Here is a 57,003-nt window from a genome sequence, read left to right on the forward strand (position 1 = left end):
AAACCTAGGATTTTTAGAGCATTTATCGCTAAGATAACAAGAGATCTGGCATTAAATATGTTTAACGCCAGCAAGAGTTCAAAACGTGGAAATGGCGTTGTGAACGAGGTTTTGGATGAACTCGCTGAGTGCATTCCAGATAATAGCGATGTTGAGCACTCTGTCCTAGAAAAAGAGCTAGAGAGTATGATCAAAGATTTTGTAAACAGTCTTGATCCAAAGGATGCTTATATTTTTACCAGCAGATATTTTTACGCAGAAGAAATAGCAAATATCGCCACTAAGTTTGGAATGACAAGACACAATGTTACAGTTGTCCTTGGAAGGCTCCGCAAGAAGCTCCAGGGCAGATTGGTAAAGGAGGGTTATTTGGCATCATGAGAAGTGAAGAATTATTAAAGGCCATGAATGGCATTGATGATAAGATTATTGCAGATACATACAAATATTCTACCAAGATCAAAGTAGTCAAGGCAGGTAAAAATCTGCCACTTGCTGCCTGCATAGGCATAGCTCTTTTTGCAACACTTACTGTTACGGCAGTTGCAGCTATCCACCATTTCTGGGGTAGGGGAATGGCTGGCATCGTAAGATCTACAGATGTCCAGCAGCAGGCACTTACAGAGCAGGGGCAGGCAATTGTTTACTCCGAAGAGCCGGATTATTCAGCCTATAAAGTAACAGACCAGGGTGTGACTATAGTTCCTGAGACTATTATCGCTGATGCACACTATGCCTATGTATCTTTTAAGGTATCTGGTCTTGAAGTAAAGGGCCTTGAAGAGCCCGGCGCCGATGTCACATACTATCTTGGCGATGATCCAGATGACATGAATTCATGGTTAAATGGTTCATCAAGTTTCTTTGATGGAATTGTTCCGAATGAAGAAGGAATGGGCGAGTATGAAGATGGCACTCCATTTCAGACCACAGAGAACGGAGAACTGATCACTCACTACGTAGATGAAAATGGTGATCTGCAATATATCATGATGTTATCTACTCCGGATATGTCAGATAGTCTTTTGGGCAAAAAACTCCATGTAGAATTTAACGAACTTGGCATATATACAGGAAAGTGCGAGTTCACAGGTACTGTTCAGGGAAAATGGATCTTTGATCTTGAACTTCCAAAAGTAAGCAACGCGCAGGTAATCACTGTTAACAAGCAAGTTCCAGGAACAAGCTTTACTATAGATACCATAGAAATAACTCCTATTTCAATTGCTGTAAATTACACTGTAGACGGTAAGCTTGAGCAATATGAGGATTGTAATGGCATCCCAGAATTTATGGGTGTTGGGTTAAAAGATGGCACTGACTACAAATACATTCAAAATGGCGGATCATCATACTATACGGATGATTCAATGGAAAAAGCTATTAGTTCAGCCTGCTTCCAGAGAATAATCGATGTATCAGAAGTAAGATCACTGTTCATAAGAACAAGTGACTACGATAACGCAGAGATTGTTGAAATCGAACTACCATAAGAAAACGAGGCAATACCGCAAAGGTATTGCCTTTACTTTTTTTCATGCTCTTTCAAAAGAGCTTCATGTATAGCCTTTGCTATAACTTCTTCCGGAGCTCTTTTTAATATCTCTGCCTTAGAATTTTTGTTTATCTTTATTTCCTTTTTTGGCGCATCAGAATTATCTTTTTTCAAATCAAAATCCCCTCAAAATGATCTATCTCATGCTGGATTATCTGCGCTGTAAAATCCTTGTACTTGCCATGCTGCGGCTTGAAATCCTGGTCTAAATAATCCACCTCAATTTCCTTGTATCTAGTGCAAGGCCTCACACCATCCAGTGACAAACAGCTCTCCTGCGTCTCATAGGCTCCACTCTTCTTGGTGATCACTGGATTGATCATTGGGAAAAGAAATGGTCCCATAGCCACCACGATTATTCTCTTCTTTACTCCAATCATGTTGGCAGCCATTCCAACACATCTATCTTGATTTGCTCTAAGTGTATCCAATAGATCCTCGACAACCTGGCTATCCGCCTCAGTTGCAGGTTCAGACTTTTGCTGCATAAAGAACTGATCTCTAACTATCTGTTTGATCATAATCCATACTCCTCTTCGGATTATTATACTACAGCTTAGCTGTAAAACTCTTAGAGGTTATTCCATTTTTGTAACCAAAATGATGGTATTTTTTCTAAAATGTTGATGAGAAGCACATTTTAGTATTCTAAAATGTTGATTCAGAGTCACTTTTTCCATTCTAAAATGTTGATGGAAATATTGGCTTTACTTTTTTTAATCACAAGCCAAGAGGCAGAGCACCTTTTCGATGCCCTGCCCCCAGCGAAAAACATGATTCAATTCCAAAATCCAATAACCGTCCCAATAACATACAGTATAAAAAGAATAAACACCCCACCAGCATTGCCGTTAACAAAAATAGTAACACCTATGATTACCGCGACAGTGATCAGCATCTTCCTACGTTTAATGTCTGCTAATTTCTTCTTAAACGCTTCATCCTCTTCTCTCATCTTCATACGTTCTTCAGGTGTAGCATGCCACTCGTAGCCTTCAAATTCGCCGCCATCACCACCTCCAAAGATATCGCGCCAAAGACATCTCCATCACTATCATCATCGTGGTCTCCATGCTTGTCATCTCCATACAACGTCTCATGAATGTATGAAGCCTCAGCACTATCAATATGCCCATCACAATTCAGATCATAGGAAGTATTCTCAAATTCATCATATGCCATAACACGCCCTCACTTTTGTGAATCCACTGTCTTCATGGTAGCATGCATAGGTAAAGAGCTGATAAACTTGAATTTAAGTTTGGGTAAAAAACACCGAATTATTCTTCAAAAGGCTGTACCTTTTATTTTCCCAAAATTACTTACCCATTTTGCATTTTTCTTCTTGCATATTATTATCAATAAATTTCTGTAATATAGCTAAAATGCTTGCAATCACTAATACTTCCATTATCTTTGCTATAAAACTTTCTTGTAATGCAAGCTCCTTTATTATTTCAGCACCAGTATATGTATCTCCGTAACTCGTTCCTAAATATGTTGCTAAACTAAACTTCAAATACTCTTCACAATAATAATTTGAAATAGAATCCTTACTATCAATGTTATATATTCCAGGTTCAATGTGATATCTCAAATCATTGTTTATAAAAACATCCAATCGATAAGGCCACAAATTGCTATAGTCTTTATCGCTATTCACTGCATAATATGCCACAATTTTCAAAGAGTCTGCTTCTTTTTCTTCTATATATGTGAGCTGTCTATATCCTTCTCCAAAATTTATTATCTGTTGTCCTGTTCCCTCGAGGTTATTGCACTTCTCAGAATAATAAAAATATACATCTTCATGATAAGATTGATATAACAATCCATAGGTAATAATTGTAGTAGTCACAATAACAAACATACAACCTATAGATATTCCAATAAATTGAATTTTTTCAATAAAGCAATTCCACTGATATCTTTTAATTCCTTTTTTCATCTGTATAAGTATGTGTGTAATCATTAAAAGCAATAAAACAAATGGCAATAATTGTGAATACATAACTTTATATGACACATAATCATATTTATACTTTTTATAAAAATACAAAGATGATATGACTACCACTATCGCTTCATAGCACACTGTAATCATTATCCCCATTGGATGTTTTTTTGCATAAACAGCCCCAAAAAAGATAATAGAACACATTGAGAAAAGGAGTGCAATTGCTATATATCTTGAATTAGTTAACGATAACAACACTGTCGTAACAAATGATATAACAAAAAGCACCACACTAACCAAACTGAGAATGTCTTCTTTCTGTGTTAATTTAGCATTAACTTTGACAAATCTAGATAAGCAATACTCATCTTCAATACAATCACTATTTTCAGACAATATTCTGTCGACTTTATTCCTTGAAGAAGCTTCAACGTGAAAAATATATATCTTCTGATACTTTATTATGTGCTTACCGGTCAGTACTTTTTCTATTGATAGTTCGTATTTAATATCGTTTTCATCAAAAATCTTAACTAATTCCTCATAAGTCTTATCATCTCTAGCCCAACAATACTCCACTTTAGTCCCACCCTTCATAATGTCAATCTATAAAACATGATTCTTTACTGTTTGATTAAAAAGCAATATCTAGTTCTTCAGAATATGGTAATCACACAACGTTTTTCCTGAATAGGTCTATTATAACGCATGCAGCCACATTGGTGCGGAATAAAAAACAATTCTCTTTTATTTTTTGTATTGATATAATGAATAAGTATCATATGACAGCATGGAGGAGGCATAAGCATGGCAAAAGAAATCGAAATGTATAATACTTACTTTGGGGATTGCTTCATTGTAAAAAATGAAGACAGCAACTTACTCGTTGACTTTGGCGTTCGCAGGAATTCAAAAATATGGCATACCACATATACTGGTCGTCGAACCCTCTTGTCAGATATCGCAGAAGATATCGCTAACAGATATAAAAAGCAAACTATCAGTTTACTAATTACTCATTTTCATGATGACCATGTTTCCGGATTAGTAAAAATGCAAACAAGTGGTCTCCCTCAATATAAAAATCTCTTCAAAAAAATATATATCCCAGACATATGGGACAATCCATTCATTTTTATTACCAATTCACTTGAAAAAATAGTTCTAGAATCACAGTTAAGAAAAACCAAACTCCCATACACTACTTCTTCATTATTTGATTTAATTGCTTTTATTTGCATAAATTGCAGAAGTACTTATTTACTGAGCAGAGGAGTTGAATTTGAAAATGGCAAGTACCGAGCTCTTTGGCCACCGAAAGGAATCGAAATCAATGATTTCGAAGAGTACTTCAACAGTTTACCTCTTCCAAATGATTTAAAAAGAGATTTATTAAGAATTGCTACTCAAATTTGTACATATGTACAATCTAGTATTTATGGTGATTTCTTTGACTATAGTGTGATTTCAATCGAAAAAACTATAAAACGCTATGAACGCCAATATAAAAAAGCCATCAAAGATTATAAAAATCAAATAGAAGACTTAGTTGATTTCCAAACACTAAATGAACTTAATCATAAAATTAACATTGTTTTCCATGATAGCATTAACAACACTGAAAACATGCTTTTTACAGGTGATGCTGAAGACTATGACATGAACACCATAGCCACTGCTACTGATTATCCGCTACACGAAAAATATAAGTATATTAAAATTCCACATCATGGAACAACTAGGCACTATTTTAATTTTTCAAGATATGTTCCAGAACACGTACTTATTCCTAACGGCGAAGTAAATTTTAAAGATCCTGCCACACATGAAGCATATAAAATTGACGAAAGGTACGGCCTGTTAACTTCTAGACACACTTGCTCTAATTGTAACAATTGCAAAGCTTGTGATAAAGCTTGTCATTATCCTATTACATGTATTGGAAGTACCAAAAACGTCGTATTCCCTTTGCTATACACCACAATCAGATAATATACTACATACAAAAAATAGCGCCCCTATTATAAAGAGGCGCTATTTTATCTACATAAGCAATTATCCAACATCCAATTTATTTGTTTTCTTCAAATACTTTGCTGGAATTGGATTATCCATTCTCCAAATCACATTCATAGGTCTGCTGCCTATATGGCTTAAATAATTAGCTGTACCCAAGAATGAATATGGTGCCGTTCCTACGCTGTCCTTTTTAAACTCTCTGACAAATAGTAAAATTTTACTTCCACCAGAAACATGATTGATATATCTCTGTCCAGTTGGTGATGTATCCGATGTTGTGCTCTGGCTCTGCCAATGGAAGAGTTCACTATTAATAGAATAATCTTCGTACATTGTAGTTGGTGAATAGTCTTTGTCAGATTTATTTAGTGTAACAAAGAAAATATCAATATTCTTTTCAGGGAGCCACTTGCAACCTTCACGAACAGTATTAGGCTTCATAAAGTCCATTGCTACTAAGATTTGATCTCTGGTATATGTGCAATACAAATCAAGAGGACATTCAAATCCTACATCAACCGACTTATCAATAATATCCAAGTCATCATACTTAATTTCTAGAATATCAATAATCTCCTTGAGCAATAGCTTACATTTAGCTAGCTCAGCCAGATTATTTTTCACCTTGTCATCTTCCCAATTCTCCGCTGTCTCATTCCAAATAGTGACATAGAACATTTGAAGCATTCTCTTTTCAAGCGGTGACATTGAGCCAATATCAACAGTCTCTAAAGAAGGTAGCACCTTTAATAAGAATTTTATCCATCGTCTCGAATCTATAGCGATAATCTTTGAAAATGCTTTTGTTACAACTTCCTCTAATGGCTCATTAAAATTCTCGATGACTCTAGCATCTGCACACAATCTAGTAAATGAATATTTTGAATAAATGGTGCTGAGTTTAAGACGATAGTACTTAATGAAATTAGCTAATGTAAGTTCCTGTCCACTATCCTCTGTAAATGATTCGATGCGAGAAATAAGCCCCATTCTATCGCCAAAGGACTTTTTGATATTGTTCAAAATAATGTCCGATGCTTTTTTCTCTAGTTGTATATAGCATCCCTTAGGAAGCGCAACAAATCCCTTCTTCATTTCATACTGAACACTATGCTCTGTATTAGAAAGAAGCGCAGCAAATTTCTCTTCAAAATTATATTTTTTATTCGCTTGTCCAATAAAGTCTAGTACAGTGAGGCACTCTTTTCCTTCAGCCAAACGTAAACCTCTTCCTAGCTGCTGTAAAAAGATAGTCAGGGACTCAGTTGGTCTTAAGAACAATACTGTATCAACTTCAGGAATATCCACACCTTCATTGTACAAATCTACTACAAATATAAAAATAAACTCGCCATTCACCAACCTGCTCTTTGCTGTATTCCTCTCCTGTTCTGAAGAATCAGCTGTTAATGCAATAGATGGTATACCTTTTTCATTAAATTGCTCTGCCATAAATTTGGCATGTTCCACTGAAACGCAGAAGCCAAGGCCATGTAATGAATCCATATCTGTAACATACTTATGTATTGAGTTTATGATATGATTGGATCTCTTTACAGCCACTTCCCTGTTCAAGGAATACAGATTGCTTAACTCAGTTTTGTCATATCCACCTCTACCCCATCTAACATTTGAAAGATCTGTCTCGTCGGATACTCCAAAATATTGGAATGGGCAAAGAAGCTTTCTCTCTATAGCTTCTGGAAGTCTAATCTCCGCTGCAACGTGTCCATCAAAATAATCTAAAATGCTCTTACCATCCATACGCTCTGGAGTAGCTGTTAATCCCAGTAGTACCTTAGGTGTAAATTTACTGAGTAATCCCTGATATGTAGGGGCAGCTGCATGATGAAATTCATCTACAACAATGTAATCATAATAATCTTCTTCAAGAATTACATATAATTTCTGTGAAGCAACTGTCTGAATAGAAACAAACAAATTATCTAAACTTTCTGGCTTATTATTTCCAACAAACAATTCTCCAAAATTTGGATTCTTTAGAACTGCTCTAAATGTAGCCAAACTCTGTTTCAATATTTCTTCTCTATGCGCGACAAAGAGAATCCTATTTTTTTGATTAGGATTCTCTTTACAAAATCTTCTATAATCAAGAGCTGCAATAACTGTTTTACCAGTTCCAGTTGCAGCCACTATCAAGTTTTTATATCTTCCGTGAATTTCTCTTTCAGCACTGATTCTATCCAATATTTGCTGCTGATAAGGATAAGGGTTAACATCTACAATATACTGATATTTATCACCATCAGAACTATACTTTTCGGCTTTCAGTGCATGCTTAAGCTTGCCATAGCTATTCTCCGTATATTCTTCAAATGTTGTACTATTCCAATAACTTTCAAAGGTAGCTTCAATCTTCTTTATCGTTGCACCCATATCTTTGGCTGTAGCTTTTATATTCCACTCAAGGCCGCTAGACATTGCCACATTTGACATGTTTGACGAACCAATATATGCCGTAGTAAACGATGTATTTCTGTAAAAGATATATGCTTTAGCATGAAGTCTAGTTCTTTTTGTATCATAAGATATACGCACTTCGGTATTTTGAAGTTTACGAAGTTCATCTACAGCCTTTATATCAGTAGCTCCCATGTATGAAGTTGTAATTATTCTCAGCCTTCCGCCTCTATCTGTAAATTTACGCAGTTCTTCAATTAGTAGTCTTAAACCACTCCACTTAATAAATGAAACCAGCATATCAATTCGGTCTGCTGTTTCCATTTCTTTTTTCAATTCCAAATACATTTGAGGTTCATGAACAGCTCCAGTAAATAAGCTACTTTGAGCAACAGATGTTTCAGGACGTACAACGTCCTTAGCCTTGCGTTTTCCAATTTTATACATAGGATCTGATTCAGACAGCAAAGCAAGTAATTGCTCAGCTTTTTCATCCACCGCAAGTTCCTGTAAATCACTTTGCTGTGTCTCTTTAGATAGAAGCTCAACTACCTTATTTACTAGATCTACCTTTGCGCCCAATTCATCCTGTTCAGACACACTATCTAAGCTTTTCTTTATAACTTCCGTAAGGTATCTAGAAAGAATTCCTGATGCTTCTGCAGAATCAATTTTCTCAGTATACTTCAAATCATCTTGTTGAGTAGATAATTCTTTCTGAACTAGATTATTTATTACTTGCTCATAAAGACCTGGTTTCAACATATCTTTATCCTTCTCATCTTATGGCACTTACTGTTATTTGCTACCGTGTTTACATTATACCGCCCATTCATGTACTGTCTCAAGATCTATGAGTCTTCATCCAACTCATCTTCAAATTCCAACCACCCAAGCAGTCTATCTTCTTCCCTCTCTCTTCTTAGCTGGTCCTGTCTGCGGTCGAAGTCACGGCGCTCTTTTGAGCTCATGCCTTTTACCAGATTCTTGTACTCTTTATCTGTGAGTCTTACATCTTTATCTCTTTTACCAAAGAACATAACTGACCTCCTTTTATTATCTAAACCACATCTTTTGTTGCATTAAGTTTTTCATTCTAAGCTCTCTTCTTTTTACCTATGATCAATTTACATCATGAAATATCCCATAAAGTTCCCAACTACATATTGTTATGGCAAAAGCTCTTTTGATAAGAGGAAGCGCAATATATAGTACCAACAAAAAAGCAGCCTTACATTCCTGCAAAGCTACTTACTTTTTCTGTCCTCATCAAAATGAGCTATCAGCGACCTCCCTATGTCCACTCAAAATCTCACGCCGCACTTTGGGCAAAACTCAAAGTCCTCAGTTGTCTCATATCCGCACTGTCTGCACTTTTTGTAGCCGCTGACAAATCCTCTTCCGCTGGTTACCCTTGTAAGGTGCTCTTGCTGAATCTCTACTGCTTCGCCCCTTGCAATTGCTTTTCCGATCTCTTTGTCCAACTCATACACTGCTCCACAGCAGCTAGTCTGCACGTAGTAGCGCTTGCTCCACTTTATGGTAGGTATAAAGAAAAGTGATAAAACCGTATATGTCATGAACACGTTGAAACGGCCGTATTTCCCGCATATTGCACAGGTCACTAACTGATTAAATGCAAAATCCTTTCTACCAGTTGAAATTCCCCAGATCAAAAACATATCTTACACTCCCTCCGGCCACACCGAGCCTACATCCAATTTATTTTCTACAAGCCATGCGTCCTCCACGGACACATACCTTATCTCGTCATTTTCATTCACTAGTGTCACAGACACTCTAGGCTGCTGCCCGGGCTGAAGTTCTTCACATCCATAGTCGCCATCATATATCTGCTTTATAGTCCACATGATCAAAGCTCCTTTTTGAAATATTATACTATAATGATGAAAAATCAGAAGGTATCATCGGCTCCTTTGTGATAAAATAGCAAGTGCAGTCTATTTAAGGGGGATTGGTCGTGAAAGAGGAAAAGAAAAAAGAGATTGTAAGAATAATTAAGTTTGTATTCTTTTCAATCTCTGCCGGGATAATAGAAATAGCGAGTTTTTCGCTACTTACGGAGCTTACAACTTTGCCATATTGGCCATGCTATCTGACAGCTCTGGTGTTATCAGTTTTATGGAACTTTACACTTAATCGCAAGTTTACATTCCAAAGTGCAAGCAACGTGCCTATAGCGATGATTAAGGTTGCACTGTTCTATGCAGTGTTTACACCTGTTACTACTATTGGTGGAAACTATCTAGTTGAAAATCTTCACTGGAATGAATATCTTGTAACCGGGATCAACATGATCATAAATTTGAGCACTGAATACCTCTATGATAGGTTCATTGTATTTAGAGACAGCCTTGATACTCATTGCATTGATCATAAGACAAACGAAGCGTAGTGGACTACGCTTCTATTTTTTACCTCTTATATCCACACTCAGACTTCTCTGGTCCGTCAACGCCAGATTCATAGTGAGCGCGGAATTCCATGTTGATGTCACGGATTTCTTTTTTGCCATCGATGTAGTCTTGGTACATTTCGGCAAGGCCGCTCATGCAGCCGTCACAGGAGCCGCTGATGTTACCGATGGACTCGGCTACGATGCGCTCTCTTTCTTCTCTTGTTGTATCTTTTATAAGTATTGAATCCATTTGTTCTTACCTCACATCTTCATATAAATGATCCACTACCCCCGTCCCCCAGGTCCACTTCGGGCACCATCAAAAAAAGTCTCTGATCGCCTGTTTGAGTTCGTCAAGATGCTCTTCAAAGCAGTGGTCTGCGCCGTGAATTGGCACTACTGTGCAGTCGTGGTACAGGGCATGAGCCTTCTCGGCGTAGGAGTATGGAACAACGCTATCTGCGTCGCCGTGAACTATGTAGACAGGGCCGTTATATCTTACTATCTCATCTTCTACGTGAATGGTCTGAGCTACACGGATGTAATCTCCGGAAAGCTCCCAATCGCCTGACTTAACAGAAACTGGAATATGTGCAGGGTCAAAGCTTGTGCCAAGGATAGAACCTTCTCTTGTGATCTCAGGAATCATCCAGGCTGGAGACAGTGGAAGAATTGCTTTGAAGTCATCTGCACACATACCGCCCACCAGCATTGTAAGGAGTCCCCCCTGAGAGTGGCCGCTAAGATACAGGTCTGTCACAAAGTCTAAGGTTCTGGCATAGCTCACAACAGAAAGGGCATTAGTTACCCATTTATACAGAGTGTGATTCTTGAACTCTCCTTCACTCTTGCCATGTCCGTACATTTCGGCTCTCAGCACTGCAACACCTGATTCAAGCATGGCATCTTTGACAGCAATGATGTGGTCTTCTTCCATGTGACCTGTGAAGCCATGAATTAGGATGCAGAGAGGTCCTTTAGTGAAGCCTTCTGGTTTGTCTAGCTTGGCGTGAAGGCGGATGCCATCACTTGGGATGTAGAATTCGTTCATTGTAAGTCCTCCTGAGATGTTATTTGAAAAAGACCTTATGCATCAGCGCATAAAGTCTTTTGTATCTAATAATATAGTCACCGGTCCGTCATTGACGGATTCAACCTTCATGTCAGCGCCAAACTGTCCTGTTCCGACTTCGAAACCTCTTTTCCTACATTCTGAAACTACAAGCTCGTAAAGGGGCTCTGATATCTCAGGTCTTGCCGCGTCTGTAAAGCCTGGTCTTCTGGAGCTGCAATCTGCGTAGAGAGTGAACTGGCTCACGATGAGGAGCTTAGCACCTGCATCTTTTGGATTTATGTTCATCTTGCCGTTCTCGTCCTCAAACACTCTAAGACCACAGATCTTATCAGCAATCTTGATTGCCTGTTCTTCCTTGTCATCATTATGAACGCCCAAAAGCACAAGAAAGCCTTTATCTATCGAAGAAACAGTCTTTCCATCTATTGTAACTGAAGCTGACAGCACTCTGGTCACTACTGCACGCATATCTATCCCCCTGGCTTTATTTAGAATGTGTATGTCGCAATATATTCCATCTGATCTGGAACGATCAGGTTTGGTTCTCTTGTTGAAAGAATTGGCTTCCTGCCTTCAGAAATGAGCTGAGCCTCGAAATGATACATGGCAATTCCAAGGTCTACCTTCTGAACGTCGTAGTCTTGTGTTGCAAAGCCTTTGTCTTTTTTCTCATAGAAGTGAGCTTTGTTATCCTCAATAAGGATCCTCCAAGGCTGCTTGTTAACTGCTGATGGAGCAATCCTTACTGCTTCAAGGTCATCCATAAGACCGTGGCCTACAGCATAGGTTCTATCAAGTGGCATTCCAAAGTCTCTTACGAAAAAGAGCTCTTCCATCTTCATTCTGGATTCTGCCTTAACACCTTTTCTCATGAGAGTCTCTTTGATGGACATCTTCTGAGCTGGTCTTCCAAGTGGTGACACGCAAGGCATTATCTCGTCTTCTGAAAGCTTTGCTGCTGCCTCGAACTTCTCTCTTGGCAATGTGCCGCCAATCCAGGCTGTGCCAAGGCCAAGCTCTAATGCTTTCATCTGAAGCATTTCAAAGCTGTAGCCATAAGCTTCTTCGGCATTTTCCTGTTTTTTTACTGAGGCTGTTATGTACATCTTCTCCCCTGCAAGAACAGGACTTGATAATTTATTTTCGTCAGCATCAAGAAACTCAAATCTTACCTTGATACCGTATGGGTTTGTAATCTCTGAAGCGTAATCTTTTAACTCGTCAATAAGCTTTTGATCTGGCATCTGCCCATCAAATGTTCTTACGCTTCTTCTTTTCCTTGCTAAATCAATAAATGTTGACATAAATCTTTTCTCTTCCTTTTATTACGTTTTCCGAAAAGATTATACCACTATTATGATTTTTTCCAATTAAATTGGTGTTTGAAAAATTTGTGAACTTTTTTGTCAAAAAAAGGTTTTTTAGGTTTGTAGCCATCTTTCCGTATTGGAAAGTTTTTTCTCTCGCAACTGGATAAATGGTATGTTAAAATGCAAGTAAAGAGCTTGTACACTTAGTCATAGAATATAGATGAAATGAGGAGAAACTATGGCTAAGGAACTAAAGTACAAGGATATTATCAAGAACAGAGAATATAGAAAGCTTCTTTTTACTAATCTGATCAACAGATTTGGTGATTCAGTGGATGCAATTGCCTTCACCTGGCTGGTGTATCAGATCACTCACAGCGCCTCATGGTCTGCGCTGATATTTGGACTTAACGTACTTCCAAACATTATCGTGCAGCCTTTTTCCGGAGCACTTGTTGAAAAGATGGATAAAAAGAAGGTCATCGTTGGCACACATATTTTGAGAGGTCTCGTGATCTCTGGCTTTGTGGCTATGTACCTTATGGGCGTGGTAAACCCTATCATGATGGCTGTGTTCACACTTGCTATCACAACTATCGAGTCATTTAACCTGCCTGCATCTACAGCTTTTATCCCTACAGTTATAAGGAAGGAGCACTTAACTCATGCAATGAGCCTTAACTCAACTCTTTCTAACACTGTAGCTCTTATCGGTACTGGTCTTGCAGGTATCATCATTGCAAAGTTTGGCGTATATACTGCAATGCTCATCGATGCGGCTACCTTCTTCATGGCTGCTATTGGAACCTGGTCACTTAAGACTACTACACCGGAAGTACCTGCTACTGAGGCTTCAGAAACTGTGCAGGCTGTACCTGCTGCCAAGGAATCATATCTTTCTCTTTTGAAGGGTGGATTTGATTACGTTAAAAAGAGCCGTGTAATCCTGAACTACTGCCTTATTGCTATAGTTCTTAATTTCCTCTTGGTGCCACTTAATTCACTTCAGGCTCCTATCGTAGAGGATGTGTTCAAGATGGGCTCAGAGCTTTTGAGCGTAATGGGTATGGCTGCTGCGATCGGCGCTATCATTGGTTCAGCTCTTGTTCCTATGTTTGCTGAGAAGATGTCAGCCAAACAGATCCTGGTAATCTGCGGAATTGCTCTTGGAGCGGGAATGTACCTTATTACACTTGGCAAATATACAAATGGCGCGGCTATTCCAGGATATCTTTTGACAGCGCTTAGTTTCATGATCATGATGTGCTCAGCGTCCATAATCGGCGGAACTCTTAGCATTCAGTTTGTTAAGAGCGTAGATCAGAGCTTCCTTGCTAGAGCTGCTGCGGTATTCAATGCTTCATCTTCTGCTGCAACTCCACTTGGCTCACTTCTCATCTCTTTTGCCGCATTAAAACTTAGCGCAGCTACTCTTATCGGCGGAAGCGCCGTACTTGCGATACTACTCTTTGTTCTCGTAGCATTTAGTCATATGAATTTCGAATTGAAGGAAGAATTGCCAGATGCAACTTAAGCTAGCGGAAAACATCAAGAGATATAGAAAGGAAATGGGACTTACCCAGGACGGACTTGCAGAAGCCCTGGGTGTTACCATTGGCGCGGTCTCCAAGTGGGAAAACGGCAACAATGTGCCGGATATCACGACACTCATGGAGCTTGCAAATCTTTATAACATCTCTATGGATGAGCTCCTTAGCTATGACAAATCTTCCAAGAATATAGACAAGATGGTAGAGACTATCGAAAATCTCTGCGACGAACACAAATTTGACGAGGCGGTTCTAGAGGCTAATAGTGCTCTTACTCGCTATCCTCACACCTTCAAGGTTCTTTTGGCCTGCGCCAAGCTGTACTACTACAAATCTTACGCAGACATGAACGCCAAGGATTGTGACATGGCTATTGACCTTATGAATCGCTGTCTTGAGTACTTTTCACAGAACACTGATCCCGCGGTCAAGGAGTTCACTATACGCCTTTACATTGCTGAGCTTTATATGAAAAAAGATCCTGACAAAGCCCTTGCTGAGCTTAAGAATATCAACTACAACGGCTGCAATGACGCTATTATTGGTCAGCTTCTTTTAGATATGCACAATAGAGAGGAATGTCTTGAGTACAGCTCCATGGCGCTACTGCGAAACTTTGGAGTTCAGTACGAGCTTATGACGAATATGTCTCTTGCTGTTGCTTCTTCTGGTAAGGTCAAGGATCTTAGGATGGCTGTTGACCTTTTGGATGCATCGATTGTCATATTAGATACCTACGCCGTTCCTGATTCTATTGGCTATACTCACAAGTTAAAGACCATTTCTCTTATCATAAAAGCTTGGTGGTTTGCATGCCTCAAGGAATATGACGCTATGGAAGAGTGCGTCCGGGATTCCTACAACCTTGCGGTTACATATGACAAGACTCCTCACAAGTCTTCTGAACTTTCCACCAGTATCCGTTTTTACCTATGTAAGCACAAATCGTCCGTTTACGATTCTCTGGGTGCTACTGCTGTTTCGGGAATTGAAGCTCTTTTCTCTCAAAAGATCGATGGCTCCAACAAGATAAACCACAAGCATTTGGGGAAAGTTATCGAGTGCTGGAATCGAATGAAAAAAAATGAGCCCTAGGGACGGAGGTTGGAGCTCATTTTTCCCAAAATGAGCTCCAACCTCCGTCCCTAGGGCTCAAAAATTACTGTGCATTCTTGAGCTCTTTGTACTGAGCGCCTGTAAGAACTTCTGAATCACCGCAGCATGGGCAAAGCATAAGATGCTTTGATGTCCATCCAATTACAGGGATGTAGAACAATGTGAAGTAAGTCTTCTGTCTGGCAAGACTACGCTGTACCTGATGATGACAGTTTGGACAAACCTCCATGCCGAAGTTTCTGTCTATTTTCATTTTCTTTTTTGTTCCGTATACGATTATCATCTGACCTTCCTCCTATTAACCTACAAGATTTGCTGCATTAGCCTGTGCGCGCTGCATAAGTGTTCCGAGCGCTGTTGTGAAATCAGCTACATTCTGGTTCTTGGAACATTTTGAGAAGTAGAACAATTCGTTGTTCTTGGTCTCAACTGCGATTGCCATGTAATTGTAATCGTATGATCCATAGAAGCAGTTAGATCTGTAAACGTTAACGATATCCTGAATAGGAAGGATCACGATGGATCTCTTGAAATCTCCATAGTAGCAAACATAATTTGCTGTGATCATGATCTGGGCTTTGGAAAGGTTCATTGCACCTACTGCCTGTGCCTCTGTGCACATAGCGTTGAGATACTCCTGTCCTCGACCACCCTGTAATGCTTTCATTACATTTTCAACGTTTTTTTCCTTTGTAAAGTCGAATACTTTTTCAAACTTTGCCATTCTCTTTCCTCCTTAGTGAATACCCACCAAGAAGAAAGTATAAACTTTTTTTCGAAAAGAAACAATTAGTCTAATCCGAAAGTTTCGCCAAATACAAGTACTGCATTTCGCACACAGTCTTCACATGGACATAATGGTTTACCGTCTGTCATTGCCTTCAGATCCTTGCATTTCAAAGCTCCACATCTTCTTGCAAACTCTTCCTGGATCTGTCTTGTAAGTCCAAGTGTTCCCTGTCCTTCTGTCTTAAGACCAGTGATCATACCTGCGCCAATTAGTGCTCCGCAGGTTGCCTCAAGATTTCCCATACCTGCGCAAAAGCCAGCAGATATCTGTTTTAACTGTTCTTCTGATAAGCTAGTCTGATCTGCCAACGCAGTAGTGACTGCCTGAGCGCAGTTGTACTTGCCTGAAAGTTTCATTTCTACAGCTTTTTCAGCTCTTTCTTGTAAAGTCATAATTCTCCACCTTTCCTTATCTTGCAGATTCCCTGAGTCATTGTTCCCATCGGACAAAACGTACACCAGGTTCTCTCTTTATAAAGTGCCATCACTATCAGTCCGATAAGTGTTGAAGTCAGCATCAGACTGTAAAATCCAAATCCAAATTGTGCAACCCAATCTGGGAATACACTTCCATTATACGCCCATTTCCAAGGAACCTTAAATGTCCAGAACAGTTTGATAGCTTTGCGAAGTGATTCAGTTCCTGAAAAAACTAGATATGTCTGAAATACCATAGTACCAAACATTGTCAGGAAAAATGCCAAGAATCCATACCTGAACCATTTAGATGCCATCCATTTAGGAGCAGGCTTTTTTCTCGAACATTTTAGATTCCTACCTAGTACCCAAAAGAGCTGCCCTCTGCCGCACATGTGATTACAAAACCACTTATTACCTCCAGCGATAGCAAATATCAGCGGCAAGATAAAATCTATCATTCCAAGCCAGGCAAATAAGATGTTAAAAAAGCCCAAGGCAAAATATATTATTGACCAGATCCACAGGTAGTCATACCAATGCTTATTCTTTTTGCTTGTCATCTCGAGCCTCCCTATCTGTATCACATACTGCGATTGATCCTGCAGGACACGCTTTTTCACATATACCGCAACCAACGCATTTAGAAGTGTTCACAACAGCGTAGCAGCCTTTATAAATAGTTATTGCATCTCGCGGACACTGCAGTGCACATACTCCGCAGGCAACACATCTGCTTATGTTATTTGCCGCCTTCCTCATAACCAATCTCCTTATAATTTGAACTTGTCTTTTTAGAACAATGCCAATATTATAGTGGTATAAAAAATATATCAAGTACGCAGAATATATGTACCTAGTAAGGAAAAACATACCATGGGAAATAACAAGAAAAAAGAACCTTTATGCGACAACATCGCAGGAGAAGGCTGCGGCCTCAAAAAGGTAATAAACATCGTCGGTGGCAAATGGAAGATCATGATCTTATGCGTCATCGACAATAATGAAGTTGTGAGATATGGTGAACTTCGCCGCGCGATACACGGCATTACTAACACTATGCTGGCTAATTCGTTAAAAGAGCTTGAGACAGACGGACTAGTTGAACGAAAGCAGTACGACGAGATGCCCGTCAGAGTTGAATATAATCTTACTAAAAAAGCAAAAAGCCTCATCCCAATTCTTTTAGAATTAAAAAAATGGGGTGAGGACAATATCTGACATTATTAAAAAATGAGCTCCAACCTCCGTCCCTAGGGCTCAAAAATGTGCTTCAAGTTTTTTGGCATCTTTGCAAAAGATATAAGTGTAGGCTGTAAATCCAAGGGTAAAGACAAGCAGTCCGCCCCAGGCAATTACAAATACAATAAAGAAAATGCAGTAAAACTGCAAAGTATCCATAAATGCAGCGAAACCATATACCATCTCAGTCTGTACATTTCCGAATGACTGTACAAAAGGTATAGTTCCGTGAATTGCAGAATAAATGCATTCCTTAAGCACATTGATGACTGGAATCGCTGTTATTATCCACAAAATAACGTCGATTGAAATAGTAATTTTTTTCCTTGTTTCCATAACTCTTTTCCTTTTATAAATGAAAAAGCGGCAAGCCGTGGCCTGCCGCTCTGACTTATTCAGTTATTATATCATATTGCTGCAAATCCTTTTTCAAGGTCAGCAATGATGTCATCGATATGCTCTGTACCGATTGAAAGTCTGATGGTGCTCTGTGTGATGCCCTGATCAAGAAGCTCCTCATCACTAAGCTGTGAATGAGTTGTTGTTGCAGGATGGATCACAAGGCTCTTTACATCTGCTACGTTAGCAAGAAGTGAAAAGATCTCGAGGTTATCGATAAACTTCCAAGCAGCCTCTTTTCCTCCCTTGATCTCGAAAGTGAATATTGAAGCGCCGCCGTTAGGGAAGTACTTCTCATAAAGGGCGTGATCTGGGTGATCAGGAAGTGAAGGATGGTTCACCTTCTGCACCTTTGGATGGTTCTTAAGGAACTCAACTACCTTCTTGGTATTCTCAGCGTGTCTATCGAGACGGAGTGACAATGTCTCCACTCCCTGCAGTAGGAGGAAAGCATTGAATGGAGAGATTGTAGCTCCGGTGTCCCTAAGAAGGATTGCTCTGATATATGTCACGAAAGCAGCTGGTCCTACTACGTCGTAGAAAGAAACTCCGTGATAGCTTGGATTTGGAGCTGCGATCTGTGGGTAGTTGCCGCTTTCCTTCCAGTTGAACTTACCTGCTTCTACAATTACACCACCAAGTGTTGTGCCGTGGCCGCCGATGAACTTAGTTGCTGAATGAACTACGATATCTGCGCCGTGCTCGATTGGTCTGATGAGATATGGTGTTCCGAATGTGTTGTCGATCACAAGTGGAAGTCCGTGCTTGTGAGCTATCTCTGCGATGGCGTCGATATCTGGGATATCACTGTTAGGATTTCCAAGTGTTTCAAGATAGATTGCTCTTGTGTTGTCCTTGATAGCTGCCTCAACTTCCTCAAGATCATGTGCATCAACAAATGTAGTTGTAACGCCGTACTGTGGAAGTGTATGTGCCAAGAGATTGTAGCTTCCACCGTAGATTGTCTTCTGAGCTACGATGTGGCCACCGTTTGCTGCAAGAGCTTCGATCGTATATGTGATGGCTGCTGCTCCGGATGCAACTGCAAGTGCTGCTGATCCGCCTTCAAGAGCTGCGATTCTCTTTTCAAATACGTCCTGAGTTGAATTTGTAAGTCTTCCGTAAATATTTCCTGCATCAGCAAGTCCGAATCTGTCGGCTGCATGCTGTGAATTTCTAAATACGTATGAAGTTGTCTGGTAAATAGGTACTGCTCTAGCGTCTGTTGCTGGATCAGGCTGTTCCTGTCCTACATGTAACTGTAATGTCTCAAATCTGTAATCACTCATTTCAACTTCCTCCTACTCTTTTCACACATTTTTTTGTTCAAGTCGTTTTGTTGAAATAAATGATAGCGCCAGTGCTACTAGTTGGCTAATACTTAAGATTTATTGTCTGCAATAACCATTACTTATCACACGATTTGTTTAGTTATGCGTTGCGCTCTTTAGCTCATCTGCAGAAAGAGTCTCATTCATGCTGCCAGTACGATAGCCTTTGAGGTCAAGAGTAACGTAGGTGAATCCGAACTCCTTGAGTTTGTCATAGACTTTAGTTCTGACATCTTCCTGCATGAATTTGTCGAACTCAGCTGGGTCAAGCTCTATGCGGGCCATGTTGCCGTGGATACGGACTCTCAGCTGATGGAAGCCAAGGTCTAACAGGAGCTGCTCTGACTTATCCACCATAGAAAGCTTTTTTTCTGTGATCTCTTCACCATAAGGGAAGCGGCTTGAAAGGCAGGCAAAGGACTGTTTATCCCAGGTAGGTAGTCCAAGGTAATTGGACAGTATCCTTATCTGCTCCTTGGAAAAGCCGATCTCACGAAGCGGACTCTTTACCCCAAGCTCTGCAACTGCCTGAAGCCCCGGTCTGTAGTCACCATTATCATCAAGATTTGAGCCTTCCACGACTTCCTTCATGCCATTGTCATCAGCAATCTTACGGATTTTTTCAAAAAGCTCGTGTTTGCAGAGATAGCATCTATTCTTAGGATTATGAGAGAATCCCTCAATCTTGAGTTCCTCTGACTCCACAACAGCATGCTTTATTCCCTGAGACTTGCAGTACTCAAGCGCCTCATTAAGTTCTCTCTTGGGAAAAGAGCATGATGATGCCGTAACTGCCATAACCTTATCGCCAAGAGCCTCTTTTGTCGCATACAGCAAGAACGTAGAATCAACTCCACTAGAAAAAGCCACCGCTACGCTCTCTAAAGAGCGCAGGTAACCTTTAAGTTTTTCATATTTATCAAGAAGCATCTCGTTTGGTTTTTCTTTTGTGCTCATAGATAATCCTCATCATCTCTGAATTCATAACTTTTGTTTGAAAGGATTATAACATATTCATGTCTCGTTGCAATTAAATAGCAAAATGAGCCCTAACCTCCGTCCCTAGGGCTCATTTCGGATTAAAAGCGTTCGTAGCTTAGGTTATCATAGTCGATGTCCTCTGTTCTGCTTGCTGGTGTAGCAAGAGGAAGTTCATGACCTTTTTTGATAAATACCAGTACTTCGTTCAGAGCAGCCTTCACATAGTGATGGCCTTTGTTTAGAACTTCAACGTCGTAGTCGTTGTAGCTTCTGAATCTGCAAAGCTTCATGTCTTCTGGAAGGTATACGTATCTGCCGTTTGCGTTCTGCTTGTAAACTGGTGCGATCATGATGCTGGAACCTACGTATAGCTGGTCTTCAACTTCATATGCCATGTCATCCTCGGGATGATCAAAGCAGAGAGGTCTAAAGAGCATTTCATCATTATCGACTGCATTCATAAATTCAGAGTAAAGGTATGGGATCAGAGCATACCTAAGCTTTAAGATATTTCTGAAACTTTCAGTATCAGTAAATCTGTAGAATTCCTGTCTTCTTGTGCCTTCTGCAGAATGGTTTCTGAAAAGAGGTGTGAATATGCCAAACTCAGCCCATCTCAGCAAAAGATCCTCTGTGACATCAGCTCCAAAGCCGCCAATATCAGCTCCGCTATAAATAAATCCGCACATGTTAAGTGCAGGCATCTGCTGGATATTAAGAAGCAGATGACTCCACCAGGACTTATTATCTCCGCACCAAACTCCGCCATAGCGATGCATTCCGATATATGAAGATCTGGAGAACATAAGGATCCTTTTGTCTGGAGATAGTCTCTCAAAAGCCTCTCCTGCAGCTCTTGTCATGTTGTAGCCAAACAGGTTGTGAACCTTATCATGTCTGTATCTCTTTCCCTTGTACTCATGATAGAATCGCCTGTAATCCTCATCGTTGTTGGCAAGTCCTCCAACCATGCTCTGCATGTCAAAAAAGGATCTGATATCAAGGTTCTTTCCCTCATAATCCTTTATCTTTTCAAATACTTCTTTTAAATGATCTTCTGTATAAAAGATAGCTGGCTCATTCATATCATTCCAAAAGCCGTCTATTCCGTAGTCCAAAAGAACTTTATACTTATCCCCAAACCATTTTCTTGCATCTTCGTTCAAAAAATCAGGGAAGTGGACCTTGCCCGGCCAGACTGCGGCAACAAGGTTTTCACCATTTTCTTTTTTACAAAAATAGTCGTTCTTTACGCCTTCTTCGTATACATCATAGCCCTCTTCGATCTTAACACCAGCATCGATGATAGGAACAAGGTGTATGTTTCTCTTTTTCATCTCCTCTACAAAGGCCTTAAAATCAGGGAATCTTTCATCGCTGACTGTAAAGTCCTTGTATCTTTCCATGTAATCGATATCAAGATAAACACTATCGATTGGAATATCATTCTTGTCGTAATTATCTACAACTTCTCTGACCTGGTCCTCATTCATATAGCTCCATCTGCTCTGACCAAAGCCAAATGCCCATCTTGGAGGAATATAGCTCTTTCCGATAATGCCCCTGAACTCTTTTACGATATCAAGGATACTTGCGCCATCGATCACGTATATGTTGGCATCAAAGTCTTCAAAATCAATGAAAAAGACGTTTGTATCTGTATAGCCTATATCAAAGGATACACATCCTGGTGTATCCACGTACATTCCGAATCCCTTGCCGTTTCCCCAGATGACAAAAAAGTTCTGAGCAGCATACAGAGATCTTTTATCCTCAGTATGATTTGGATCATCTGCGCACTTGCTGGTAAAGATATAACCTCTTTTGTTAATTCCTCGTACAGTTTCGCCAAGTCCAAATACATGGTCATTCTCATCCATGTCGAATCTAAGCTCATTTTTTCCCTGTACTACATCAAAATATGGGATAGTGCTTTTTTCTTCCTGTATTGAAACCACTACTGAATCTGTTTCTATCGGATTTCCAAGTCTGTATTTTTTTACCATTATCCCTTAACTCCTCCTAACATATTTCCTGCCATAAGTACATTATACTCATTCTCCTATAACAAAAATACCCCCAGGCATAAACCTGGGGGTCATCATCTCTGATTGTAAGTGGAGGTTATGATCCTTATACTACTTCGAACTTCTGTGTCTGAATGTTGAGCTGCTTGGTAACTTCTGAGTTCTGCTCCATGGCTTCGTTGATACCCTGAATCTCACCAACGATCTCTGTAGAAGATGCAGCAGACATATTGATCGCATTTGAGCTCTCCTGAACTGATGATGAAATGCTGTTGATACGCTCTGTCATATCGCCAACAACCTCATTGAGCTTGTTGGCACGTGAAGAGAAGTTAACAAGCATCTCCTCAATAAGGAGTGCTGTATTTTCATACTTGGCACCTGTCTCAACATAGGCATCATAGTCAGCAAGTACGTTTTCATTGATGAACTCGATGACCTGAATTGCGTTATCAGCAAGGGTTCTGACTGCTGTTGTAACAATGTCAGAAATCTGCTGAATGTTACCTGCTGTTTCCTTTGAATTAGCAGCAAGCTTACTGATCTCATCAGCAACTACTGCAAAACCTTTACCTGCATCGCCTGCTCTTGCAGCTTCGATTGATGCGTTGAGAGCAAGGAGATTTGTCTTGTTTGCGATCTCAAGGATCTCATTAGTAAGTTCACTGATATGATTAACCTGCTCTGACTCTGCTACAGATGCTTCCAGAACTTCAGAAAGTTCCTTCATCTTAACGCCTGTATTTTCTTTCTTGGCTGTAGCTTCCTGTTTGATGACATCTGCTTCTTCTTTGATCACGTTAGCTTTTTCTTCACCGGCTTTGGCCTGAACGTCGATGGCATCTGATGCCTCGCGAACAACCTGAACTCTTTCCTGAAGCTCATTTGTTGCTGTTGCTACGCTTTCCATAGAAGCTGAGAGTTCTTCCATTGCTGCTGTTGTATTAGTTACGTTATCACCAGCGTTCTGAATTCTTGTAAGCACGCTTCCGCTTGATGTTGAGAGCACATCTGCTCCGTTCTTTACATCACGGATAACGCCCTGAAGTGTTTCCATGAACTGGTTAAAAGAATCTGAGATCATAGCCAGCTCTGTATTAGTCCTTGTCTGGATTCGTGAAGTAAGATCACCTCTTCCTTCGTCGATGTCAGAAATGATCGTCCTTACTTCTTTTGATATTCCAGTGATAACTTTGTTGATCCTGAAATAGCTCAGTAGGTATGATGCAATGATCAGCAGGATAACGATTGCAAGGATCACACTTCCCTTGGCATTTGCATTATGCTTTTCACCAGTAAGGTATGCATCCATGCCTTCTACAAGGCCTGTGATAGATCCTTCTACAGCTGAAAGAGCTGAATTCACATTATCAAGGCTTGTTCCATAACCTGTAGATACGTAGCCCATGGCTCCCGCCAGGTTATTTCCAAGAATATATTTCTCAAGTTCCTCTGCGCCTGCAACGTATTCAGTTAACGCTGCACGAAGTGTTGCCACCTGCTCAGCGCCTTCCGCTGTATTGGTAGCCACAAGACTTCCTTCCAGATAGCTGATGCGTGTCTCGATGTCGGCTACATATGCATCATAATCTGCAAAGTCGCTTTGTGTCAGTTTGGTTCCGGCACTAAACTGACCGAGGTTCTTGTTGATCTCTGCTGAAATGTGGATAATATCCTGTCTAAGGGTTGATTCCTGAGACTGTACCTCAGATACGTTGGTACTTGCGATAACTGCTTGTGATACGATAGCCGTCATAGATGAGTTGACTACCAGTGCGTAGCTTATGAATGCTACAAGGATGAGTGAATAGACAAACAGATTTTGAAAGGTAATGGACTCTAAAAACTTTTTCATAATATTTCCTCCTAAGTGGCCAATATATAAGATCTTTAGGTATGCCAAACCCAGCGCCTACGCGCAACAGGAAACACTTTATCACGATAAAGTCTTTTGTTCAAGTTGTTTTTAAAATATTTTACAAAGAATTCACAAAGCCTGTCTGTTTTTCAATCCAAAAAAATAAAGCTCACAGATCGTGAGCTTTACTTTAACATATTTATTTTCCTGATTCCTCAACTATCTTGGTTACCAGAGGTGAGATCTGTTCGAGTACGTTGTTCATGTCCTCAAACATGTATCCCTTCATGGTTATCTTGTTCTTGAGCTGTTTGACATTTCTCTCCACATCGCTGAAGTATCCTTTTGATTCCTCGATATTTCCGGCAACGTTATCCATCTCATCATCACAGCTCTTGATGACGCGGCTCATCTGCTCGCCTTCTTCCCTAACATTATCAGCAACCTCTCTGATGGAATTGATCACTTCTTCCGTTTCTGTGATCCTCTCATGTGACTGCTCGATAGCTGTTCTGGTATCCTCAAGAGAAGACATAAGCCTGTTATTATTCTCAAGAAGCTCTGCCATGCTGGTTCCAATCTCATTTACCAGTGCTTTAATCTCCTGAGAAAGAGAATTGACCTCAGTTGCAACAACTGCAAATCCTTTTCCTGCTTCTCCAGCTCTTGCCGCTTCGATAGAAGCATTTAAAGCAAGAAGATTTGTCTGAGATGCAAAGGAATTGATCTGATTAACTTTGTCCTTGATATCATCAAAGCTCTTTTGGAACTCATCAAATACCGACTGCATTGTTGTTATGGTCTCAGAAACAGAATCTGAACTCTCATCAACCTTCTTCATTCCTGCATTGGAATTATCTGCGGTTTTCATAAGTTCATTTATGATGTTGTCAAAATGGTCTGTAACCTCTCTGATAGAGCTAAACTGGCTCTGGAAACTATCAACACTTCCTACGATGTTTCCATACTTCTGCTGAACAAGGCCAAAAGAGTTCTCGATAGTCTCTATTCCTTCAATTGTCACAGATTCCTCTTCCTGGAGCTTGTTTTTTTGCTCTATCGCAAAACGTCCAATCTCTCCAAGAGGTGCAAGCTGCTCTTTCAGCGACTTTGATGGGGATTTTAACTCTTTTTGAACTGACTGTTCTTCGTTATTTCTATTCCAAAACATGTATTATCCCTCCATTTTTCATTCAAACACTGCACATACCATTGTCTGATTGACGTGCTGCTTTTTGTACTGCTCGCCGCCTCCTACAATGCCTACATGATTGCCAACTCTTGCCATATCACTTAGGAAAGTGCCCAGGTATTTCTCATTATTGAAAAACAGATGCCTATATATACAGTTAACGGAATAAATAAAGGAGATCCTACCGTTTTCAGATTTTATCTTATCTCTTGTGCTCTCGTTGATAGCCCTGTAATCCTGAAGCTCCAGAATACAGATGGTATCATTCTCACAGACTTTTTTGTAATTTATAAGACCTCCGTCACTACTTACCTCATACTGAGAGATGATATAGGTGTCATCCCCCACAATTCTTCCAAGAGGATTCTTAAATACGTTTCCAACGATATTGCTCTTAGAGATGCCCAGCTCACTTGCATAAACATCAGCTGCAGGCCTGTTATCCAGGGCTACCAGCTCTCGCTTCTGGGCATTGACCTTGGTAGCTACATGAGTCTTGGCATTCTCCGGAACTTCGTAGATATTTTCCGAATATGTCCTGATCTTGCCTGTGTTATTCTTTACAACTATCCACGCACATGCATCTTCATAAAGCACACCATTTACGCATACTTTACTTACTTTTCCTGATGGAGTACCAAAAACAGTTCCTCCAACTACAGGAACATTCGACTTCTCAAGAGCTACATTCATAGAAGTAACCAGTCGCTCTTCATCGTTTGTGCAAAATTCAAGACATACGGTATCCTGCTGCCCTGGCCTTACATCACTAAGTGCCTTTTCAAGATTCATAATATCAAAGAGAGGCGATGAAGAAAGATAACGTAAAACACCAGCCTTCGTAGTTGCCCCTGATTCAAAAGCCACTATTACCAGGACTTTATCTGTAGCTTCTGATCCAATATAGGATGTTCCACCAGTTCCGATCAGAGGGACATCAGGATACTTTTCAGAAAGTAAGGATGATACTTCCTCTAACATATCGAATGGGCATTGGAAAAACATACCTGCTGCAGAAGCTATTCCGGATGTTGCCTCTTTTACAGCAAGTTCAGCATTAGAATTTGATGATTTACCTACTATAACTTGCACTCGTGCACCTCCTTCGTACATGATACTTACACAATTTATAGTAGCACATTATCGTTATTCCGTATGTTTTTTGGCTTATTAAATTTTTATAACCACCATATTCACTTTTAAGCCGCTGATACTTTCTTGGCTTCAGCTACGTTTTCTGTCACCTTGCCATTATATATTTCATGATCAAGAAGTCCTTCTGTCTCAGCTGTCAGAACTGTTGCAGTAGCTGCTCCGACTACATTTGTCGCAGTTCTAGCCATATCTACGATTGATGAGATAGGTGAGAAAAGAACTATAAGCTCAACTGGAAGTCCTGCTGCTGTGAAAAGAGCTGTTGCTGTGATAGTTGCTGTTCCAGGAACTCCTACTGTTCCAATTGAAACGAGAAGTGTAAGTGCTATAAGAAGCACATACTGTCCTGCTGAGTAGCTGATTCCCTGCTGGTTGATCGTAAATACTGCAAGAAGTACAGGCCAGATTCCTGCGCATCCTGGCATTCCAAGGTTTGCTCCAAGTCCTGCTGTGAATGCTGCAACGTCTCCATCAACTCCAAGGTCCTCTTTCAATTTGCTGACTGTAACTGGAAGTGTACCAACGCTGCTCTGTGAAGTAAATGCTACAATTCCTGCAGGTGCGATCTTCTTAAGGAATGTGACAGGATTAAGCTTTCCGATCGCAGCTATGAGAATGCTCTCAATTCCAAAGAGCTGTATTGCTGCAAGTACGTATGCAACCACGAGTACAGAAAGAAGTGGTAAAAGATCTTCGAGTTTGCTTCTTCCAACCGCCCTTGAAATAAGCGCTGTGACTGCATAAGGTGTAAAGGATACAATGAAACTTACTGCCTTGCCGAGTACTGTATTTGCTGCATCTACAAATGCTTTAAAAGGCTTTACCGATTCATCTTTTCTCACAGCCTTGTTATATGCAAGCGCCACTACCAGTCCAAATATAAGGATAGGTACAACAGTGTTGCTTCCCCATTCATTTATAAGATTCCTTGGGAAAAGACCTACAATTGCCTCAACTGCTGTAGGAACTTCTTTTGCCTCTGTTGCTTCTACAGTGTACTGGAAGCCTTTTCCAAGCCCCAGTAAAAGAGCTGCTACAAGAGTAATGACTGCTGCTGTAAAAGTGTTCAGGAGAAGGAAAAGAACTGATTTAAGTCCTACCTTATGAAGCTTAACCTGATCTCCAAGATTTGTGATACTTGCTATTACGCTGAATAACAAAAGCGGAACCACAAATGCCTGAAGTGCGTTTACATACACTGTTCCAAAAGCTGCAACATACTTGTAATTCTCTTTGAAAATCAGACCTAATAACACACCAAAGGCTGTCGCAATCAGTGTCCTGATTCCAAAATCCACATGTTTTCTTTTAAGAAAATACAAAACTCCAAATAATGCCAGTGCCGATATAAGTGCTCCAATTTCTAATACATTGATCTCCATAATGATCCTCCTCCAGTATAAATTAAACATTTCTCACGCCATCATTTCTTTTGTTTCTTGTTGAGAATAATCATAATGGAGCTTACTCATCCTGGCTAATACATGATCTTTATTGTTGGCTATAAGTTTGGACTATATATCCATAATTCACGCTTTCATAATGATGCTGTCACATTTCTATTGACAAACTAACAGTCGGTAGTATAATAACTACCATACGAAAGTGAGACAGAATAATGAATAGAAGAGAAGAAATAATCTATGCTACTTTAGAGCTTGCATCTGAATATGGGCTGAAATCCGTATCGCTATCTCAGATTGCAGATAAAGTCGGAATCAGAAAACCGTCACTATACAATCATTTCAAGTCCAAAGAAGAACTTGTAAAAAGTATGTATACGTTTCTTAGGGAAAAGGCAAAATTGGGTTCCAGTACTACATCCCAGGCTGACACTTTCCCGGAAGATAAGAGCCTCGCACAGATACTGGTGGAAAGCATATCTACTTACTTTAGCTTCCTTTCAGATGAGAACATGATGAAGTTCTTCAAGGTTCTTTATTCCGAGCGGAGCATTTCACCTGTAGCGGCGCAGATCATGCTGGATGAGACTGACCGAATGATCTCCCTTACGAAGAATCTCTTCTATGGCCTGGTAGTACACGGGAAAATGAAGAATGAGAATGTAGATACAGCAGCGCTTTCATATGCCATGACAGTCCATTCTCTTGTTGACAGACAGATGGATATGATCACTGCAGGGCAAAGTGATGTGCATATGGCAGCAGAACTGCCAAAGGAAATAATAGAGTATATACAGTGGTTCTGTAAGCAAATGGAGGCATGAAGATGAAAAAAAAATTGATCAACCTGTCCGGACTAACAGGTGTTATATCATTAATAAGCTACGCTTTAGCTGTGATCTTTGCTCCTTTGGCTTATCCAGGATATAACTGGATGGCACAGGCAGTAAGCGATCTTTCTGCTGAAACGGCACCATCGCGGCTTCTGTGGAACCAATTAGCGGCGGCATATAATGTATGCAGTCCGGTATGCATGATGTGTGTTTCTATCTTTGTATCAGATAAAAAAGTCAGTACAAAACTGTTTCGGTTGGGTATTTATCTTTTTGCCATTATGAACTGGATTTCGGCGATTGGATACAGGATGTTTCCACTTACTGACAGTGGAAAAGAAATATCTACTTTTCAGGAAAAAATGCATATTGTTATTACGATAGCTGTCGTACTGCTTTCCATCTCATCACTGACCATACTGATCGTAGCAGGATTTAAAAAGAATGGCATGAAGGGAATTGGCATCTGGGCTTCGATCGCACTTGCAATGATGCTTATCGGTGCAATCGGCAAGAGTGCGGTATCACCGGATTACTTTGGAATTGTTGAACGATTCAGCGTTTTCGCTGCAGTAGGGTTCAATGCAGTACTTGGGGCATATTTGTTCATGGACTCAAAGTCTTAATTCTTATACACTTTAAGTCACATAAGCACCGCCAAGAGCCACAAATCAAAAACTCATTTTCTTAGTTTACCCCCTGCTATAGCGAAAATCACACAAATCTGCTCCTTCCGCCAATGTTTTTGTCCTTACAAGCTTCATGCCCATAATATCTGCGATTACAAAAAATAGTACATTTACGTCTAAAAGCTTTATCTAAAAAATTTTGCGTAATTTGGGATAAGTAATTACGTCTATGTTTTAAATTCCTAATGAACTGGCGTATTTATGTAACATGTGTTTACGTCTATATTTATAATCCTAATGAACTGGCGTAATATAGAACAAGAAATTAAGTCTTATGATGGAAAATAATCGCACTAGGCGTAATCCCTAGGAATATTAGTACGTCATATCATGCATATTCATGATATAGACTTAAATTTCCTAAATAGACTAAGTCAAATCTAACAAAGTATCCAATATAGACGTAACTTGCATAATCTACACCTCCTCTTGTATATACATTGTATGTACACGCAATTAAAAAAACAATCCACGCAAAAAAATTGCGGGATTGTTTTTATTTTGCACAGTGCTGGTTATTCAATATAAGCTCTACTTTTACTCTTCTTCCCAACCTTTACACACATCACACCAGCCTTGAGTATCTACTACCTTCTCAAGTTCATCCGGTGCTATCTTAACTGATGTGAATTCATTGCCCCCTGCAGGATGAACGTATTCAAACCTCTTCATTGAAACGTCAAGCCATATCGGGATATCTTTTGGCACAGCAAAAGGACACACTCCACCAGGCTGAAAGCCTGTAATATCAACGACCTGCTCTCTGGGTATCATATGAGGCTTTGTATGGAATAAAGACTTAAACTTGGAGCTGTTCACTTTTCCATCGCCTGCCATTACAATGATCACAGGTTTCTCATTCACAATAAAAGACAAGGTCTTTGCAATCTCAGGTTCCGTACAACCTATCTGCTGTGCGGCATGCTCTACTGTGTCTATTGTCTCAACATGTTCTGTAAGCCTGTCACCAAGGCCATTCTCCTCTAGAAAACTCTTTACTTTTGTATTTATCATCGGATTCACCTCACATATGCAATCATGATCCTAGTATGAAATAAATGATAGTACAAGTTGCAATTTCTTTCTAATACACTGTATTTATTATGGGCGATAACTCCGATTTATATGTGAAAAGATTATGCTTAGTTGACATTTTTGCGTTTCTATCTTCAAAAAGCTTTCTGATCTGCTCTGTCAGTGCAGTATTGTCCACCTCTGACTCTTTCTCAACATCAGGAGTTTCTGACTCTGCAGCAGCTTCCTCTGCAGTCTCAGCTTTCTCTTCTTCTATCTCCATACGTTTCCTGGTGCAATGATTATACTCATGGATAGCACGCATTATGGCGTTGAGATCCTCTGGAGTGAACATACTCGCTGCCTTGGAGAGAGTATCAATGTTGTCCACGTTGACATGAAGGCTTCCACCACTAGGAAGGGCAATCTTAAGGACCTTATCCTTTTCATACATATTTCCGAGCGTAATGGCATTTTGCTTGTAATCACAGACAAAAGTAACTCCTTTGTACTGTATGACTCCATCCTTCGCCAGAAAGCTGTATGGACATTTTTTCTCAGTTTCAGCCTGTAGCTTCTGTCCAAAGCTTTCAGTCTCACTTATGACGGGAGTTGTCTCTTTTCCAGCTGCAGATCTTAATGGTCTTGTTAAATAATCATTCGCTATCGCTGCTATACCCATGTTTGCCTCCAGATAATTTATGATAAAAAAACGTGCCCTTTCAAGGATGTTCATTCCATTGAAAAGACACGCATTTCCGTTGCTATCTTTTATATCGGCAATTTTCTTTAAATGTTTATGGGTGTGATTAGATTAACTTCCAATTTATCTTACAATTCTCCCCTATGTCCCAGAGCGGTTTCCAACTCCTCTACACTGTGTGTATGCCCATGTTTTCCCTCCTTGATCACATGGGTGTGATCATGGGAATGCTCGATAGCATGCGTATGTGTAGATCCGTCATGCGTATGCGTTATCAGATGTGTGTGAGCATGTTTATGGCTATGTATCAGTGTATCCCTGACAATAAGTACAGTCCCTGTAATCATTATTATCAGCGCAATTATAAACAACATCGTAAATCTTTCTCTCAAAAATACAGCTGACATTACCACACCAATAAACGGTGCTACCGCATAATAAGCGCTTGTCTTTGCTGCTCCCAAAGTCTTCTGTGCCCTGATGTACGTGAATATACTGAGTCCATACGCAACAAAACCAAGAATCATAATTATTCCTATATATGAAAGCCTCGGGATGTTCTCTCCAAGTACCATAGCAACTATGAACGATCCTGTCCCCGATCCGATTCCTTTTATAGTCACTATTTCATAAGTGCTTTTCCCGGATATCTTTCTTGTACAGTTATTTTCAAGTCCCCAGCAAACAGTTGCCCCAAGGACAAACACAGATCCTAGTGAAAAGGAAAAGCTCCCCTCTCCTGAAAATGAAAGTATTATACTTGCCACTGTAATAAGAGATATTGCTCCCCACAGCCTTGCGGATACTTTCTCTCTGAAGAGTCCGAATGCGATCAACGTTGTTGCAACGATCTCAAAATTTCCAAGAAGTGATGCGTTGGCTGCTGTTCCCAGCTTTATGCCTATCATCAGCAGGATCGGAGCTATAATATCCAAAACAACCATTGCAAAAGTATATGGTATATCTTCTCTCCCAAGCCTTTCTTCTGTGGATTCTTTCTTTGCATGGATAATATACATGATCCCGACTCCAAGACCTGCTCCCATATACAGAAATGCAGCCATAAACGTCGGTGGCACGTTATTAAGCAGTAATTTCGAACATGGTATGTTTATTGCATAAAACACCGCCGCAAGTAATGCATATATAATTGCATTCAGTTTTTTATAGTCCAAAATGATTCATTCTCCTTAATCAATTATTAAAACAGTGTACATATCCAGGCAGCCAAAGCAGAACATCTTTGTATCCTGAATAAATGCAACTCCTGCAAACATCATAAGTGCGACTGCTGCACATATCACAACTGCTAAAAATATGGTCAATAACATATTTGTTCCTCCGAAATCACTCATTTATGAGGTCATACATATGAAACTGTTCCTCGCAGCTTCTAACCATATATCGACATTATAACTCTATTTGTTAGCCAATGCTAACTAATTTTCAAAATAATAGGGATTGCACTAAGCAATCCCTTTACTGTCATTGTAAATAAAGCCCGTTTTATTCAATGCTAATGGTTATAGTAACATCTCCATTGGAAAGAAGATCAGTTATATCTTCCGCATTCTTATCAGATATGTGACCAAGCTTTGTATATGACCAGCTATTAGAACCATAGAACACTACCATCTGATTTCCGGAGTATAGTACAACGTCACCTGAAGTCGTTGTTGTCTGCTTATCATCTCGCGGCAAGTTCTGTCCTAATGAGCCTACCTGCTCAAAACCTCCATACATTGACATCTGGATTGTAACATCACCTTCTCTGGCCATATCCCGTAGTGCTGCTACAGCCTGGTTGTCTTCCCAATCCACATTTACTTTTGTATCACCGATTTTCATTATCATAGTAGTTTCTCCAATGTCTGTTTCATCAACTGTTTCCGCATTACTTGAACAGGCGCTAACACAAACCATCATGAGCAAACTGAGTGCCATCTTAATCAATCTCTTTTTCATAGAAAATTCCCTTTATTTCAGATTCTCCTTAAAGAAGCTCTCCAGCTTGTCAAAAGGAATATAATCCTTATCTCCGCCATCATATAAATCTGTATGTACCGCGTCAGGGATAATCATAAGTTCCTTATTATCCGCGTACTTGCTGTCTCTGATCATATCTTCATATGCATCCTTTGAGAAATAGCAGGAATGTGCTTTTTCTCCGTGAACAAGTAACACTGCACTTCTGATCTCATTGCTGTACTTAAGGATTGGCTGATTAACGAAGGACTCACAACCGATCACATTCCAGCCTCCGTTAGAATTAAGACTTCTCTTGTGATAACCTCTGTCGGTCTTGTAGTAATCATAGTAATCTTTTACAAAGAAAGGTGCATCCTCCGGAAGTGGATCTACAACTCCGCCGCCAAGCTTATATTCACCAGCCTTAAGGTCCTCCAATCTCTGTGCGCACATAGCTGCCTTATGCTGATATCTTGTTTCTTCACTGTCCTCTGAATCAAAATATCCCTTGGCATTTACTCTTGTCATGTCATACATTGTCATAGCAGCTGTAGCCTTGATCCTTGTATCAAGAGCTGCTGTATTTACAGCCATTCCACCCCAACCACATATACCGATGATTCCAATCCTGTCAGGATCAACCTTCTCATTCAAGGAAAGGAAATCAACTGCCGCCATGAAATCTTCCGTATTAATGTCAGGCGAAGCCATGTATCTTACATTTCCTCCAGACTCTCCTGTAAAAGAAGGATCAAAAGCGATTGTTAAGAATCCTCTTTCTGCCATTGTCTGTGCATAGAGGCCTGAACACTGCTCCTTTACCGCGCCAAAAGGTCCACTTACAGCAATTGCAGGTAGCTTTCCTTCAGCATTTTTTGGAACATACATATCTGCCGCAAGGGTGATCCCATATCTGTTTACAAATGTAACTTTACTATGGTCTACCTTATCACTTTTCTTAAATGTCTTATCCCACTCGGTTACAAGGTTTAATTCTTCTTTTCTGATCATTTTGTCATCCTCCTGAATCATTTTTCTTTTTGTATCTGTCTTATTAAAAAATCCATGTTATCTACTTTTTTCTGGCTGGCATGAAGCTCATCCATAAGGTGACAACGGCATTTCCTAAGATCTCGTAAAAGCGTATCGGTATCACCTTCTTCATACATTTTCTTCATGAAGTATATTTGTTTATCGTCACAGCCCATATCTGAAAGGTTTTCAAGAATCTTTACCGTATCCATCTTATTTCTCCTTCCAGTTTTCATATTAAAACCTTGACCGGATTTTCGCTAATGAATAAAATAAATATCATGATATTCGTTTTTGGAATAACACTTAAATAGTCAGCTTTATGGAGGATTTCATGGAAATAAAAAATCTCAGATATTTCCTTGCAGTTGCCAGGGAAGAAAATATGTCAAAAGCTGCTGAGCAGCTCCACGTTTCCCAGCCCACTCTTTCAAAGACATTAAAAGCATTAGAAGAAGAACTTGGAAAGAAGCTGTTTGTCAGGCACAGCTTCAGTATTTCGCTTACTGATGAGGGGATGCTTCTGCGTGACCGGGCACAGGATCTTGTGGCTATGTCAGATAAAATAGAGCAGGAATTTAACTCCCTGGATGATATAACCGGTGGGGATATTTATTTTGGACTGGCAGAAAGCTATCAGATCAGATACCTTGCCAGAGAGATTTATAGATTAAAGAAAAAATTCCCAAACTTCACTTATCATATAACCAGCGGAGATACTGAACAGGTTACTGAAAAGCTTGATAAAGGCATTTTAGATTTTGCTGTACTGTGTGAAACTCCTGACAGCAACAAATACGAATATGTTAAGTTTCCGGAAGCCGATGTATGGGGAGCAATCATATCGTCATCTCATCCTCTTGCAAAGAAAAAAACCATCCATGTCTCTGACCTGATAGGACAGCCTCTGTTTGTCTCTGAGCAAAGCTGGAACAACGAAATCAAAGCATGGGCTAAAGAAAGATTTCCTAAGCTAAAACTTGAAGGATCCTTCAGACTATCTTATAACGGCTCTGTATTTGCAAGAGAAAACCTTGGAATACTTCTTACATTTAAGGATCTGATAAATACCGAAGGAACTGACATGGTATTCAGACCACTTTCACCTGAACTGAAGTCAGAACTATATCTCATATGGAATAAATATCAGGCCTTTACTCCTATTGCTGAAAAGTTTCTGGGGCAGATTAAAAAAACTTTCAAGTAATTTTCAAGACTATCTTCGCAAGACTTGTCCATTACTATCTGTTTTACCACTTTCTGCTCATATTCTCTTTTAGACAGCATGAACTCCTCCACAACTGTCTTCGGATCACAGGCATATACCAAAAAAAGCAGATTGCTTCATCATTCTTCACTCATGGACTTTATAACAAGACTAATGTACGCACTCCTGTTGTACAGGACTCTTCCTACTTCAATGCGATCAGCTCTGATCCTATAAAATGCGCTGTACTTCTTGTGAGTCACATAATAAATTCCTGTAAAGATATCTTCATAATACAGGCGCTCACCGGTTTTAGGGCGCTTACTGACTTTTTTTAGTTTCGCTCTTAAATCAGCTATATACTTATCTGCAATGTCAAAATCTGCTGAAGCTTCGTAGACTTCGTCCCATGCCTGATCCATATCTGCCAGAGCAATCGGTGAGTAAACTATTTCGTAATCCATTTCAGCCTTTCACCATCCTACGCCTATTTTTAAAATGCTCGGCGACCTCATCGTCACTGATCCATCCTTCCTCTTCTCCGGAAGCAAATCCGGCATTGAGTTCACTGATGAGTTTGACCATAGCCCTAGCCTTGTCGAAGATTTCATCATCTTCAATGCTATGTATGCTATATTCTCCACGACCATTCTTAGTAAGATAAACGGGCTTACCTGCTTCTACCTTATCCAGAACCTGACCATAATTACGCAATTCAGAAATTGGTGCAATTGTTGGCATATAAATCACCTCCGTTTCTTACTATTATTTTATATAATCTAGGTCATTTCTTCAACAAATTCTTCGAAACATTCTTCGAAAAAAACGGCTACAGATTCTCCATAGCCGTGTAATGTAATATTAACATAAGGTATTTAAAGTATTTGAAGGTCACTTTTTTATCCCAATCAGTTCTATCATTCTTTCATCTGAGATGAATGTCTTAATGACAAATTCTTTCTCAAGCAGCTCGAGAAATTCCTGATCTGAAGGAAGTCCCCGTGACACGTGGCAGGCTCCATCTGCGTGGCAGCCATCTATAACCTCTCTGCTGGCTCCATGAGCTATGCAGATACTCCCATTATCTACCAAAGCCGTTGACAGATTGGCTTATGAATGATCACGCTCTCAATGCCCTTTATATTAAGAGTCTTTTGGAAAAGAGCTTTTATCTCCGGAAGGAGCTTCTCTGTATCATTTCTATCCTTGAACTTAGCTATTATGTAGTGTTTCATTATTACTTTACATCCCTTTCTCAATACTATTATCCCCCAAAAATAGAACAGACCACCCCATTTTCACTGATTTAGGTCTGTTTTACACTTATTCTTTAATTTATCAGCATCCTGACCTTAAAAGTCTTCTCTTCTGCTATATATCTAATCTCGCTATCTGTCTGATTTATAAAGTTAAGAACACTTCTAGTTCCTATTCCATGCTCTTCCTCAGTATTAAACGGATGTCCTTCCTCATCCAGCTTTACTTCCTCAGCGCATGAGTTCGTGATCTCAAACAAAAGTTGACTTTTATACCTTGCCGTGATGTCAATCCGTCTCTCACTCTCAGGAACTTTTTCGCAAGCATGGATAGCATTCTCTATAAGATTACTGATCACTATGGCAAGCTGCATCTCATCCACATTCAGATTTGCAGGGATATTAGCAGATATATTTACCTTTATATTCTCTTTTTCGGCCATAGACAGGTAATGTGTGATTGCCGCATTAAGTGTAGTATTCTCGCAATATCTTTTTACAGAGTGGGGTTCCTGTTTGAGCCTCTCATTAAGACAATCTAGGGCTTCCTGCGTCTTTCCATCCTGTAAAAGAGTTTGAAGAAGAGCCTCAAAATGTCTTCTGTCATGACGCATGGCTCTGTCCTGCTGCATGATGCTCTCAGAAATAGCAAGTCGTTCCCTCATGGCTTTGGTTGCAATCTCCATAATAACCGCATCTGATTGAAGCTTTGACTCATTTTGCCTTGCTTCCATCTCCATTTTCATGAGTCTTGTGTGTTTTTCAAGAAATCCAAAGACCAGTATGTTAATAGCTACAAGAACCACCATAAGTTCAGTATATTGGGAAAGGTTATATTCCTCTCCTCTAAGATATCTGTTGCCATCAAGAACCAAAATAATGATAGTAGCGATTGGCAGCACAACATATGGAAGTATTTCCTTATCAAGCCTCTTGTCCTTATCCTTATTTCCGAAAAGACAGATGACTCTGACCACAATAATCTGCAAAGACAAGATAATTCCATAGCTCTGAGGAGTCATAAAGTCATAGTTTATCTTAACCATATCCATACTCTGAACGCCTTGAACATAAAACGTGATGGATACTTCAATTGCGCTCTGGGCAGCAATATAGAAAATGAAATATATTATGCCTCGAATATTATTAACTTTATAGCAAATGAATAATGGAATGAGGAATGCCAGGTATGATGCTATCAGATTTATATAACTCACTCCCAGCGTATTGGCGTAAAAGAAAGACAGCACAGTTAATGCATATATCATAAATACGAGAATCCTATGCTTCTTAAAGAATTCTCGCATCACGTAAAAACTCAAATGCATGGCATAGTACAGAAAAAGAGCTACTATATCCCCTAATAGCAGCAATGTATATGGATTGGACAAAAGGTCAGCCATAACTAATCCCCCCTTGATACTATGTATTTCTAAATTATTATAGCATCGTTAATTATTCCCATTCCAATCTGTCATGGTATATCTCCTTTTTCATCTATCAACATTTTTCTTTATTCTATCATTCCGATAATAAAACAAATCCAAATTCACTTATACATGAAAAAAGCCCCAAACAGGGCGAGAAATATCTTTATAACGAAAAACAGAGCTAACATCACACAATGTGCAATGCCGCTCTGCAAAAGTCAAACTTTTTCTTTGTGACTATATTTTACTCATGGGCAAACCAACTGTCAACCACCATTTTCAGAAAATCAAACGTGCTCTTGAGCATAGGATTATTCTTATAATAATCCTTATTCTTGTAGGCTCTGTCCATAACTTCATGAAGTACTTTAGCTTCCTTAGTGTGAACACCACTGCTTGAGACAATCTCCTTATGCATATATAGGAGCGTTACAATCTGTTGAATCCTAGCATTACTCATGCGGTTCTTTCTAAAATTGGTATTCATACCTTTAATATTCATCAATGCCTTAGTTACTCCAGCATTAGTGTCATGACTTGCTGTTCTGGCTTTTAAATCATTGAGAATACAGTTACTATGAGCTGAAGCATTTCTGATTTACTTGCAGGTCAAAAGGCGGTAGAAATTGTTCTTCAAACCCGCATGAATACTAGATCTCACGCATCAATTACTTGCTTGACTTTAAAGTCGGGAAGAGAAGCACGTCTCTTATTGTTGCGCTATCTGTAAGGAGCATGCAGAGACGGTCAATGCCGTAGCCGATACCACCAGTAGGTGCCATACCAACTTCAAGTGCGTTGAGGAAGTCCTCATCTGTGTGCTCTGCTTCTTCGTCGCCGGCTGCTGCGTTAGCATCCTGAGCTGCGAAACGCTCACGCTGATCGATAGGATCGTTAAGCTCTGAGTATGCGTTGCACATCTCCCAAGTATTGATGAAGAGCTCGAAACGCTCAACCTTCTCAGGATCTGAAGGCTTCTTCTTGGTAAGAGGTGAAATAGCAAGAGGGTGATCCATGATGAATGTAGGCTGGATCAGGTTCTTCTCGCAGAACTCCTCAAAGAAGAGGTTGATGATATCGCCCTTAGTGTGACGATCCTCGAACTCGATGCCTTTCTCCTTGGCAAGAGCCTTAGCTTCCTCGTCAGTCTTAACTGTATCAAAATCAATTCCTGTATACTTCTTGATTGCGTCGTTCATTGTAAGACGCTCGAATGGCTTGCCGAGGTCGATGATGTTATCACCGTACTTAATCTGTGTTGTGCCGCAAACCTTCTCGGCAAGATAACGGAACATTGACTCTGTAAGTTCCATCATTCCTTCGTAGTCTGTATATGCCTGATAGAGCTCCATAAGTGTGAACTCTGGATTGTGTCTTGTGTCTACACCTTCGTTTCTAAATACACGGCCAATCTCGTAAACTCTCTCAAGACCACCAACGATAAGTCTCTTAAGATAAAGCTCAAGAGAGATACGAAGCTTACGCTCTTCATCAAGAGCATTGTAATGTGTGATGAATGGTCTTGCAGCTGCGCCACCTGCGTTCTCAACGAGCATAGGAGTTTCAACTTCCATGAAATCTCTATCTGCAAGGAAGTTACGGATCTCGCGAAGGATTGCTGATCTCTTCTTGAATGTTTCCTTAACATCTTCATTCATGATAAGGTCAACGTAACGCTGTCTGTATCTGATCTCTGTATCTGTAAGTCCATGGAACTTCTCAGGAAGTGGCATAAGTGACTTAGATAAAAGAACTAACTCTTTAACGTGAACTGAGATCTCACCAGTCTTGGTTCTGAACGCGAATCCCTTAACGCCGATGATATCGCCGATATCCATCTTCTTGAAATCAGCATAAGCCTCATCACCAAGGTCATTTCTAGAAACATAGAGCTGCATGCGTCCATCTCTGTCCTGAAGGTTAGCAAATGATGCCTTACCCATTACACGCTTGCTCATCATACGGCCTGCAAGAGATACGAGCTTGTCTGAAGGAATGTCTGACATAGGTACTATAACTGCCTTGCCTTCTTCATCAACTGGAGCCACAAACTCAAGTGCCTCAAAGTTGTCCCTTACTTCCTTGGTATGGTGTGTCTGATCATATTTAACGATCTGGAAAGGATCTCTTCCTGCTGCCTGAAGCTCAGTAAGCTTGTCTCTTCTAACCTGACGAAGACGTCCAACGTCTTCCTGTGGTGCATTCTGCTGATTGTTCTGCTGATTATTATCTGCCACTTTTTCTTCCTCCTGATTACAGACCTATAGGCCTGCGTGTTTACTCTAATAAAGCCAGCGAATCGTCAAAATCGCTGGCTCTGAATGTCTAATCCAAACTCAGCCTGTGGCTGAATCTTTTAGTTCTCTGATCTCTCGATGCCAAGCACCTTGTACTTAAGAACACCAGCCTGTGTTTCTACAGAAACTGTCTGTCCCTTCTTAGCTCCGATAAGAGCCTTACCAACTGGAGACTCGTTAGAGATCTTACCCTTAAGGCTGTTAGCCTCTGATGAACCTACGATTTTGTACTCAAGATCCTCATTGAACTCAAGGTCACGAATCTTAACCTTACATCCGATGCTGATCTTATTAAGGTCTACATCTTCCTCAACTACTACTTCCGCGTTTTTAAGAATCTTCTCAAGGGCTTCAATTCTAGCCTCAATATCACGCTGCTCATCTTTAGCTGCATCATACTCAGCGTTCTCTGAAAGGTCACCCTGTTCTCTTGCCTCTTTGATCTTCTCAGCAACTTCTTTTCTCTTAACTACTTTGAGTTCATGAAGCTCATCTTCGTATTTCTTGAGACCTTCATAAGTTAAGATGTTTTTCTTTTCTTCCATTATTAAATCCTACCCTTCGTAAAGATTCGATTTATATCTACATTGTCTTACAAAACTTAAAAAGCTATTTTAACTTTGCTATTATACAGTCTATAAATTATACTGTCAATGATACAGAAATTAACATTTACTTAATTGCTGTATTTAGGATAAAAACAGCTTCTTACAGGCTTCCTTGAGGGATTCCATATTTTCCATCTGATTGATCTCGTTTCTAAACTTGGCACTTCCTGCCATACCTGTTGTGTACCAGGAAACATGCTTTCTCATCTCGCGGATTCCTATGAATTCACCCTTATATTCCAGCTGCAGATCTGCATGCCTTAGAACTGTATCATAGATTTCCTCTTTAGTAGGCCTGTCACAGGACTTTCCTGTTTCAAAAAAGCTTTTGATCTCCCTGAAGATAAATGGATTACCCTGGGCAGCTCTAGCCACCATTACTCCATCGCATCCTGTCTCTTCAAACATTCGCTTGGCTGATGAACCATCTGTGACATCTCCATTCCCTATTACAGGAATCTTCACTGCCTCTTTGACCTGACGAATGATGCTCCAGTCTGCTTCGCCGTAGTAATACTGTTCTCTGGTCCTGCCGTGAACTGCAACTGCTGCCGCGCCGCCAGCCTCTGCTGCCTGTGCGCACTCTACAGCATTTACCAGGTTTTCATTAAAGCCTTTTCTGATCTTAACAGTAACTGGTCTATCAGAAGCCTTCACAAGTGCTGCAACTATCTCCTCGATGAGTTTCGGGTTCTTCATAAGTGCAGAGCCTTCGCCGTTTCCAACCACCTTTGGAACAGGACATCCCATATTTACATCCAGGATATCGTAAGGTCTGTCCTTTATCATCTCTACTGCCTGCTGCATGATCTCTGGTTCAGAGCCAAAGAGCTGAAGAGAAACCGGATGCTCGTCCTTGTGGATCTCCATGAGCATTCCTGTGTTCTTGTTCTTGTAAGTGATTGCCTTGGCACTTACCATTTCCATGCACACAAGACCAGCGCCCATTTCTCTGCATAACAGACGAAAAGGCAGGTCAGAAACGCCTGCCATAGGTCCTAAGATTATGTTATTGTCTAAGGTTACGCTTCCAATCTGAAGCTTGCCGTATCCTGACATTTAATCCTCGCTTCCCAAAATATCTGCAGGATTTTCGTGGAGAACGTAGATCCTGTAATAGAGTCCAAGCGCCTCAAAGAGGTCCTGCCTCTTTCTGCGAACCTCACCTACAAGAAGACCTGCTGTGATCTCATCATAAGTGATGTCATCTTCATCTGCATTGGTCTCAATGCTGATGCTTCCATCCTCTTCAAAAACTATTGTGAAGATTCCGCCTGCTTCCTGAGTAAATAATACACTGATGATATTCAGCTCTTTTTTGATACTCTCAGGAATCTGCTTGAATATAGGATTGAAGTAATACTTCTGCTCGTAAGCATTGGCTCCGCAGAGAACTACCCTTCCGCCAGCAGTCTCTTCAAAGGCTCTGCCTTTATTAGTCTTTTGCATTTCATCTATCTTGAGCTCTTCCTGCTCATTTTCAATAGATCCATTATCTTCAAATTCTTTTTTGTATTGTTCTTCAAAATCTTTAGCGCTCATTTTTTCTCCAAATCTATATTATTCTGGTCTGTCACTGTCTTCAAAGTCATTAAGCTGTGGCTTGCTCCTTCGGTTCTTTTCATAAAGGATCTGAAGACCTTTCAGTGTAAGTGTTGGATCGTAAATATCGATCTCCTCTGTCTCTTCTGCAATAAGTCTTCCAAGTCCGCCTGTTGCAACAACTTTCATGTTAGCAAAGCCTGATTCTCTTTTCATCTCATTAACAATATACTTGGTCTGGCCGATCTGTCCGTAGATGAGTCCTGCCTGCATGCTGGAAATAGTCTCTTTTGCCAGAATGCTTGATGGCTTCTTGATCTCGATCTCAGGAAGCTTGGCTGTATCTTCCCAAAGGGCCTTGGCTGAGATTCTGATACCTGGTGCAACAACACCGGTAAAAAACTCGCCCTTTTCATTTACAATAATATAAGTAGTAGCTGTTCCATAGTCAATTACAAGAACAGGGCCGCCGTACAGCTCGTAGCCTGCCACAGCGTCAACAATAAGATCAGGGCCTGCTTCTCTAGGGTTGTCAATTGCGATCTTGATACCTGTCTTGATTCCAGGGCCTACAATATATGGCTTCTTGCCAATGTATTTGAGTATTGCATTTACAAGAGCATGCATAAGCTGAGGCACAACGCTTGCGATCATTACGCCTTCGATCTCTTCTTTTTTGATCTCGTTTACATGCAGGAATTCCAGCAGCTTGATTCCATACTCATCAGAAGTATGAGTCATCTTGGAAACCATCCTGAATGATGTCACAAGCTTTTCTCCCTTGAATATTCCATAAGTGATATTTGTATTTCCTACATCAATTACAAGAATCATTGTCTGCTCCTTTTATGCATAAGTGTAAAGTCCGCGAACGGATACTTCACCGGCATTAACTTCCTTTATTGTACCATCTTTGGCGCGAACTATCAGCGCCCCATTTGGAGTTATTCCTTCTGCGACTGCTTCGTATTCACCCTTTGGGTCTAGGATCCTTACTTCTTTTCCTATATTTATGAGCCTCTTTTCATACTGCTCTTTTAAAAGAGCCAGATCATAGGTCTTAATGTATTTCTCATAGTTTTCTTCAAAAGCCTTCATGCAGCTTGCTACAACAAAAGACCTGTCGATGTCCTTTCCTGTTTCTGAAAGGATGGAACCTGCTATATCTTTGATGGACTCAGGAATATCCTTAAGCTTAACGTTTATTCCTACTCCAATGACCACATCGCCAATAGTATTATCAGGATTCATGTGAAGCTCTGTAAGGATTCCACAGATCTTTTTACTATTTATCACTACGTCGTTAGGCCACTTGATAGATGTAACATCCTCTCCAACAGCACTATCTATGCCCTCTGCAACGGATAGCCCCATGACCAGAGTGAGCATGGATATCTTGTCAGGTGGTGCGTCAGGTCTTATGAGAAGGCTCATGGCTATATTGGTGCCCTTTGGGTTTTCCCAGGACCTTCCTCTGGTGCCTCTTCCTTTATTCTGAACGTCAGCCACCACCAGTGTGCCATGAGGAGCGCCTTCTTCCCCAAGGGCTTTGGCATCATCATTGGTGGAGCCTGTAACATCCTTATAAACAAGATTACGGGCAGCCCATTTGGTATGGAGCTGCCCTTTAATTTCTTCATAGCCTAGCATGTTAGTTTTCCTTTAAAGTAGCATACATCACAGCCTTAATGGTGTGCATGCGGTTCTCTGCTTCCTCAAAGACAATAGATTTATCTGACTCAAAGACTTCGTCAGTTACTTCTATCTCATCGAGTCCATATTTTTCTTTTACTTCCCGGCCTATTCCTGTATTCAGATCGTGGAAGGATGGAAGACAATGCATAAATACGCTTCCTTCTCCAGCATTGTCCATGATCTTTTTGGTAACACGATAAGGCTCGAGATCCTTGATTCGCTGCTCCCACTCGCTCTCTGGCTCTCCCATGGAAACCCAGATATCTGTGTAAACAACATCGGCACCCTTTGTTCCTTCAATCGGGTCCTCACTAAAATCTATCACAGCTCCGGTGGATTTGGCAATATCCTTGCAGGTATCAATAAGTTCCTGACTTGGGAAATATTTCTTATTGGATACTGCAGTGAAATGCATGCCAAGCTTTGCACACATAACCATAAGTGAATTACCTGTATTGTACCTTGCATCACCCATATATACAAGGTGGATGCCTTTAAGCTTTCCAAAGTGCTCTTTGATAGTAAGGGCATCAGCCAGCATCTGAGTTGGGTGGAACTCGTTGGTAAGTCCGTTCCATACGGGAACCTTACTGTACTTAGCCATAGTCTCAACTATTTCCTGCTCAAAGCCTCTGTATTCGATTCCATCAAACATTCCAGCAAGAACTCTTACTGTGTCGGCGATGCTTTCCTTTTTACCTATCTGTGAATCAGTTGGATTAAGATAAGTTGTGCCCATTCCCAGGTCATGTGCTGCAACTTCAAAAGCGCATCTTGTACGGGTACTGGTCTTTTCAAAAATAAGAGCGACATTCTTGCCCTTTAGCTCATCATGAAGAATGCCTTTTTTCTTCTTTTCCTTAAAATCTGCAGAAAGGTCAATAAGATAAAGGATTTCCTCAGGTGTAAAATCAAGCAGTTTCAAAAAATCTTTTCCGTACAAATTCATCTTTTTATCCTCCTGAAAATATAAATACTAATTAATTAGGGGATTGCAATTGCAACCCCCTTTATAATAGCATAAATATTCAGTTTTGTTAATGAATTTGTATAAATATTCAGCTTTGATGAATATTACCAGAATACATGCGCTCCGATAATGATTCCTTCATGACCATTGATACGTCTGAAGTGAAGTGCTGTACCAACAGTTGTCTCACCGTTAATAGCTGCCTCAGCTGCCTGGTAGTTCATATCGTAGATGTTGCCGCTGTTATAAACCTTGGCAACTGTACCATTGATAGCTGGTGTAAACTGTCCTGATGCATAAATAACACTGTAAATAGTGTTAGGATAAGCGCCGCTCTTAACTCGGTTCATAACTACCGCACCTACGGCTACTCTTCCTTCATATGGCTGGTTACCTGCTTCGCACTGGATAAGTGCTGCCAGAAGCTTAACTTCATCAGCATCAGCAGAAACTGCGCCGGTGTTCTTTGTAAGAGCCGATTTCTTTTCCTGCTCTTCACGAACCTTGATGGCTGCGATCGTCTCACCCTGGTCGATCTTGAACTCAGTTGTGACATATTCAGCCTGAACATAACCTACTTCGTCGTTGTAATCTACGCTGATCCAGCCATTGCCGAGATCCTCGATCATATCAACGAAAGCTTTTTCTCCGAGAACTCCGATGACCTCCCCGTCCTCTGAATCCTCTGATCTAACATTGAGTGCGCTGCTCTGGCTTGTAACCAGCTGCTTACCAACGTCTGCTGCTAAGCTCTCAGCGTCTTCTCCAAAAAGAAGATACTCATCCTTGGCCCAACCGATCAAGTCACCTGACTGAAGCTTGGTCCATCCATCTCTTCTCTCTATTACCTTGCCGCCACAGTCCTTGTATAGAACTCCGACCTTCTGCGCATCCTCTGCAGGCTCTTCTCGAATATTCATGGCCTGACTTACATTGGACATGACGAGTTTAGATTCCTTAGACTCAGATGAAGCAGAAGAACTGGCATCTGAGGACTTATCTACGCTCTCTGCCACCTTAACTTCTGTAGCTGTTCTATCGATTCCAAGTGGTGTAGTAGGACTAACAATGCTGGAGATACCTGTAGAATAACTGGCGTAAGTAGCGCCGCCTCCTGCATATGCTGTTAACCCCTGGGAAACGAATAGAATCAAGATGAGACCGCAAAACATGATAAGTCTCATTATCCTAGTGGATAACTGTGATTCTTTTTTCATATCTTTGCTTACCTCTAAAAGTATGTATTACTCAAACGACCGTCTAAGTAAATATTACGAATATATTGCGACTTATTACCGTCAAGCAAATATCCGAAACAGATATTAGCAAAAATCGAAATTTTTGTCAAATTTTGAACCCGAATCAGAGGCTCTTACTCTTCTCAATGCAGGCAGTTACTGCATCCATGACTGCTCCCCTAAATCCTTCCTGTTCGAGAACATGTACAGCTTCTATCGTTGTACCGGCAGGTGAGCATACCATATCCTTCAATTCGCCAGGGTGCTTACCTGTATCCAAAACCATCTTGGCACTTCCAAGAACTGACTGAGCTGCAAACTCATATGCCTGTTTACGTGGCATTCCGCCTTCAACTGCAGCATCCGCCATTGCTTCTATGAAAAGAAATACATAAGCAGGTGATGAACCACTGACACCTACTACTACATCCATCATGCTCTCTGGCACTGTGTAAGCCTTACCAAAGCTCTCAAGCAGCTCTTTTACAAAGTGATAGTCTTCGTCGCTGCAAAGATCATTTCTGCATACAGCTGAGCAGCCTTCTCCTACCAGGGCTGGTGTATTAGGCATAACTCTGATGAGCTTTACCGGTTTTTCGAACTCGTTTGAAAGCCAGCTGATTGTCTTTCCAGCAGCAATGCTGACTACAAGCTTTTTATCATCCACGCTGTCCATGATATCAGCAATCACAACCTTGAGATACTGAGGTTTAACCGCCAGAATGATGATATCTGCTTCTTTGGCAACTGCTTCATTAGAGGTGCGAACCTGAATGCCAAATTTGTCAGCAACCTTTTTTCTGGTCTCCTCTGTTGCAGCTGTACCAATGATCTCGTTTGGCGCCATGAGTCCCTTTTCAAGGATCCCGCCGATCATTGCCTTTGCCATGTTTCCAAGTCCAATAAAACCGATTGTCATATTAACTCCTCCTCTGCCTTGATGCTTCAAATGTGAGTATTGCAGATGATGTTGCCGCATTCATGGATTCTACCTCACCCTTCATAGGGATCAGTACGTAATCTGTAGCAGCATCAGCCGTTTCTTTAGTTAATCCGTTTCCTTCATTTCCTATTAAAAAAGCTGTTGGCTTTGTATAATCGAACTCGTCGTAATTCTTTTTTCCTTTTAAGTGAGCAGCGTAAGTACTGATACCGCTATCACCTAACTTCTTGACCATCTCTGGAAGATTATCTACATATATAAAAGGCATTCTGAATATAGATCCCATGGTGGACCTGATAACCTTTGGGCTGTAGATGTCTGCGCTTCCCTTACTGAGGATCACACCTGTAACTCCTGCGCCCTCGCCTGATCTGAACATTGTTCCCAGATTGCCTGGATCCTGAATGTTTTCAAGCACAAGAAGGAGTGGAGCTGCGCCTTCATTGCCCTGATTGTAGCCTTCTAATACTTCCTCTTCTGTATAATGGTACTGGGATACAACCGCAAGAACACCTTGAGGTGTCTGAGTATCTGCCATCTTCTTCATGACATCCTCAGAAACCTCCTCTGCACCGTATCTCCAAAGGATCTCTTTATCATCTTCACTTGCTTTATCAACAAATCTACCGGTTACGTAGACTTCTCTAACCTGAAGAACAGGAACCTCTCTGAGCATCTTCATGCCTTCTATTACGAAGACATCGTCCTCTCTTCTGGCTTTACTCTTCTGAATATAGGTCACAACCTTGCGGACTCTGTCGTTATTCACACTTGTGATCATATAATTATTTCCTTCGTTCTATTTTTTGTACGTATAGTATATCACAAAAAAATACGCAGAAATTAAAAAAAGCTGTTACCCTCAATCGAGGATAACAGCTAAGTTTACATATATTCAGATTAAAGAATGCGAGCGATCTCGTACATGTACTCGTTGATGTTCTTCTTCATTGCAAGAGCCTCATCAATATCGTAATCTACGAACTGACCGTTTCTGTAACTAACTACTCTGTTAGTCTTGCCAGCTGCAAGGATATCTGCTGCATAGCATCCCATCATTGATGCATATACACGGTCCTTACATGTTGGGCTACCACCACGCTGCATGTAACCAAGGATAGATGCTCTTGTCTCAAGACCTGTAGCAGCCTCAATTCTACGAGCCATTGATGTTGAATGTCCGATACCCTCAGCGTTTACGATAATGTGGTGTGTCTTACCTTTCTTACGGTTATCAATGATGTTGTCGATGATCCTCTGCTCATTGTAATCATATTTCTCAGGAAGGAGGATATCATCTGCACCGTTGGCGATTGAGCACCAAAGAGCGATATATCCGGCGTTACGTCCCATAACCTCTACGATACTAACTCTCTCGTGAGATGATGATGTATCACGGATCTTGTCGATAGCTTCCATTGCTGTGTTGATAGCTGTATCGAAACCGATTGTATAATCTGTACATGAAATATCAAGGTCGATTGTTCCTGGGATACCTACTGTGTTGATACCCTGAGCTGAAAGCTTCTGTGCTCCACGATATGATCCGTCACCACCGATAACGACCATACCATCTATACCATGCTTACGGCAGATCTCTGCTCCCTTAGCCTGTCCTTCAGGAGTTGTAAACTCCATACAACGAGCTGTTCCAAGAATTGTACCACCGCGCTGGATGATATCAGATACGCTACGTCTATCCATGTCAATGATCTCTTCATTAAGAAGACCCATGTATCCCTTCTTGATACCCTTAACCTTAAGTCCGTTAGCTAATGACTTGCGTACAACTGCTCTGATTGCAGCGTTCATTCCTGGTGCATCTCCACCACTTGTAAGTACACCGATAGTTTTGATCTGCTTTGCCATCTTTCTTTCCTCGATTCCTACTTCTTATGTTGCATAGCAACCTTTACATTGTCATTTTATTATCATTCCTAACTTATTATATTAGCGCAAACTTCTAATGTCTGCAATAATATTTTCCTTTATGATATAATATTTTAAATAATTTTTGTTGGGGCAATCAAATGGCATTTACACATCTTCACGTCCATACTGAATACAGTCTTTTGGACGGTTCAAACAAGATAAAAGAATATGTAAAAAGACTTAAGAGTCTTGGAATGACCGCCGGAGCTATCACTGACCACGGTGTAATGTACGGTGTCATTGACTTTTACAAGGCATGCAAGGAAGAAGGCATCAATCCTATCCTTGGATGCGAAGTTTACGTTGCCCCGGGTTCCCGTTTTGAAAAGGAGACTTCTGTCTCCGATGAGAGATACTACCACCTTGTGCTCCTTGCTGAGAACAACATTGGTTACTCCAACCTCTCACACATCGTAAGCCGCGGTTTCACTGAGGGCTATTACTACAAACCTCGTGTAGACATGGAGCTTTTAGAAAAGTACCACGAAGGTGTCATAGCTCTTTCTGCCTGTCTTGCAGGTGAGATACCAAAGAACATCATCAAGGGTCAGAATGGCGCAGCAAAAGAAGCAGCTATCCGCCTCGACAATATCTTTGGTCACGGAAATTTCTTTTTAGAACTTCAGGATCATGGTATCCCTGAGCAGCGCATGGTCAACAACACACTTCTTGCTCTTTCTCAGGAGCTTGATATTCCTCTTGTTGCTACCAACGACTGTCACTATACATACGCTGATGATGCAGAAGCTCACGACCTTCTTTTATGCATACAGACTGGCAAAAAAGTCACCGACGAAGACAGAATGCGTTACGAAGGCGGCCAGTACTATGTTAAGAGTGAAGAGGAAATGAGAGCTCTTTTCCCATATGCACAGGAAGCTATCGACAATACCCAAAAGATTGCTGACAGATGTAATGTGGAGATTGAGTTTGGTGTTACCAAGCTCCCACATTTCGAGGTTCCAGAGGGCTATGATTCATGGACATACCTCAATAAGCTCTGTCTCGATGGTCTTCATGAGAGATATCCTGACGATGATGGCACCTTAAAGGATAAGCTTGATTACGAGCTTGGCGTCATCAAGAGGATGGGATATGTAGATTACTTCCTTATTGTGTGGGACTACATCAATTACTGTAGAGAAAACGGCATCGCTGTAGGCCCGGGCAGAGGATCTGCCGCTGGTAGTATTGTTTCCTACTGCATGCACATCACTAATATCGATCCTATCAAATATGATCTTCTCTTTGAGCGATTCCTTAATCCTGAGCGTGTATCCATGCCCGATATTGACGTGGACTTCGAGTACGAGCGCCGTCAGGATGTTATAGATTACGTTACTGAGAAATATGGTGCTGACAAGGTTGTTCAGATCATCACCTTTGGTACACTTGCAGCCAAGGGTGTTATCAGAGACGTTGCCAGAGTTATGGACCTTCCTTATAGCTATGGCGATCAGATTGCCAAGATGATCCCAAATGAGCTGAACATTACTCTAGAGAAGGCTCTTTCTATGAATCCCGAGCTTAGGACCAGCTACGAAACTGACCCTACAGTTCACAAGCTCATCGACATGTGCCAGAAGCTTGAAGGTCTTCCTAGACATACTTCAATTCACGCTGCCGGCGTCGTTATCTGCCAGGCACCAGCCGAAGACCTTGTTCCACTGTCACGTTCAGCAGAAGGTAACATCACAACCCAGTTCACCATGACTACTATAGAAGAGCTGGGACTTCTCAAGATGGATTTCCTGGGTCTGCGCACTCTTACTGTTATCAAGGATGCTGTTAATTATGCAAACGCTTCTCTTGGTGCCAAACCTGGAGATGCAAACTTCATTAATATAGATGAGATAGATTACAACGACCAGAAGGTTCTTGCTTCTATAGGTAGTGGCAAGTGCGACGGTATATTCCAGCTTGAATCCGGCGGAATGCAGGCTTTCATGAAAGAACTTAAGCCTCAATCCCTTGAGGATATCATTGCGGGAGTTTCTCTGTACCGTCCAGGTCCTATGGACTTTATTCCAAAATACATCTCTGGTAAAAACGATGCCGGTTCCATCAGCTATCTAACACCAGAGCTTGAGCCAATCCTGAAGCCTACCTACGGTTGTATCGTTTACCAGGAACAGGTTATGCAGATCGTTCAGCAGCTTGGCGGCTACACTCTTGGCCGAGCTGATCTTGTAAGACGTGCCATGAGCAAAAAGAAACAGCATGTCATGGAGGTTGAGAGAGCCAATTTCGTAAATGGTAATTCTGAAGAGAACGTTCCTGGCTGTGCTTCTAAGGGCATCAGTCCTGAAGTTGCCAACGCGATCTACGATTCCATGATGGACTTTGCCAAGTACGCCTTCAACAAATCACACGCTGCCTGCTACGCAGTGGTTGCACTTCAGACAGCTTGGCTCAAATACTACTATCCTGTCGAATTTATGGCAGCTCTTATGACTTCAGTAATTGATAATCCCGGCAAGGTTTCGGGCTATATCATGAGCTGCAGGAATATGAACATAACTCTTTTACCACCTGATATAAACGAGGGATATTCTGGATTCTCAGTTACTGAGATAGATGCTGGGGAGGGTGACACTCCTATTCCCGGCGCTGTAGTCACAACAGCACCTGGCAAGAAAAAGGCTATCAGATACGCCCTTACAGCTATCAAGGGTGTGGGAAGGCCTGTTATCTCCGCTATAGTGAGCGAGAGGCGTGCTCACGGTAAGTTTAAGAACCTCAACGATTTCCTGACTCGAATGTCCGGAAACGACAATGATATCAACAAAAGAGCTGTTGAAAACTTCATAAAAGCCGGCGCATTCGACTGCTTTGAAGGAACCAGAAAACAGCATATGACTGTTTACGCCCAGATCATGGATCAGCTCCATTCAAATGGCCGCAACAGTATGGCTGGCCAGATGTCACTTTTCGACCTTGCTTCCGAGCAAGACAAAAAGCAGTATGAAGTTCCTCTTCCTGATGTTGGAGAGTTCCAAAAGGACCTTCTTTTGGAATTCGAAAAAGATGTGCTTGGAATCTACATCTCTGGACATCCTCTGGAAGAGTACATTGCTATGTGGAAAAAGAAGATCACAAACACTACAGCAGACTTTTTCCTGGACGATGAAGTTGGCGAGCCGGCTGTTAAGGACAACGCAAACGCAACCATCGGCGGAATCATTATAGATAAAAAGATAAAGTACACCAAAAACGACCAGATCATGGCCTTTATCACATTGGAAGATCTTGTTGGTTCTGTGGAAGTTATCGTCTTCCCTAAGACCTACGAAGCCAACGCTGGACGCCTCAACGCAGATGCCAAGGTCTTCATAGAAGGCCGCGTATCCGTAGAAGAAGATAGAGACGCCAAACTTATCGCCAGCAAGGTGACGCTATTTGACGAAGTTCCAAAGACTGTGTGGATAAGATTCCCTAGCAAAGATTCCTACGAGGAAAAGAGCCAGAAACTTGAAAAAATCATCGCAACTAGCGACGGCAGAGATGAAGTAGCTATTTATCTCACAGATACTAAGCAAGTTAAAAAACTTGGTAGAGGTTACACCGTTAAGGCAGATAAGATCTTAATTGATAGGCTCAAAGATGCTTTCGGAAACGACAATATACAGGTAGTATAATAAACTCTCTACCCATGTCACAATTTCACAGATATGGATTATATCAGTTAAGCTTTCTCTCCATGAACAGCTTAAGAGAATAAATGATAGTTCTATGAACGATTTATTTTTTTCAGATGATACATGACAATATAAAAACCTGAAATGATAAGTGCTTTGAACAAAGTGAAACTTATCATTTCAGGTTTTTTAGATTGTCTTATGTATCACTGAGAAAAATACTAAGTGAATAGAACTATTATTTATTTCTTAAGCGTCCTGAAGTCACAGCGTAAATTATTTAACAGCAGCCTTGAGTTCCTCGACTTTGTTTGTCTGCTCCCATGGAAGGTTAAGGTCGTTACGTCCGAAGTGTCCGTAAGCTGCTGTCTGCTTGTAGATTGGACGACGAAGGTCAAGCATCTTGATGATACCAGCTGGACGAAGGTCGAATACCTTACGAACTGCCTCTGTAAGCTTCTCATCAGAAACCTTACCTGTTCCAAATGTGTCTACAAGGATTGATGTAGGCTGTGCTACACCGATAGCATATGAAAGCTGGATCTCTGCTCTGTCAGCAAGACCTGCTGCAACGATGTTCTTTGCAACGTATCTAGCTGCGTAAGCTGCTGAACGGTCAACCTTTGTGCAGTCCTTACCAGAGAAAGCTCCGCCGCCATGACGAGCTGCTCCGCCGTAAGTATCAACGATGATCTTACGTCCTGTAAGACCAGCATCACCCTGAGGTCCACCGATTACGAAACGTCCTGTTGGGTTGATGTAGATCTTTGTGTTGTCATCAACAAGTGAAAGATCAACTACAGTATCGATAACGTGCTTTCTGATATCTGCGTGGATCTGCTCCTGTGTAACTTTCTCATCGTGCTGAGTTGAGATAACGATAGCTTCAAGTCTCTTTACCTTACCGTTCTCATCATACTCAACTGAAACCTGGCTCTTTCCATCTGCTCTGAGGTATGGAAGTGTGCCGTTCTTTCTAACTTCTGTAAGCTTCTTTGTAAGCTTGTGTGCAAGGCTGATTGCATATGGCATGTAATCGTCTGTCTCGTTTGTAGCGTAACCAAACATCATACCCTGGTCACCAGCACCGATAGCTTCAAGCTGCTCATCAGTCATCTGGTTCTCTCTAGCCTCAAGAGCCTTATCAACACCCATAGCGATATCAGCTGACTGCTGATCAAGTGCTACGAGTACTGCACATGTGTTGCCATCAAAGCCCTTAGCTGAATCATCGTAGCCAATCTCTTTGATTGTCTCACGAGCGATCTTGGCATAGTCAACGTGTGCCTTTGTTGTAATCTCACCTGTGATGAGAACAAATCCTGTACATGCAGCTGTCTCGCAAGCTACACGGCTCATAGGATCCTGCTCCATGCAGGCGTCAAGGATAGCATCAGAGATGTTATCGCAGATTTTGTCTGGGTGTCCTTCTGTTACTGATTCGGATGTGAAAATAAACTTATCCATTCTGTTTTCCTTTCATTAGAAAAGCTCCGTTGTTTTGTTGCGTGCATAAACAAAACAAACGGAGCTGATTATCATATCAGATCCTCTTATTGCTCGTCTTCCATTACTGGAGTTGCACGCTCAGGTTGGCACCTTCCTGATATGATCAAGGGGTTGCCGTGGCTTCACAGGTCCTATGTACCTCCACCACTCTGAATAAGAGAATTTATAAATTTATACAGATACTCTATCGAATATCCGACTTGTATATTACCCTATGCAATTAATAAAATCAATAGGCTAAATAAGAATATTTATCTAAATATTGTATAAAGCTCTTTTATCAGATGATCTTGTCAAAAGTCTCGGCAAGTGCTGGGTAGATTGTCTTAAACTGCTGATATCTTGCCTCATATTTTTTAACAAGCTCTGGATCAGGCTTCTCTGTCTTATCAACCTTAACAATCGCTGCAGCCGCATCCTCTACCGTTTTGTATGCTCCACAAGCAACCATAGCAAGCATAGCACCGCCCATTCCAGGTCCTTCTTCGCAAGCAGGGACATCAACTTCAACGTTGAGGATGTTAGCGATCATCTTTCTCCAAAGAGGGCTCTTGGCACCACCACCACAGATCATTGTTCTCTGAGGTGCTACGCCGATTGACTTAGCTACTTCATACATATCTCTTGTAGCGAAAGCAACACCTTCAAGGACAGCCTGTGTCATATCCTCTCTTGTTGTATCCATTGTGATACCTGTGAAGGTTGCACGAGCATTAGGATTGTTCCAAGGAGATCTCTCACCCATAAGGTATGGAAGGAAGAATACGTGGTTCTCACCAAGCTTCTCGATTCCCTTCTGCTCTGCAGCATAGTCCTTAGTCTTTAAGATCTCATCATTCCACCACTTGTTGCAGCTAGCTGCGCTGAGCATGCATCCCATGAGATGGAAGTGTCCATCAGCATGATCAAATGAGTGAAGTGCATTGTTGCTATCAACAGCAAAGCTGTCTGATGACATGAAGATTGTTCCGCTTGTTCCAAGTGAAATATTGCACTTGTTGTTTCCAACTGTTCCTGTGCCTACAGCAGCTGCAGCATTGTCGCCAGCGCCTGCTGCGATCACTACGCTATCCTTAAGTCCAAGCTCTGCAGCAAGTTCAGTCTTAAGTGTTCCAACCTTCTCAAAGCTGTCAAAGAGCTGTGGAAGCATATCCTCTGTAATACCACAGATGTCGCACATCTCTTTTGACCACTTACGATTCTGAACATCAAGAAGAAGCATTCCTGATGCATCAGAGTAATCTGTGCAGAATGTTCCTGATAACTTATATGCAAGATAATCCTTTGGAAGCATTATCTTTTTGATCTTCTTAAAGTTCTCTGGCTCATTTTCTTTTACCCAGAGAATCTTAGGTGCTGTAAATCCTGCAAATGCGATGTTTGCAGTATATTTAGAAAGAGTCTCTTTTCCAATCTCATTGTTGAGATAGTCAACCTGCTTCTGAGTTCTGCCGTCATTCCAAAGAATTGCAGGACGGATTACACTATCGTTCTCGTCAAGGATTACAAGACCGTGCATCTGTCCGCCAAAGCTGATACCTGCAACCTGTGACTTATCTACGTCCTTTAGAAGTTCCTTGAGACCTGTTATTGCCTCTGTGTACCAATCCTCAGGCTTTTGTTCTGACCAGCCTGGATGTGGAAAGAATAAAGGATATTCCCTTGAAGTTGTTCCGTGAATCTTACCTGTTTCATCCATTAAAACGAGCTTAACGGACGAAGTCCCCAAATCTACACCAATATAAAGCATACCTTACCTCCTAATCGTCCCATACTACTGACATTATATTACTATTATAGTCATTCTCCATAAAGTATTCACTTCACATCTTGCTTTTGATTAACTAATTCTTGTGAATAAATGATCCTCGCCTTATAAAGGTCTCTTGCAACAAGTGCGATCATCACATACCAGAACGCGCTTTTACCTGGATCATTTAAGTCTGCAAGAGCAACTATCCCAAGTGCAATATTGATACTCACCCATATTACTGTGATCAGCTTAGCATCCTGTTTCGCAATGTGAAAAAAGGCAATGGTTTCTATCACAAGTTCTAACACCATAGCAGCTACCATAATGGATTCATTTGCCGAGCGAGTAACAGAGGAAAGCCCAAGTGAAACTACAGTGTTATAGACAAAAGCCAAAAATGCTATCCCCGCCACAAACATAAACATATTGCTGACATCTTTTTCATTTTTTGATTCATCATATCTGAGAGCTAAATAGTGCCCGTACAAGGCAATGACCAGTATCCTTAAGATGTCCAGCACTATAAAAAA

63 protein-coding genes, 1 pseudogene and 1 riboswitch (2 of these 65 running past the window's edge) are annotated in these 57,003 nt (G+C 40.8%); of the genes and pseudogenes, 11 read left to right on the forward strand and 53 right to left on the reverse strand.

Going from position 1 to position 57,003, the window contains the following annotated elements:
* Positions 1 to 381: the 3' portion of an RNA polymerase sigma factor gene (locus BUA02_RS08350; RefSeq protein ID WP_072702774.1), read on the forward strand. The gene continues 183 nt to the left of window position 1, outside the view; only the last 381 of its 564 coding nucleotides appear in the window; the start codon falls outside the window, past its left edge; the stop codon is at positions 379 to 381.
* Positions 378 to 1,493, forward strand: coding sequence for a DUF4179 domain-containing protein (locus BUA02_RS08355; protein ID WP_072702777.1), 1,116 nt, complete (start codon positions 378 to 380; stop codon positions 1,491 to 1,493). Before BUA02_RS08350 ends, BUA02_RS08355 begins: the two co-directional genes overlap by 4 nt.
* 32 nt (positions 1,494 to 1,525) lie before the next feature.
* Here the strand turns inward: BUA02_RS08355 and BUA02_RS15850 are convergent, their stop codons facing one another.
* From BUA02_RS15850 to BUA02_RS08375, 5 genes are all read right to left on the reverse strand, one after another.
* The gene (locus BUA02_RS15850; RefSeq protein WP_161487280.1) at positions 1,526 to 1,669 is read right to left on the reverse strand and encodes a hypothetical protein; all 144 of its coding nucleotides are present in this window, start codon (positions 1,667 to 1,669) and stop codon (positions 1,526 to 1,528) included.
* Positions 1,666 to 2,076, reverse strand: coding sequence for a peptide deformylase (locus tag BUA02_RS08360; protein WP_072702780.1), 411 nt, complete (start codon positions 2,074 to 2,076; stop codon positions 1,666 to 1,668). The genes BUA02_RS15850 and BUA02_RS08360 overlap by 4 nt, the downstream gene beginning before the upstream one ends.
* 257 nt (positions 2,077 to 2,333) lie before the next feature.
* Positions 2,334 to 2,516 (reverse strand): hypothetical protein, encoded by a 183-nt coding sequence (locus tag BUA02_RS08365; RefSeq protein ID WP_072702783.1) that lies wholly within the window; start codon positions 2,514 to 2,516, stop codon positions 2,334 to 2,336.
* Positions 2,513 to 2,737: a hypothetical protein gene (locus BUA02_RS08370; protein ID WP_072702786.1), complete on the reverse strand. Its 225-nt coding sequence runs from the start codon at positions 2,735 to 2,737 to the stop codon at positions 2,513 to 2,515. Before BUA02_RS08370 ends, BUA02_RS08365 begins: the two co-directional genes overlap by 4 nt.
* A 136-nt stretch (positions 2,738 to 2,873) precedes the next feature.
* A complete protein-coding gene (locus BUA02_RS08375) occupies positions 2,874 to 4,109 on the reverse strand; it encodes a hypothetical protein (protein WP_072702789.1) in 1,236 nt (411 codons plus the stop codon).
* A gap of 210 nt (positions 4,110 to 4,319) precedes the next feature.
* Here BUA02_RS08375 and BUA02_RS08380 point away from each other — a divergent pair, with 210 nt between their 5' ends.
* Complete coding sequence (locus BUA02_RS08380; protein WP_072702791.1) at positions 4,320 to 5,504, forward strand: MBL fold metallo-hydrolase; 1,185 nt, start codon at positions 4,320 to 4,322, stop codon at positions 5,502 to 5,504.
* A 63-nt stretch (positions 5,505 to 5,567) separates the two neighbouring features.
* Here BUA02_RS08380 and BUA02_RS08385 read toward each other — a convergent pair whose 3' ends face one another.
* The 4 genes from BUA02_RS08385 to BUA02_RS08400 all read right to left on the reverse strand — a co-directional run bounded on the left by BUA02_RS08385 (position 5,568) and on the right by BUA02_RS08400 (position 9,823).
* Complete coding sequence (locus BUA02_RS08385; protein ID WP_072702794.1) at positions 5,568 to 8,717, reverse strand: DEAD/DEAH box helicase; 3,150 nt, start codon at positions 8,715 to 8,717, stop codon at positions 5,568 to 5,570.
* 86 nt (positions 8,718 to 8,803) lie between these two features.
* Complete coding sequence (locus BUA02_RS08390) at positions 8,804 to 8,992, reverse strand: hypothetical protein (protein WP_072702797.1); 189 nt, start codon at positions 8,990 to 8,992, stop codon at positions 8,804 to 8,806.
* A gap of 264 nt (positions 8,993 to 9,256) precedes the next feature.
* The gene (locus BUA02_RS08395) at positions 9,257 to 9,634 is read right to left on the reverse strand and encodes a zinc ribbon domain-containing protein (RefSeq protein ID WP_072702800.1); all 378 of its coding nucleotides are present in this window, start codon (positions 9,632 to 9,634) and stop codon (positions 9,257 to 9,259) included.
* Positions 9,635 to 9,637: 3 nt separating this feature from the next.
* Positions 9,638 to 9,823, reverse strand: a complete 186-nt coding sequence (locus tag BUA02_RS08400) for a hypothetical protein (RefSeq protein ID WP_072702803.1) — start codon at positions 9,821 to 9,823, stop codon at positions 9,638 to 9,640.
* Positions 9,824 to 9,933: 110 nt separating this feature from the next.
* Here BUA02_RS08400 and BUA02_RS08405 point away from each other — a divergent pair, with 110 nt between their 5' ends.
* Positions 9,934 to 10,368: a GtrA family protein gene (locus tag BUA02_RS08405; RefSeq protein WP_207647709.1), complete on the forward strand. Its 435-nt coding sequence runs from the start codon at positions 9,934 to 9,936 to the stop codon at positions 10,366 to 10,368.
* A gap of 19 nt (positions 10,369 to 10,387) precedes the next feature.
* Here BUA02_RS08405 and BUA02_RS08410 read toward each other — a convergent pair whose 3' ends face one another.
* The 4 genes from BUA02_RS08410 to BUA02_RS08425 all read right to left on the reverse strand — a co-directional run bounded on the left by BUA02_RS08410 (position 10,388) and on the right by BUA02_RS08425 (position 12,750).
* Positions 10,388 to 10,621, reverse strand: coding sequence for a purine biosynthesis protein PurH (locus BUA02_RS08410; RefSeq protein ID WP_071175126.1), 234 nt, complete (start codon positions 10,619 to 10,621; stop codon positions 10,388 to 10,390).
* A gap of 69 nt (positions 10,622 to 10,690) precedes the next feature.
* Positions 10,691 to 11,422, reverse strand: coding sequence for an alpha/beta hydrolase (locus BUA02_RS08415; RefSeq protein ID WP_072702809.1), 732 nt, complete (start codon positions 11,420 to 11,422; stop codon positions 10,691 to 10,693).
* A 42-nt stretch (positions 11,423 to 11,464) separates the two neighbouring features.
* Positions 11,465 to 11,914, reverse strand: a complete 450-nt coding sequence (gene dtd / locus BUA02_RS08420) for a D-aminoacyl-tRNA deacylase (protein WP_072702812.1) — start codon at positions 11,912 to 11,914, stop codon at positions 11,465 to 11,467.
* A 20-nt stretch (positions 11,915 to 11,934) separates the two neighbouring features.
* On the reverse strand, positions 11,935 to 12,750 hold the full coding sequence (locus BUA02_RS08425; RefSeq protein WP_072702815.1) for a nitroreductase family protein: 816 nt from the start codon (positions 12,748 to 12,750) through the stop codon (positions 11,935 to 11,937).
* A 244-nt stretch (positions 12,751 to 12,994) separates the two neighbouring features.
* Between BUA02_RS08425 and BUA02_RS08430 the strand changes: the two genes are divergently transcribed.
* Both BUA02_RS08430 and BUA02_RS08435 read left to right on the forward strand, forming a co-directional pair.
* A complete protein-coding gene (locus tag BUA02_RS08430; protein WP_072702818.1) occupies positions 12,995 to 14,290 on the forward strand; it encodes an MFS transporter in 1,296 nt (431 codons plus the stop codon).
* Positions 14,280 to 15,401 (forward strand): helix-turn-helix domain-containing protein, encoded by a 1,122-nt coding sequence (locus BUA02_RS08435; RefSeq protein WP_072702820.1) that lies wholly within the window; start codon positions 14,280 to 14,282, stop codon positions 15,399 to 15,401. The genes BUA02_RS08430 and BUA02_RS08435 overlap by 11 nt, the downstream gene beginning before the upstream one ends.
* Positions 15,402 to 15,465: 64 nt before the next feature.
* On the opposite strand, the gene BUA02_RS08440 is transcribed toward BUA02_RS08435, so the two are convergent.
* The 5 genes from BUA02_RS08440 to BUA02_RS08460 all read right to left on the reverse strand — a co-directional run bounded on the left by BUA02_RS08440 (position 15,466) and on the right by BUA02_RS08460 (position 17,390).
* Positions 15,466 to 15,705, reverse strand: a complete 240-nt coding sequence (locus BUA02_RS08440) for a zinc-ribbon domain-containing protein (protein WP_072702823.1) — start codon at positions 15,703 to 15,705, stop codon at positions 15,466 to 15,468.
* Positions 15,706 to 15,720: 15 nt separating this feature from the next.
* A complete protein-coding gene (locus BUA02_RS08445; protein ID WP_072702826.1) occupies positions 15,721 to 16,146 on the reverse strand; it encodes a PH domain-containing protein in 426 nt (141 codons plus the stop codon).
* Positions 16,147 to 16,211: 65 nt separating this feature from the next.
* A complete protein-coding gene (locus BUA02_RS08450; RefSeq protein ID WP_072702829.1) occupies positions 16,212 to 16,604 on the reverse strand; it encodes a C-GCAxxG-C-C family protein in 393 nt (130 codons plus the stop codon).
* On the reverse strand, positions 16,601 to 17,191 hold the full coding sequence (locus tag BUA02_RS08455) for a 4Fe-4S binding protein (protein ID WP_072702832.1): 591 nt from the start codon (positions 17,189 to 17,191) through the stop codon (positions 16,601 to 16,603). Before BUA02_RS08455 ends, BUA02_RS08450 begins: the two co-directional genes overlap by 4 nt.
* Positions 17,172 to 17,390 (reverse strand): 4Fe-4S binding protein, encoded by a 219-nt coding sequence (locus tag BUA02_RS08460; RefSeq protein WP_072702835.1) that lies wholly within the window; start codon positions 17,388 to 17,390, stop codon positions 17,172 to 17,174. The genes BUA02_RS08455 and BUA02_RS08460 overlap by 20 nt, the downstream gene beginning before the upstream one ends.
* 114 nt (positions 17,391 to 17,504) lie before the next feature.
* Between BUA02_RS08460 and BUA02_RS08465 the strand changes: the two genes are divergently transcribed.
* Positions 17,505 to 17,849, forward strand: a complete 345-nt coding sequence (locus BUA02_RS08465; protein ID WP_071175108.1) for a winged helix-turn-helix transcriptional regulator — start codon at positions 17,505 to 17,507, stop codon at positions 17,847 to 17,849.
* 39 nt (positions 17,850 to 17,888) lie between these two features.
* Here the strand turns inward: BUA02_RS08465 and BUA02_RS08470 are convergent, their stop codons facing one another.
* The 8 genes and pseudogenes from BUA02_RS08470 to BUA02_RS08505 form a co-directional block, all read right to left on the reverse strand.
* The gene (locus tag BUA02_RS08470) at positions 17,889 to 18,206 is read right to left on the reverse strand and encodes a hypothetical protein (protein WP_072702838.1); all 318 of its coding nucleotides are present in this window, start codon (positions 18,204 to 18,206) and stop codon (positions 17,889 to 17,891) included.
* A gap of 71 nt (positions 18,207 to 18,277) precedes the next feature.
* Positions 18,278 to 19,558, reverse strand: coding sequence for an O-acetylhomoserine aminocarboxypropyltransferase/cysteine synthase family protein (locus BUA02_RS08475; RefSeq protein WP_071175106.1), 1,281 nt, complete (start codon positions 19,556 to 19,558; stop codon positions 18,278 to 18,280).
* Positions 19,559 to 19,696: 138 nt separating this feature from the next.
* Positions 19,697 to 20,557: an ATP-dependent sacrificial sulfur transferase LarE gene (gene larE, locus BUA02_RS08480; RefSeq protein ID WP_083572705.1), complete on the reverse strand. Its 861-nt coding sequence runs from the start codon at positions 20,555 to 20,557 to the stop codon at positions 19,697 to 19,699.
* Between the two features lie 122 nt (positions 20,558 to 20,679).
* Entirely contained in the window at positions 20,680 to 22,587 is a 1,908-nt protein-coding gene (locus BUA02_RS08485; RefSeq protein ID WP_072702841.1) for a glycoside hydrolase family 31 protein, read from the reverse strand.
* A gap of 493 nt (positions 22,588 to 23,080) precedes the next feature.
* Positions 23,081 to 24,463 (reverse strand): annotated as a pseudogene (locus BUA02_RS08490) (methyl-accepting chemotaxis protein); the annotation flags it as partial.
* Between the two features lie 202 nt (positions 24,464 to 24,665).
* Positions 24,666 to 25,637, reverse strand: coding sequence for a methyl-accepting chemotaxis protein (locus BUA02_RS08495; RefSeq protein ID WP_072702847.1), 972 nt, complete (start codon positions 25,635 to 25,637; stop codon positions 24,666 to 24,668).
* A gap of 18 nt (positions 25,638 to 25,655) precedes the next feature.
* Entirely contained in the window at positions 25,656 to 26,750 is a 1,095-nt protein-coding gene (locus tag BUA02_RS08500) for an FIST N-terminal domain-containing protein (RefSeq protein ID WP_161487278.1), read from the reverse strand.
* A gap of 107 nt (positions 26,751 to 26,857) precedes the next feature.
* Complete coding sequence (locus BUA02_RS08505) at positions 26,858 to 28,195, reverse strand: dicarboxylate/amino acid:cation symporter (protein ID WP_072702850.1); 1,338 nt, start codon at positions 28,193 to 28,195, stop codon at positions 26,858 to 26,860.
* Positions 28,196 to 28,431: 236 nt separating this feature from the next.
* Here BUA02_RS08505 and BUA02_RS08510 point away from each other — a divergent pair, with 236 nt between their 5' ends.
* Positions 28,432 to 29,040, forward strand: coding sequence for a TetR/AcrR family transcriptional regulator (locus tag BUA02_RS08510; RefSeq protein ID WP_072702853.1), 609 nt, complete (start codon positions 28,432 to 28,434; stop codon positions 29,038 to 29,040).
* A gap of 2 nt (positions 29,041 to 29,042) precedes the next feature.
* Positions 29,043 to 29,675: a DUF998 domain-containing protein gene (locus BUA02_RS08515; protein WP_072702856.1), complete on the forward strand. Its 633-nt coding sequence runs from the start codon at positions 29,043 to 29,045 to the stop codon at positions 29,673 to 29,675.
* 600 nt (positions 29,676 to 30,275) lie between these two features.
* On the opposite strand, the gene BUA02_RS08520 is transcribed toward BUA02_RS08515, so the two are convergent.
* From BUA02_RS08520 to BUA02_RS08545, 7 genes are all read right to left on the reverse strand, one after another.
* On the reverse strand, positions 30,276 to 30,752 hold the full coding sequence (locus BUA02_RS08520) for a YbaK/EbsC family protein (protein ID WP_072702859.1): 477 nt from the start codon (positions 30,750 to 30,752) through the stop codon (positions 30,276 to 30,278).
* 70 nt (positions 30,753 to 30,822) lie between these two features.
* Positions 30,823 to 31,434: a hypothetical protein gene (locus BUA02_RS08525; protein ID WP_072702863.1), complete on the reverse strand. Its 612-nt coding sequence runs from the start codon at positions 31,432 to 31,434 to the stop codon at positions 30,823 to 30,825.
* A gap of 149 nt (positions 31,435 to 31,583) precedes the next feature.
* Positions 31,584 to 32,630 (reverse strand): DMT family transporter, encoded by a 1,047-nt coding sequence (locus BUA02_RS08530; protein WP_072702865.1) that lies wholly within the window; start codon positions 32,628 to 32,630, stop codon positions 31,584 to 31,586.
* 15 nt (positions 32,631 to 32,645) lie between these two features.
* A complete protein-coding gene (locus tag BUA02_RS15855) occupies positions 32,646 to 32,786 on the reverse strand; it encodes a hypothetical protein (RefSeq protein WP_178297628.1) in 141 nt (46 codons plus the stop codon).
* A gap of 175 nt (positions 32,787 to 32,961) precedes the next feature.
* On the reverse strand, positions 32,962 to 33,420 hold the full coding sequence (locus tag BUA02_RS08535) for a cyclophilin-like fold protein (protein ID WP_178297629.1): 459 nt from the start codon (positions 33,418 to 33,420) through the stop codon (positions 32,962 to 32,964).
* Between the two features lie 12 nt (positions 33,421 to 33,432).
* Complete coding sequence (locus tag BUA02_RS08540; protein ID WP_072702867.1) at positions 33,433 to 34,434, reverse strand: alpha/beta hydrolase; 1,002 nt, start codon at positions 34,432 to 34,434, stop codon at positions 33,433 to 33,435.
* A gap of 17 nt (positions 34,435 to 34,451) precedes the next feature.
* Complete coding sequence (locus BUA02_RS08545; protein WP_072702869.1) at positions 34,452 to 34,667, reverse strand: hypothetical protein; 216 nt, start codon at positions 34,665 to 34,667, stop codon at positions 34,452 to 34,454.
* A 122-nt stretch (positions 34,668 to 34,789) separates the two neighbouring features.
* Between BUA02_RS08545 and BUA02_RS08550 the strand changes: the two genes are divergently transcribed.
* Positions 34,790 to 35,662 carry a LysR family transcriptional regulator gene (locus BUA02_RS08550; RefSeq protein WP_072702871.1) on the forward strand — a complete coding sequence of 291 codons (873 nt, stop codon included), beginning with the start codon at positions 34,790 to 34,792 and terminating at the stop codon, positions 35,660 to 35,662.
* A gap of 140 nt (positions 35,663 to 35,802) precedes the next feature.
* On the opposite strand, the gene BUA02_RS08555 is transcribed toward BUA02_RS08550, so the two are convergent.
* From BUA02_RS08555 to pfkA, 17 genes are all read right to left on the reverse strand, one after another.
* Positions 35,803 to 36,126, reverse strand: a complete 324-nt coding sequence (locus BUA02_RS08555) for a type II toxin-antitoxin system RelE/ParE family toxin (RefSeq protein ID WP_072702874.1) — start codon at positions 36,124 to 36,126, stop codon at positions 35,803 to 35,805.
* Position 36,127: 1 nt separating this feature from the next.
* A complete protein-coding gene (locus BUA02_RS08560; RefSeq protein WP_072702876.1) occupies positions 36,128 to 36,403 on the reverse strand; it encodes a type II toxin-antitoxin system prevent-host-death family antitoxin in 276 nt (91 codons plus the stop codon).
* A 150-nt stretch (positions 36,404 to 36,553) separates the two neighbouring features.
* Positions 36,554 to 36,754: a hypothetical protein gene (locus BUA02_RS08565; RefSeq protein ID WP_072702878.1), complete on the reverse strand. Its 201-nt coding sequence runs from the start codon at positions 36,752 to 36,754 to the stop codon at positions 36,554 to 36,556.
* A complete protein-coding gene (locus BUA02_RS15860; RefSeq protein ID WP_178297630.1) occupies positions 36,748 to 36,897 on the reverse strand; it encodes a hypothetical protein in 150 nt (49 codons plus the stop codon). The genes BUA02_RS08565 and BUA02_RS15860 overlap by 7 nt, the downstream gene beginning before the upstream one ends.
* A 95-nt stretch (positions 36,898 to 36,992) precedes the next feature.
* Entirely contained in the window at positions 36,993 to 38,321 is a 1,329-nt protein-coding gene (locus BUA02_RS08570) for a sensor histidine kinase (RefSeq protein WP_072702880.1), read from the reverse strand.
* 271 nt (positions 38,322 to 38,592) lie between these two features.
* A complete protein-coding gene (locus BUA02_RS08575; protein ID WP_072702882.1) occupies positions 38,593 to 38,850 on the reverse strand; it encodes a hypothetical protein in 258 nt (85 codons plus the stop codon).
* A gap of 166 nt (positions 38,851 to 39,016) precedes the next feature.
* Positions 39,017 to 40,585, reverse strand: a complete 1,569-nt coding sequence (lysS, locus tag BUA02_RS08580; RefSeq protein WP_072702884.1) for a lysine--tRNA ligase — start codon at positions 40,583 to 40,585, stop codon at positions 39,017 to 39,019.
* Between the two features lie 119 nt (positions 40,586 to 40,704).
* Entirely contained in the window at positions 40,705 to 41,190 is a 486-nt protein-coding gene (gene greA, locus BUA02_RS08585) for a transcription elongation factor GreA (protein ID WP_071175063.1), read from the reverse strand.
* Positions 41,191 to 41,334: 144 nt separating this feature from the next.
* Entirely contained in the window at positions 41,335 to 42,312 is a 978-nt protein-coding gene (dusB, locus tag BUA02_RS08590) for a tRNA dihydrouridine synthase DusB (RefSeq protein ID WP_072702886.1), read from the reverse strand.
* Positions 42,313 to 42,795 (reverse strand): DUF6145 family protein, encoded by a 483-nt coding sequence (locus tag BUA02_RS08595; protein ID WP_242946493.1) that lies wholly within the window; start codon positions 42,793 to 42,795, stop codon positions 42,313 to 42,315. It abuts the gene before it with no gap.
* Between the two features lie 18 nt (positions 42,796 to 42,813).
* Positions 42,814 to 43,629, reverse strand: coding sequence for a type III pantothenate kinase (locus BUA02_RS08600; protein ID WP_071175061.1), 816 nt, complete (start codon positions 43,627 to 43,629; stop codon positions 42,814 to 42,816).
* 12 nt (positions 43,630 to 43,641) lie between these two features.
* On the reverse strand, positions 43,642 to 44,445 hold the full coding sequence (locus tag BUA02_RS08605; protein ID WP_072702888.1) for a biotin--[acetyl-CoA-carboxylase] ligase: 804 nt from the start codon (positions 44,443 to 44,445) through the stop codon (positions 43,642 to 43,644).
* A gap of 1 nt (position 44,446) precedes the next feature.
* Complete coding sequence (gene argF, locus BUA02_RS08610) at positions 44,447 to 45,439, reverse strand: ornithine carbamoyltransferase (RefSeq protein WP_072702890.1); 993 nt, start codon at positions 45,437 to 45,439, stop codon at positions 44,447 to 44,449.
* Positions 45,440 to 45,564: 125 nt separating this feature from the next.
* On the reverse strand, positions 45,565 to 46,677 hold the full coding sequence (locus BUA02_RS08615) for a cell wall hydrolase (RefSeq protein WP_072702893.1): 1,113 nt from the start codon (positions 46,675 to 46,677) through the stop codon (positions 45,565 to 45,567).
* A gap of 145 nt (positions 46,678 to 46,822) precedes the next feature.
* Complete coding sequence (proC, locus tag BUA02_RS08620; RefSeq protein WP_071175057.1) at positions 46,823 to 47,617, reverse strand: pyrroline-5-carboxylate reductase; 795 nt, start codon at positions 47,615 to 47,617, stop codon at positions 46,823 to 46,825.
* Between the two features lies 1 nt (position 47,618).
* The gene (locus BUA02_RS08625; RefSeq protein ID WP_071175056.1) at positions 47,619 to 48,422 is read right to left on the reverse strand and encodes a TrmH family RNA methyltransferase; all 804 of its coding nucleotides are present in this window, start codon (positions 48,420 to 48,422) and stop codon (positions 47,619 to 47,621) included.
* A 119-nt stretch (positions 48,423 to 48,541) separates the two neighbouring features.
* The gene (gene pfkA / locus BUA02_RS08630; RefSeq protein ID WP_071175055.1) at positions 48,542 to 49,510 is read right to left on the reverse strand and encodes a 6-phosphofructokinase; all 969 of its coding nucleotides are present in this window, start codon (positions 49,508 to 49,510) and stop codon (positions 48,542 to 48,544) included.
* Positions 49,511 to 49,671: 161 nt separating this feature from the next.
* Between pfkA and BUA02_RS08635 the strand changes: the two genes are divergently transcribed.
* Complete coding sequence (locus BUA02_RS08635) at positions 49,672 to 53,211, forward strand: DNA polymerase III subunit alpha (RefSeq protein WP_072702896.1); 3,540 nt, start codon at positions 49,672 to 49,674, stop codon at positions 53,209 to 53,211.
* A gap of 276 nt (positions 53,212 to 53,487) precedes the next feature.
* On the opposite strand, the gene metK is transcribed toward BUA02_RS08635, so the two are convergent.
* The 3 genes from metK to BUA02_RS08650 all read right to left on the reverse strand — a co-directional run.
* Positions 53,488 to 54,678 (reverse strand): methionine adenosyltransferase, encoded by a 1,191-nt coding sequence (gene metK, locus BUA02_RS08640; RefSeq protein ID WP_071175053.1) that lies wholly within the window; start codon positions 54,676 to 54,678, stop codon positions 53,488 to 53,490.
* A gap of 83 nt (positions 54,679 to 54,761) precedes the next feature.
* Positions 54,762 to 54,880: riboswitch (SAM riboswitch) on the reverse strand.
* A gap of 120 nt (positions 54,881 to 55,000) precedes the next feature.
* Positions 55,001 to 56,470 (reverse strand): xylulokinase, encoded by a 1,470-nt coding sequence (gene xylB / locus BUA02_RS08645; RefSeq protein ID WP_072702899.1) that lies wholly within the window; start codon positions 56,468 to 56,470, stop codon positions 55,001 to 55,003.
* 68 nt (positions 56,471 to 56,538) lie between these two features.
* On the reverse strand, positions 56,539 to 57,003 hold the 3' portion of the coding sequence (locus BUA02_RS08650) for a hypothetical protein (protein WP_072702902.1). It continues 114 nt past the right edge of the window; 465 of the gene's 579 nt are visible here — the last part of the coding sequence; its start codon lies beyond the right edge, outside the window — the gene reads right to left on this strand; its stop codon occupies positions 56,539 to 56,541.

Source organism: Butyrivibrio hungatei DSM 14810 (assembly GCF_900143205.1).
Taxonomy (GTDB): domain Bacteria; phylum Bacillota; class Clostridia; order Lachnospirales; family Lachnospiraceae; genus Butyrivibrio; species Butyrivibrio hungatei.

Coding starts and splice junctions, on each gene's coding strand:
- BUA02_RS08430 (WP_072702818.1), top strand. CDS start 12,995: ATGGCTAAGGAACTAAAGTACAAGGATATTATCAAGAACAGAGAATAT.
- BUA02_RS08635 (WP_072702896.1), top strand. CDS start 49,672: ATGGCATTTACACATCTTCACGTCCATACTGAATACAGTCTTTTGGAC.
- BUA02_RS08440 (WP_072702823.1), bottom strand. CDS start 15,705: ATGATAATCGTATACGGAACAAAAAAGAAAATGAAAATAGACAGAAAC.
- BUA02_RS08515 (WP_072702856.1), top strand. CDS start 29,043: ATGAAAAAAAAATTGATCAACCTGTCCGGACTAACAGGTGTTATATCA.
- dtd (WP_072702812.1), bottom strand. CDS start 11,914: ATGCGTGCAGTAGTGACCAGAGTGCTGTCAGCTTCAGTTACAATAGAT.
- BUA02_RS08595 (WP_242946493.1), bottom strand. CDS start 42,795: ATGAGCGCTAAAGATTTTGAAGAACAATACAAAAAAGAATTTGAAGAT.
- BUA02_RS08575 (WP_072702882.1), bottom strand. CDS start 38,850: ATGAATATTAAAGGTATGAATACCAATTTTAGAAAGAACCGCATGAGT.
- proC (WP_071175057.1), bottom strand. CDS start 47,617: ATGACAATCGGTTTTATTGGACTTGGAAACATGGCAAAGGCAATGATC.
- BUA02_RS08550 (WP_072702871.1), top strand. CDS start 34,790: ATGGAAATAAAAAATCTCAGATATTTCCTTGCAGTTGCCAGGGAAGAA.
- BUA02_RS08370 (WP_072702786.1), bottom strand. CDS start 2,737: ATGGCATATGATGAATTTGAGAATACTTCCTATGATCTGAATTGTGAT.
- pfkA (WP_071175055.1), bottom strand. CDS start 49,510: ATGGCAAAGCAGATCAAAACTATCGGTGTACTTACAAGTGGTGGAGAT.
- BUA02_RS08360 (WP_072702780.1), bottom strand. CDS start 2,076: ATGATCAAACAGATAGTTAGAGATCAGTTCTTTATGCAGCAAAAGTCT.
- BUA02_RS08475 (WP_071175106.1), bottom strand. CDS start 19,558: ATGAGTGATTACAGATTTGAGACATTACAGTTACATGTAGGACAGGAA.
- BUA02_RS08395 (WP_072702800.1), bottom strand. CDS start 9,634: ATGTTTTTGATCTGGGGAATTTCAACTGGTAGAAAGGATTTTGCATTT.
- BUA02_RS08520 (WP_072702859.1), bottom strand. CDS start 30,752: ATGATAAATACAAAAGTAAAGAGTTTTCTAGAGGAGAATGGCCTTGGT.
- BUA02_RS08435 (WP_072702820.1), top strand. CDS start 14,280: ATGCAACTTAAGCTAGCGGAAAACATCAAGAGATATAGAAAGGAAATG.
- BUA02_RS08455 (WP_072702832.1), bottom strand. CDS start 17,191: ATGACAAGCAAAAAGAATAAGCATTGGTATGACTACCTGTGGATCTGG.
- BUA02_RS08525 (WP_072702863.1), bottom strand. CDS start 31,434: ATGGGTATAGCAGCGATAGCGAATGATTATTTAACAAGACCATTAAGA.
- metK (WP_071175053.1), bottom strand. CDS start 54,678: ATGGATAAGTTTATTTTCACATCCGAATCAGTAACAGAAGGACACCCA.
- BUA02_RS08410 (WP_071175126.1), bottom strand. CDS start 10,621: ATGGATTCAATACTTATAAAAGATACAACAAGAGAAGAAAGAGAGCGC.
- BUA02_RS08425 (WP_072702815.1), bottom strand. CDS start 12,750: ATGTCAACATTTATTGATTTAGCAAGGAAAAGAAGAAGCGTAAGAACA.
- BUA02_RS08400 (WP_072702803.1), bottom strand. CDS start 9,823: ATGTGGACTATAAAGCAGATATATGATGGCGACTATGGATGTGAAGAA.
- xylB (WP_072702899.1), bottom strand. CDS start 56,470: ATGCTTTATATTGGTGTAGATTTGGGGACTTCGTCCGTTAAGCTCGTT.
- BUA02_RS08385 (WP_072702794.1), bottom strand. CDS start 8,717: ATGTTGAAACCAGGTCTTTATGAGCAAGTAATAAATAATCTAGTTCAG.
- BUA02_RS08450 (WP_072702829.1), bottom strand. CDS start 16,604: ATGACTTTACAAGAAAGAGCTGAAAAAGCTGTAGAAATGAAACTTTCA.
- argF (WP_072702890.1), bottom strand. CDS start 45,439: ATGAATTTGTACGGAAAAGATTTTTTGAAACTGCTTGATTTTACACCT.
- BUA02_RS08510 (WP_072702853.1), top strand. CDS start 28,432: ATGAATAGAAGAGAAGAAATAATCTATGCTACTTTAGAGCTTGCATCT.
- BUA02_RS08415 (WP_072702809.1), bottom strand. CDS start 11,422: ATGAACGAATTCTACATCCCAAGTGATGGCATCCGCCTTCACGCCAAG.
- BUA02_RS08505 (WP_072702850.1), bottom strand. CDS start 28,195: ATGGAGATCAATGTATTAGAAATTGGAGCACTTATATCGGCACTGGCA.
- BUA02_RS08625 (WP_071175056.1), bottom strand. CDS start 48,422: ATGATCACAAGTGTGAATAACGACAGAGTCCGCAAGGTTGTGACCTAT.
- BUA02_RS08605 (WP_072702888.1), bottom strand. CDS start 44,445: ATGCTAGGCTATGAAGAAATTAAAGGGCAGCTCCATACCAAATGGGCT.
- BUA02_RS08495 (WP_072702847.1), bottom strand. CDS start 25,637: ATGTTTTGGAATAGAAATAACGAAGAACAGTCAGTTCAAAAAGAGTTA.
- BUA02_RS15860 (WP_178297630.1), bottom strand. CDS start 36,897: ATGAAACACTACATAATAGCTAAGTTCAAGGATAGAAATGATACAGAG.
- BUA02_RS08555 (WP_072702874.1), bottom strand. CDS start 36,126: ATGGATTACGAAATAGTTTACTCACCGATTGCTCTGGCAGATATGGAT.
- BUA02_RS08570 (WP_072702880.1), bottom strand. CDS start 38,321: ATGGCTGACCTTTTGTCCAATCCATATACATTGCTGCTATTAGGGGAT.
- BUA02_RS08380 (WP_072702791.1), top strand. CDS start 4,320: ATGGCAAAAGAAATCGAAATGTATAATACTTACTTTGGGGATTGCTTC.
- BUA02_RS08540 (WP_072702867.1), bottom strand. CDS start 34,434: ATGATCAGAAAAGAAGAATTAAACCTTGTAACCGAGTGGGATAAGACA.
- BUA02_RS08535 (WP_178297629.1), bottom strand. CDS start 33,420: ATGAAAAAGAGATTGATTAAGATGGCACTCAGTTTGCTCATGATGGTT.
- BUA02_RS08560 (WP_072702876.1), bottom strand. CDS start 36,403: ATGCCAACAATTGCACCAATTTCTGAATTGCGTAATTATGGTCAGGTT.
- BUA02_RS15855 (WP_178297628.1), bottom strand. CDS start 32,786: ATGTTATTGACCATATTTTTAGCAGTTGTGATATGTGCAGCAGTCGCA.
- BUA02_RS08600 (WP_071175061.1), bottom strand. CDS start 43,629: ATGATTCTTGTAATTGATGTAGGAAATACAAATATCACTTATGGAATA.
- BUA02_RS08470 (WP_072702838.1), bottom strand. CDS start 18,206: ATGGAAACAAGGAAAAAAATTACTATTTCAATCGACGTTATTTTGTGG.
- BUA02_RS08375 (WP_072702789.1), bottom strand. CDS start 4,109: ATGAAGGGTGGGACTAAAGTGGAGTATTGTTGGGCTAGAGATGATAAG.
- BUA02_RS08365 (WP_072702783.1), bottom strand. CDS start 2,516: ATGAAGATGAGAGAAGAGGATGAAGCGTTTAAGAAGAAATTAGCAGAC.
- BUA02_RS08355 (WP_072702777.1), top strand. CDS start 378: ATGAGAAGTGAAGAATTATTAAAGGCCATGAATGGCATTGATGATAAG.
- BUA02_RS08615 (WP_072702893.1), bottom strand. CDS start 46,677: ATGAAAAAAGAATCACAGTTATCCACTAGGATAATGAGACTTATCATG.
- larE (WP_083572705.1), bottom strand. CDS start 20,557: ATGAGCACAAAAGAAAAACCAAACGAGATGCTTCTTGATAAATATGAA.
- BUA02_RS08445 (WP_072702826.1), bottom strand. CDS start 16,146: ATGGCAAAGTTTGAAAAAGTATTCGACTTTACAAAGGAAAAAAACGTT.
- BUA02_RS08465 (WP_071175108.1), top strand. CDS start 17,505: ATGGGAAATAACAAGAAAAAAGAACCTTTATGCGACAACATCGCAGGA.
- BUA02_RS08545 (WP_072702869.1), bottom strand. CDS start 34,667: ATGGATACGGTAAAGATTCTTGAAAACCTTTCAGATATGGGCTGTGAC.
- greA (WP_071175063.1), bottom strand. CDS start 41,190: ATGGAAGAAAAGAAAAACATCTTAACTTATGAAGGTCTCAAGAAATAC.
- dusB (WP_072702886.1), bottom strand. CDS start 42,312: ATGTCAGGATACGGCAAGCTTCAGATTGGAAGCGTAACCTTAGACAAT.
- BUA02_RS08390 (WP_072702797.1), bottom strand. CDS start 8,992: ATGTTCTTTGGTAAAAGAGATAAAGATGTAAGACTCACAGATAAAGAG.
- BUA02_RS08460 (WP_072702835.1), bottom strand. CDS start 17,390: ATGAGGAAGGCGGCAAATAACATAAGCAGATGTGTTGCCTGCGGAGTA.
- BUA02_RS08485 (WP_072702841.1), bottom strand. CDS start 22,587: ATGGTAAAAAAATACAGACTTGGAAATCCGATAGAAACAGATTCAGTA.